General features: G+C 72.4%; 52 protein-coding genes, 2 pseudogenes and 1 riboswitch (1 of these 55 cut by a window edge). Of the genes and pseudogenes, 16 read left to right on the top strand and 38 right to left on the bottom strand.

Annotated features, from left to right (window positions below; translation table 11 throughout):
* The 3 genes in view from N2041_RS08185 to N2041_RS08175 are tightly spaced (at most 23 nt apart) and all read right to left on the bottom strand, a layout consistent with a single transcriptional unit that may run on beyond the window.
* Positions 1-85 carry the start of a class I SAM-dependent methyltransferase gene (locus tag N2041_RS08185; protein ID WP_297677645.1) on the bottom strand. It extends 683 nt beyond the left edge of the window, so only the first 85 of its 768 coding nucleotides appear in the window; its start codon is at positions 83-85; its stop codon lies beyond the left edge, outside the window.
* Between the two features lie 23 nt (positions 86-108).
* Complete coding sequence (locus N2041_RS08180; RefSeq protein WP_297677643.1) at positions 109-915, bottom strand: enoyl-CoA hydratase/isomerase family protein; 807 nt, start codon at positions 913-915, stop codon at positions 109-111.
* Positions 915-1,670 (bottom strand): SDR family NAD(P)-dependent oxidoreductase, encoded by a 756-nt coding sequence (locus tag N2041_RS08175; protein ID WP_297677641.1) that lies wholly within the window; start codon positions 1,668-1,670, stop codon positions 915-917. Before N2041_RS08175 ends, N2041_RS08180 begins: the two co-directional genes overlap by 1 nt.
* Before the next feature lie 106 nt (positions 1,671-1,776).
* Between N2041_RS08175 and N2041_RS08170 the strand changes: the two genes are divergently transcribed.
* Positions 1,777-2,334, top strand: coding sequence for a gamma carbonic anhydrase family protein (locus tag N2041_RS08170; RefSeq protein ID WP_297677639.1), 558 nt, complete (start codon positions 1,777-1,779; stop codon positions 2,332-2,334).
* Between the two features lie 9 nt (positions 2,335-2,343).
* Here N2041_RS08170 and N2041_RS08165 read toward each other — a convergent pair whose 3' ends face one another.
* The 9 genes and pseudogenes from N2041_RS08165 to mbhE all read right to left on the bottom strand — a co-directional run bounded on the left by N2041_RS08165 (position 2,344) and on the right by mbhE (position 10,691).
* Positions 2,344-2,553 (bottom strand): hypothetical protein, encoded by a 210-nt coding sequence (locus tag N2041_RS08165; RefSeq protein WP_270055594.1) that lies wholly within the window; start codon positions 2,551-2,553, stop codon positions 2,344-2,346.
* Positions 2,554-2,805: 252 nt separating this feature from the next.
* The gene (locus N2041_RS08160; RefSeq protein WP_297677636.1) at positions 2,806-4,803 is read right to left on the bottom strand and encodes a methyl-accepting chemotaxis protein; all 1,998 of its coding nucleotides are present in this window, start codon (positions 4,801-4,803) and stop codon (positions 2,806-2,808) included.
* A gap of 211 nt (positions 4,804-5,014) precedes the next feature.
* Positions 5,015-5,362 (bottom strand): annotated as a pseudogene (gene mnhG / locus N2041_RS08155) (monovalent cation/H(+) antiporter subunit G); the annotation flags it as partial.
* Positions 5,355-5,654, bottom strand: a complete 300-nt coding sequence (locus N2041_RS08150) for a cation:proton antiporter (RefSeq protein WP_297677632.1) — start codon at positions 5,652-5,654, stop codon at positions 5,355-5,357. The pseudogene mnhG and the gene N2041_RS08150, both read right to left, overlap by 8 nt.
* On the bottom strand, positions 5,651-6,118 hold the full coding sequence (locus tag N2041_RS08145) for a Na+/H+ antiporter subunit E (protein ID WP_297677630.1): 468 nt from the start codon (positions 6,116-6,118) through the stop codon (positions 5,651-5,653). The genes N2041_RS08150 and N2041_RS08145 overlap by 4 nt, the downstream gene beginning before the upstream one ends.
* Complete coding sequence (locus tag N2041_RS08140; protein WP_297677627.1) at positions 6,115-7,608, bottom strand: Na+/H+ antiporter subunit D; 1,494 nt, start codon at positions 7,606-7,608, stop codon at positions 6,115-6,117. Before N2041_RS08140 ends, N2041_RS08145 begins: the two co-directional genes overlap by 4 nt.
* Positions 7,605-7,994, bottom strand: coding sequence for a Na+/H+ antiporter subunit C (locus N2041_RS08135; RefSeq protein WP_297677626.1), 390 nt, complete (start codon positions 7,992-7,994; stop codon positions 7,605-7,607). Before N2041_RS08135 ends, N2041_RS08140 begins: the two co-directional genes overlap by 4 nt.
* A 1-nt stretch (position 7,995) precedes the next feature.
* Positions 7,996-8,409, bottom strand: coding sequence for an MnhB domain-containing protein (locus tag N2041_RS08130; protein ID WP_297677623.1), 414 nt, complete (start codon positions 8,407-8,409; stop codon positions 7,996-7,998).
* Complete coding sequence (gene mbhE / locus N2041_RS08125; RefSeq protein ID WP_297677621.1) at positions 8,406-10,691, bottom strand: hydrogen gas-evolving membrane-bound hydrogenase subunit E; 2,286 nt, start codon at positions 10,689-10,691, stop codon at positions 8,406-8,408. Before mbhE ends, N2041_RS08130 begins: the two co-directional genes overlap by 4 nt.
* Before the next feature lie 271 nt (positions 10,692-10,962).
* Here mbhE and N2041_RS08120 point away from each other — a divergent pair, with 271 nt between their 5' ends.
* On the top strand, positions 10,963-12,372 hold the full coding sequence (locus N2041_RS08120; protein WP_297677619.1) for an MFS transporter: 1,410 nt from the start codon (positions 10,963-10,965) through the stop codon (positions 12,370-12,372).
* A gap of 3 nt (positions 12,373-12,375) precedes the next feature.
* On the opposite strand, the gene ald is transcribed toward N2041_RS08120, so the two are convergent.
* Positions 12,376-13,500, bottom strand: coding sequence for an alanine dehydrogenase (gene ald / locus N2041_RS08115; RefSeq protein WP_297677617.1), 1,125 nt, complete (start codon positions 13,498-13,500; stop codon positions 12,376-12,378).
* Between the two features lie 142 nt (positions 13,501-13,642).
* On the opposite strand from ald, the gene N2041_RS08110 reads away from it, so the two are divergent.
* A complete protein-coding gene (locus N2041_RS08110) occupies positions 13,643-15,097 on the top strand; it encodes a matrixin family metalloprotease (RefSeq protein WP_297677615.1) in 1,455 nt (484 codons plus the stop codon).
* 23 nt (positions 15,098-15,120) lie between these two features.
* Positions 15,121-16,173: a matrixin family metalloprotease gene (locus tag N2041_RS08105; RefSeq protein ID WP_297677613.1), complete on the top strand. Its 1,053-nt coding sequence runs from the start codon at positions 15,121-15,123 to the stop codon at positions 16,171-16,173.
* Here N2041_RS08105 and N2041_RS08100 read toward each other — a convergent pair.
* Positions 16,170-17,489, bottom strand: a complete 1,320-nt coding sequence (locus tag N2041_RS08100; protein ID WP_297677611.1) for a phosphodiester glycosidase family protein — start codon at positions 17,487-17,489, stop codon at positions 16,170-16,172. The two genes, N2041_RS08105 and N2041_RS08100, sit on opposite strands and share 4 nt — an antisense overlap.
* Before the next feature lie 89 nt (positions 17,490-17,578).
* On the opposite strand from N2041_RS08100, the gene N2041_RS08095 reads away from it, so the two are divergent.
* Positions 17,579-18,682 (top strand): DUF1786 family protein, encoded by a 1,104-nt coding sequence (locus tag N2041_RS08095; protein WP_297677610.1) that lies wholly within the window; start codon positions 17,579-17,581, stop codon positions 18,680-18,682.
* 1 nt (position 18,683) lies between these two features.
* Here N2041_RS08095 and N2041_RS08090 read toward each other — a convergent pair whose 3' ends face one another.
* The 5 genes from N2041_RS08090 to N2041_RS08070 form a co-directional block, all read right to left on the bottom strand.
* Positions 18,684-19,718 carry a diguanylate cyclase gene (locus N2041_RS08090; protein WP_297677608.1) on the bottom strand — a complete coding sequence of 345 codons (1,035 nt, stop codon included), beginning with the start codon at positions 19,716-19,718 and terminating at the stop codon, positions 18,684-18,686.
* 134 nt (positions 19,719-19,852) lie between these two features.
* Positions 19,853-21,148 (bottom strand): heterodisulfide reductase-related iron-sulfur binding cluster, encoded by a 1,296-nt coding sequence (locus N2041_RS08085; RefSeq protein WP_297677606.1) that lies wholly within the window; start codon positions 21,146-21,148, stop codon positions 19,853-19,855.
* Positions 21,138-22,307, bottom strand: coding sequence for an FAD-binding oxidoreductase (locus N2041_RS08080; protein WP_297677604.1), 1,170 nt, complete (start codon positions 22,305-22,307; stop codon positions 21,138-21,140). Before N2041_RS08080 ends, N2041_RS08085 begins: the two co-directional genes overlap by 11 nt.
* A complete protein-coding gene (locus N2041_RS08075; protein ID WP_297677602.1) occupies positions 22,300-23,751 on the bottom strand; it encodes an FAD-linked oxidase C-terminal domain-containing protein in 1,452 nt (483 codons plus the stop codon). Before N2041_RS08075 ends, N2041_RS08080 begins: the two co-directional genes overlap by 8 nt.
* A complete protein-coding gene (locus tag N2041_RS08070; RefSeq protein WP_297677600.1) occupies positions 23,735-24,187 on the bottom strand; it encodes a Fur family transcriptional regulator in 453 nt (150 codons plus the stop codon). The genes N2041_RS08075 and N2041_RS08070 overlap by 17 nt, the downstream gene beginning before the upstream one ends.
* A 73-nt stretch (positions 24,188-24,260) precedes the next feature.
* Between N2041_RS08070 and N2041_RS08065 the strand changes: the two genes are divergently transcribed.
* Entirely contained in the window at positions 24,261-24,878 is a 618-nt protein-coding gene (locus N2041_RS08065) for a zf-TFIIB domain-containing protein (protein ID WP_297677599.1), read from the top strand.
* On the opposite strand, the gene N2041_RS08060 is transcribed toward N2041_RS08065, so the two are convergent.
* The 7 genes from N2041_RS08060 to N2041_RS08030 all read right to left on the bottom strand — a co-directional run bounded on the left by N2041_RS08060 (position 24,875) and on the right by N2041_RS08030 (position 31,687).
* On the bottom strand, positions 24,875-26,686 hold the full coding sequence (locus tag N2041_RS08060; RefSeq protein ID WP_297677597.1) for a methyltransferase domain-containing protein: 1,812 nt from the start codon (positions 26,684-26,686) through the stop codon (positions 24,875-24,877). The two genes, N2041_RS08065 and N2041_RS08060, sit on opposite strands and share 4 nt — an antisense overlap.
* A gap of 100 nt (positions 26,687-26,786) precedes the next feature.
* Entirely contained in the window at positions 26,787-27,980 is a 1,194-nt protein-coding gene (locus tag N2041_RS08055; protein WP_297677595.1) for a CaiB/BaiF CoA-transferase family protein, read from the bottom strand.
* A 5-nt stretch (positions 27,981-27,985) separates the two neighbouring features.
* Positions 27,986-28,753, bottom strand: a complete 768-nt coding sequence (locus N2041_RS08050; protein WP_297677593.1) for an enoyl-CoA hydratase-related protein — start codon at positions 28,751-28,753, stop codon at positions 27,986-27,988.
* A gap of 10 nt (positions 28,754-28,763) precedes the next feature.
* Positions 28,764-29,570, bottom strand: a complete 807-nt coding sequence (locus N2041_RS08045; RefSeq protein ID WP_297677591.1) for an ABC transporter ATP-binding protein — start codon at positions 29,568-29,570, stop codon at positions 28,764-28,766.
* A gap of 7 nt (positions 29,571-29,577) precedes the next feature.
* Positions 29,578-30,588 (bottom strand): ABC transporter substrate-binding protein, encoded by a 1,011-nt coding sequence (locus tag N2041_RS08040; protein ID WP_297677589.1) that lies wholly within the window; start codon positions 30,586-30,588, stop codon positions 29,578-29,580.
* Positions 30,585-31,388, bottom strand: a complete 804-nt coding sequence (locus N2041_RS08035; protein ID WP_297677587.1) for an ABC transporter permease — start codon at positions 31,386-31,388, stop codon at positions 30,585-30,587. The genes N2041_RS08040 and N2041_RS08035 overlap by 4 nt, the downstream gene beginning before the upstream one ends.
* Entirely contained in the window at positions 31,385-31,687 is a 303-nt protein-coding gene (locus N2041_RS08030) for a thiamine-binding protein (RefSeq protein ID WP_270055623.1), read from the bottom strand. Before N2041_RS08030 ends, N2041_RS08035 begins: the two co-directional genes overlap by 4 nt.
* A gap of 129 nt (positions 31,688-31,816) precedes the next feature.
* Positions 31,817-31,911, bottom strand: a riboswitch (TPP riboswitch).
* 198 nt (positions 31,912-32,109) lie between these two features.
* Between N2041_RS08030 and N2041_RS08025 the strand changes: the two genes are divergently transcribed.
* Positions 32,110-32,994 carry a GGDEF domain-containing protein gene (locus N2041_RS08025; protein WP_297677584.1) on the top strand — a complete coding sequence of 295 codons (885 nt, stop codon included), beginning with the start codon at positions 32,110-32,112 and terminating at the stop codon, positions 32,992-32,994.
* A 91-nt stretch (positions 32,995-33,085) separates the two neighbouring features.
* Here the strand turns inward: N2041_RS08025 and N2041_RS08020 are convergent, their stop codons facing one another.
* Positions 33,086-34,003 carry an SDR family oxidoreductase gene (locus N2041_RS08020; RefSeq protein WP_297677582.1) on the bottom strand — a complete coding sequence of 306 codons (918 nt, stop codon included), beginning with the start codon at positions 34,001-34,003 and terminating at the stop codon, positions 33,086-33,088.
* Positions 34,004-34,071: 68 nt separating this feature from the next.
* Positions 34,072-35,976, bottom strand: a complete 1,905-nt coding sequence (asnB, locus tag N2041_RS08015; RefSeq protein ID WP_297677580.1) for an asparagine synthase (glutamine-hydrolyzing) — start codon at positions 35,974-35,976, stop codon at positions 34,072-34,074.
* A 141-nt stretch (positions 35,977-36,117) separates the two neighbouring features.
* Here asnB and N2041_RS08010 point away from each other — a divergent pair, with 141 nt between their 5' ends.
* Both N2041_RS08010 and N2041_RS08005 read left to right on the top strand, forming a co-directional pair.
* Positions 36,118-36,846 (top strand): alpha/beta fold hydrolase, encoded by a 729-nt coding sequence (locus tag N2041_RS08010; protein ID WP_297677578.1) that lies wholly within the window; start codon positions 36,118-36,120, stop codon positions 36,844-36,846.
* 32 nt (positions 36,847-36,878) lie between these two features.
* Positions 36,879-37,259, top strand: a complete 381-nt coding sequence (locus tag N2041_RS08005) for a limonene-1,2-epoxide hydrolase family protein (protein ID WP_297677576.1) — start codon at positions 36,879-36,881, stop codon at positions 37,257-37,259.
* 6 nt (positions 37,260-37,265) lie between these two features.
* Here N2041_RS08005 and N2041_RS08000 read toward each other — a convergent pair whose 3' ends face one another.
* The 3 genes from N2041_RS08000 to pheS are packed head-to-tail and all read right to left on the bottom strand — an operon-like array spanning position 37,266 to position 41,515.
* Positions 37,266-38,000: a DUF6081 family protein gene (locus N2041_RS08000; protein ID WP_297677575.1), complete on the bottom strand. Its 735-nt coding sequence runs from the start codon at positions 37,998-38,000 to the stop codon at positions 37,266-37,268.
* 25 nt (positions 38,001-38,025) lie between these two features.
* Positions 38,026-40,443, bottom strand: coding sequence for a phenylalanine--tRNA ligase subunit beta (gene pheT, locus N2041_RS07995; RefSeq protein WP_297677573.1), 2,418 nt, complete (start codon positions 40,441-40,443; stop codon positions 38,026-38,028).
* A 13-nt stretch (positions 40,444-40,456) separates the two neighbouring features.
* Positions 40,457-41,515, bottom strand: coding sequence for a phenylalanine--tRNA ligase subunit alpha (gene pheS / locus N2041_RS07990; protein ID WP_297677571.1), 1,059 nt, complete (start codon positions 41,513-41,515; stop codon positions 40,457-40,459).
* Between the two features lie 66 nt (positions 41,516-41,581).
* Between pheS and N2041_RS07985 the strand changes: the two genes are divergently transcribed.
* The 3 genes from N2041_RS07985 to glp are packed head-to-tail and all read left to right on the top strand — an operon-like array spanning position 41,582 to position 45,245.
* Complete coding sequence (locus N2041_RS07985; protein ID WP_297677570.1) at positions 41,582-43,630, top strand: thioredoxin-like domain-containing protein; 2,049 nt, start codon at positions 41,582-41,584, stop codon at positions 43,628-43,630.
* Between the two features lie 43 nt (positions 43,631-43,673).
* Entirely contained in the window at positions 43,674-43,925 is a 252-nt protein-coding gene (locus tag N2041_RS07980; protein WP_270055633.1) for an Lrp/AsnC ligand binding domain-containing protein, read from the top strand.
* 36 nt (positions 43,926-43,961) lie between these two features.
* Positions 43,962-45,245: a gephyrin-like molybdotransferase Glp gene (glp, locus tag N2041_RS07975; protein WP_297677566.1), complete on the top strand. Its 1,284-nt coding sequence runs from the start codon at positions 43,962-43,964 to the stop codon at positions 45,243-45,245.
* A gap of 32 nt (positions 45,246-45,277) precedes the next feature.
* Here the strand turns inward: glp and rfbB are convergent, their stop codons facing one another.
* Entirely contained in the window at positions 45,278-46,294 is a 1,017-nt protein-coding gene (gene rfbB / locus N2041_RS07970; RefSeq protein ID WP_297677564.1) for a dTDP-glucose 4,6-dehydratase, read from the bottom strand.
* Complete coding sequence (locus tag N2041_RS07965) at positions 46,291-47,349, bottom strand: glucose-1-phosphate thymidylyltransferase (RefSeq protein WP_297677562.1); 1,059 nt, start codon at positions 47,347-47,349, stop codon at positions 46,291-46,293. Before N2041_RS07965 ends, rfbB begins: the two co-directional genes overlap by 4 nt.
* 40 nt (positions 47,350-47,389) lie before the next feature.
* On the opposite strand from N2041_RS07965, the gene N2041_RS07960 reads away from it, so the two are divergent.
* Positions 47,390-48,490, top strand: coding sequence for a glycosyltransferase family 1 protein (locus tag N2041_RS07960; RefSeq protein WP_297677560.1), 1,101 nt, complete (start codon positions 47,390-47,392; stop codon positions 48,488-48,490).
* A complete protein-coding gene (locus tag N2041_RS07955) occupies positions 48,487-49,377 on the top strand; it encodes a glycosyltransferase family 2 protein (RefSeq protein WP_297677558.1) in 891 nt (296 codons plus the stop codon). Before N2041_RS07960 ends, N2041_RS07955 begins: the two co-directional genes overlap by 4 nt.
* Positions 49,378-49,381: 4 nt before the next feature.
* Here N2041_RS07955 and N2041_RS07950 read toward each other — a convergent pair whose 3' ends face one another.
* Positions 49,382-50,722, bottom strand: a complete 1,341-nt coding sequence (locus N2041_RS07950; protein ID WP_297677556.1) for an AarF/ABC1/UbiB kinase family protein — start codon at positions 50,720-50,722, stop codon at positions 49,382-49,384.
* A 233-nt stretch (positions 50,723-50,955) separates the two neighbouring features.
* Here N2041_RS07950 and N2041_RS07945 point away from each other — a divergent pair, with 233 nt between their 5' ends.
* Together N2041_RS07945 and N2041_RS07940 are read left to right on the top strand one after the other, a co-directional pair.
* Entirely contained in the window at positions 50,956-51,153 is a 198-nt protein-coding gene (locus tag N2041_RS07945; RefSeq protein ID WP_297677554.1) for a hypothetical protein, read from the top strand.
* 19 nt (positions 51,154-51,172) lie between these two features.
* Complete coding sequence (locus N2041_RS07940) at positions 51,173-51,883, top strand: hypothetical protein (protein ID WP_297677552.1); 711 nt, start codon at positions 51,173-51,175, stop codon at positions 51,881-51,883.
* Here the strand turns inward: N2041_RS07940 and N2041_RS07935 are convergent.
* From N2041_RS07935 to N2041_RS07920, 4 genes and pseudogenes are all read right to left on the bottom strand, one after another.
* Positions 51,876-53,105, bottom strand: a complete 1,230-nt coding sequence (locus N2041_RS07935; protein WP_297677550.1) for a CaiB/BaiF CoA-transferase family protein — start codon at positions 53,103-53,105, stop codon at positions 51,876-51,878. The two genes, N2041_RS07940 and N2041_RS07935, sit on opposite strands and share 8 nt — an antisense overlap.
* 91 nt (positions 53,106-53,196) lie before the next feature.
* Positions 53,197-54,543 (bottom strand): TIGR03111 family XrtG-associated glycosyltransferase, encoded by a 1,347-nt coding sequence (locus N2041_RS07930; protein WP_297677548.1) that lies wholly within the window; start codon positions 54,541-54,543, stop codon positions 53,197-53,199.
* Position 54,544: 1 nt separating this feature from the next.
* A complete protein-coding gene (locus N2041_RS07925) occupies positions 54,545-55,153 on the bottom strand; it encodes an archaeosortase/exosortase family protein (protein WP_297677546.1) in 609 nt (202 codons plus the stop codon).
* Positions 55,150-56,134, bottom strand: a pseudogene (locus N2041_RS07920) (hypothetical protein); the annotation flags it as partial. The pseudogene N2041_RS07920 and the gene N2041_RS07925, both read right to left, overlap by 4 nt.

The following is a 56,134-nucleotide window of genomic DNA, read 5'->3' as shown; positions in this document are numbered from 1 at the left end:
CGAGCCAGAGGTCGATGTCGTCCCGGAAGCCGTCGTGGATGGCGTCGTAGAACGCCGCATCGGCCGCGTAGGGGTCGTGATGCACCGTCCCGAATTCTCCCCTGCGCCCTAGCCCCCTGTCGAACCCCGTCCGCCCCGCTCCTGCGCCAGCAGCCGCGCGAGCACGAGGTAGTCCGGGTCGCTGTGCGTCACGTGGGCCGGCACCATCGCGTCCGCGAGCGCCGCGCACGTGCTCTTGGTCAGCGCCAGCGCCATCGGGTCCTTCGCCAGCAGCTGCCGCGCGAGCTCCCGCGCCGCCGCCAGCGCCTCGCCTTCGGGCACAACCCGGTTCACGAACCCCCACGCCAGCGCCTGCTCCGCCGTGAACCGCTCGCACGTCATCACGAGCTCGCGCGTCCGCGCCGGGCCCAGCTCCCGCATCAGCCTCGGCAGCGCGTTCCACGTCAGCGGGATGTCGAGGTCCACCTCCGGGATCGAAAACCACGCCGTCGCCGCCGCGATCCGCAGGTCGAGGCACGCGAGCAGTACCACCGCGCCGCCGATCGCCAGCCCGTTCACGGCCCCGATGGTCACCTGCGGCAGCCCTTCGAGCGCCGCTGCTGTCCGGTTCCCCTGGCTCGCCCGCAGCCGCTCCCGCAGCGGCGACCGCTCCGCCTGCAGCGTGGCCAGCGGCGGCCGGTTCGGGTCCGAAGCGCTCCCTCCGAGGTCCGCCCCCGCCGAGAACGCCCGGCCCGCGCCCGTCAGGATCACTACCCGCGCCTCTGCGTCGTCGGCCAGCTCCCGGCAAACCTCCTGCAGCTCCCGATGCATCCGCCCGCTGATCGCGTTCAGCTTCTCCGGCCGGTGCAGCGTCACCGTCACGAGCCCCGGCAGCTCCGCGTCCCGCTCCACCAGCAGCGTCTCGTACTCCGCCATCAGTACGGCCGCACCTCGCGCGCGAAGTCCCGGCCGCCGCGCACTGTCACCCGCATGATCGCCCCCGCTCGCGAATCGTCCTCGATCAGCTCGATGACCCCGGCAGCCACGTCCTCCGGCTGCAAAATGCCGCCCACCAGCTTCGCCACCTCCTCCACCCGCGCGTCGCCGCTCCGCCGCACCAGCGGCGTATCCGTGAACGACGGGCAGATCGCGTTCACCCGGATGCGGTCCTGCGCCGCGAGGTGCGCCAGCGACCGCGTGAAGTTCACCACACCCGCCTTCGAGGCCGCGTAGACCGGCGAATCCGGCATCGGCAGCAGCCCGCCCATCGACGCCGTGTTGATGATCACGCCGCCCTTCCCGCTCCGCCGCATCTCCCGCACCGCAATCCGCGTCGCATCGATCACGGCGATCAGGTTGATCTCGATGATCCGCTCCCACGGCCCCGGGTCGTCCGCGAACAGGTCTTCGCCGCCGATGCCGGCGTTGTTGAAGACGATGTCGAGCGCGCCCCAGTGCTCGAACGCACACGCCATCGCCCCCGCGAGGTCTTCCGTGCGCGTCACGTCGCACCGCCGCGCGATGGCGATGCCGCCCGCCGCGCCGGCGAGGTCCGCCGTCTGCCGCGCCCCGGCCTCGTCGATGTCCGCGACGATCACCCGCGCGCCCCGCCGCGCCAGTTCGAGCACCGTCGCCCGGCCGATTCCCGAACCCCCGCCGCTCACGACCGCGACCTTCCCGGCGATCTCCATGCGAACCTCCCCGGGCCGCCAGCTGCGCGCCCGACACGGCATTGTAGGCGACCCGCCCCGCTCCGCCACATCGACACTGCCCGCCGCCTGCCCGAGAATCCCCCTCGTGCCCATCTACGCCGTCGGCGACAAAGTCCCGCGCATCCACCCCACCGCGTTCATCGCCCCCACCGCCTCGGTCGTCGGCGATGTCACCATCCACGCCGGCGCCTCGATCTGGTACGGCACCGTCGTCCGCGGCGATACCAGCTACGTCGTCATCGGCCGCGGCGCCAACGTGCAGGACGGCGCCGTCGTCCACAGCCGCGCCGGCAACCCGGCGCTCATCGGCGATGAGGTTTCCATCGCCCACGGCTGCGTCGTCCACGGCGCCACCATCGGCGCCCGCGCCCTCATCGCGAACGGCGCCATCGTCCTCGACGGGGCCGTCGTCGGCGAAGGCGCGCTCGTGGCCGCCGGCGCCGTCGTCGCCCCGGGCACCGAAATCCCCGGCGGCATGCTCGCCGTCGGCGTCCCGGCCGAGGTGAAGCGCCCCCTCGCCGGCACCGCCGCCGAAGAATGGGTCCGCACCGGCCCCGAACGGTACGCCATGCTCACCGCGCTCCACCGTGCCGGCGTCCGCGAAATCCCCCGCGCCGACGTCCCCCCGCCCGGCGACGGCTGACGCCCGCGCCTACAGCTTGAGCCCCAGCAGCTCCCGCGTCACCGAACCGTCCGCGTGCACCGTCACGTGCACCCACGTGATGCGCAGCTTCAGCCGCTTCCCGCCCGTCTCGATCCACACCTCGTCCCCCTTCTCCCACCGGTAGTCCGACTCGATCGTGCAGTAGTGCTCGCCCTTGCTCCCGCTGAACGGGTCCGCCTCGTAGAACGACGTCTTCATGCCACTCCCCGGCGCGAAATCTCTCGCCCTCCGAGCCTACCCGCTCGCCGTTTCAGCGGGAACGGGGAACCGGGAAGCGGGAGAAGGGAGAAGGGAGAAGGGAGAAGGGAGAAGGGAGAAGGGAGAAGGGAGAAGGGAGAAGGGAGAAGGGAGTCGACACCTCCCGATGCCTCCTCCCACGCTCCCAACTCCCGCCTCCCGCCTCCCGGCTCCCGCCTCCCGGTTCCCGCCTCCCGGTTCCCGGTTCGCCGCCTACGCCAGCCGGAACCTCCCCGCGGCCGCCGCCAGCGCGTTCGCCATCTCCCGCATCTGGCTCGCGGTCGCCGCCAGCTCCTGCGCCTGCGCCGAAAGCTCCTCCGTCGAGGCCGAAACCTCCTCCGCCGAGGCGCTCGTCTCCTCGCTCGTTGCCGAGACCTGCAGGATCGCCTCCGTCACCTTCGAGGTGCCCGCGGCCATCTCGCTCGCCCCCTGCGCCGATTCGCCCGCCAGCGCGGCAATCTGCTCCGCCGAGGCCACGATCCGTTCCGCGCCGGCCGCCAGGCCCTGCACGTCCCGCGCGATCTCCTTCATCCGGTCCGCCGAGCGCGCCACCGTCGCGATGATCGCCTGGAGCGCCTCGCCGGCCTCGCCGGTAATCCGCTGCCCTTCCTCGACGTCGCGCACGCCGGCCGCCATCGCATCGACGGCTTCCTGCGTGCCCTGCTGCACCTTGGCGATGAGGTCCGCGATCTCCTTCGTCGACGCGCTCGAGCGTTCCGCCAGCGACCGCACGTTTTCGGCCACGACCGCGAAGCCGCGCCCCTGCTCGCCCGCCCGGGCGGCTTCGATCGCCGCGTTCAGCGCGAGCAGGTTCGTCTGCGCCGCGATCTCGTCGATCGCTTTCACGATGTCGCCGATCTGCTGGCCGTACTCGCCGAGCATGTCCACCGTCTTCGAAGCGCGCTCCACCGCCGCCGCGATCGACGCCATCGACGCGACCGCCTGGGCGACCGCCTCCTGGCCCTGCAGCGCCGCCCGCTTCGACTCCTCCGCGGCTTCGGCCACTTCGCCCGAGGCCTTCGCGACCAGCTGAATCCGCTGGCCCATCCGCTCGGCCTCTTCGCGCGATTGCCCCGCCGAGGCCGCCGATTCCTGCGCGCCTGCCGCCACCTGCTGCGAGCCGCTCGCCACCCGCTCCACCTCCCGCGCGCTCTCCTGCGAGAGCCCGCTCAGCGCCACGGTCGAACGCGTGACCTCGTTGATCGCCGTCGCGATCTGCCCCGTGGCCGCCGCCATCTGGTCGCTCGCGTCGCCCAGCTGGCCCGCCGCCGAGAGGATGCCCTCGGCCTGCTGCCGCACCTGCCCGATGAGGTCGCGCAGGCTGCCCACCATCCGCTGGAGCGCGTTGCCCAGCGCATCGTCATGGCCGCGCGGCTGCACCCGCGCCGTCAGGTCGCCGTTCGCCACCGCCTCCGCCGCGGCCACCATCTCCTTCAGGTAGCCGGTCATCTCGCCGAAGGCCTCCGCGGCCTCGCCGAGCTCGTCCTTCGACCGGACCGAAACCGCGACGTTCACGTTGCCCCGCGCGATCGACCGCGCCGCGTCGCGCACCTCCCGCGCCGTCCGCGCCATCGACCGCGCCAGCCACGTGGCCAGCCCGAGCCCCGCGAGCACCGCGCCGACCGTCAGCCCGACGAGCAGCGCCCGCGCCCGCGAGGCCGCACTCGCCGCTGCGTCCTTCGAATCCGAGGCGATCGCCGCGTTGAACCGTCCTGACTCCTCGAGCGCCGCGTTCATCGCCGCAATCCGGTCGTTCATCCCCGCGGCGACCTGGGCCGCCTCGCTATCCTTCCCGGCTTCCAGCAAATCGAAAATCTTCCGCCGGTCCGCGATGACCGGCTTCACCATCTCCTCGACCTCCGCCCACTGCTGCGCGTCGGCCGTCGAGGCGAACGTCTGGTGGTAGTCCGCCATCGCCTGCTCGGCGGCGGCCAGCTCTTTTCGTCCCTGTTCGATGAGCGGCGCCCGCTTCGTCACGTCCGGCTGCAGGAACGCCCGTTTCTCCTCCCGGCCGCTCGCTGCCATGTTGTAGTTCGTCAGGAGCGCGTACTGGACGCCCAGGACGTTCTCCCGGTACATCGCGGCCGAACGGTCGGCCGCTTTCTGCAGCTCCAGCACGCCCATCACGGCCACAGCCGCGTTGAGGGCCAGCACCACCCCGAACGCAAGCAGCAGCTTCGCCTGCACCTTCAAATTCGTGAACCACTGCATCGTGAGACTCCCCGGCCGAGATCCGCGGCGTCCTGCCGCGCCCTGTCGTTTCGACTGTCAGCCGGGATGCGCGCGATGCGTATCAGGGAGTCCCCTCGGGTGCTGCCGCAGAATCCCCCGCGTTCGGTTTTTCGGAAAAGTCATCAGAAACGATCCCTCTCCGTGTTGCCCGCCCCGGCGCCAGCCGCTCCTCCCCCAGCTCCTCCTCCAGCGACGCCAGCGCGTGCGCCCGCTCGTTGTACCGGCCCCGCAGCTCGTCCCGCACCGACCCCTCCCAGAGCGGCACCCCGAGGAAGTACGCCGCCCGCCCCAGCAGGTGCGCTGCCACCGGCGCCGTCATCGCGATGAACACCGCCGCCGCGATCACCCGCGTCGTCACCGCGAGGTTCCCGAACTCCACCGCCGCCGCCGCCAGCAGCAGCCCCACGCCCAGCGTCGCCGCCTTCGTCGTCGCCTGCATCCGCGTGAACAGGTCCGGCATCCGCAAAATCCCCAGCGCTGCCACGAACATCAGCGACGACCCGACAACCAGCAGCACGCCCACGATGATGTCAGCCATCCCGCCGCTCCTCCGGGTGGCTCCCCTTCTCGATGTAGTACGCGAACGCCGTCGTCGCGAGGAACGTCACCAGCGTCAGCACGATGCCGACATCGAGGTACGCCGACCGCCCCGCCGCAATCGCGTACACCGTCAGCAGCCCCAGCCCCTGGATGGTCAGCAGGTCGAGCGCCACCACCCGGTCCGGCAGGCTCGGTCCCCGCACGAGCCGGTAGCCCGCCATCGCCACGCCCGCGCAGAGCGCCGCCACCGCGAAAATCTCCGCCGGGTTCCCGGCCAGCAGCCCCGTCATTCCACCAGCTCCTTCACCCGCCGTTCGAACCCGGCCTTCTGCTCCCTCCGGAACGCCTCCGCGTCCCGCACCCACATGCCGTGCACGTACAGCGTCTTCCGGTCTTCCGAAACGTCGAGCGCCAGCGTCCCCGGCGTCAGCGTCATCACGATCGCGAACAGCGCGATCGGCCCGTCCCCCTCCAGGTCGAGCGGGATACCCACGACCCCCGGCGCAATCGGCGGCTTCGGCGAAAGCACGTCGCGCGTCACCCGCAGGTTCGCTTTCACCAGCTCGACCACGAAGAAGACCGCGAACGCGGCCACGACCCGCGCCTTCCGCAGGTAGTCCGTCCCCGCGCCCCCGAGGAAGATCAGCACCCCGAGCCCGAGCGCCATCCCGACCGCCAGCTGCACGCCCGAGACGGCGCCGCTCAGCGCGGCCCACGCACCCGCCAGCAGCAGGATCCAGAGCAGCCCCTTCATCGCGCGCCACCTCCCAGCACGGCATCGATATACCCCGTCCGGTCGAACAGTTGCTGACCGGCCAGCTCCATCGGCCGCCACCACCATTCCGCCCCCACCCCCATCGCGATCGCCAGCAGCGCGAACGCGATGACCGGCACCCACGACGCGGCCCCGACCGCTCCCTCGCTCACCGCCCCGCCCGGGCTCGGCTTCAGGAACGCCTCCGTCCAGATCTTCACCATCGAGAAGAGCGTCAGCAGCCCCACGCCGAGCATCACCCCGGCGACGGCGTACTCCCGGGTCTCGATCGCCGCCCGCACCATGATGAACTTCGCGAAGAAGCCCGAGAGCGGCGGCACCCCTGCGAGGCTGAACGCCGAGACGAAGAATGCCGCCGCCAGCCACGGGTGCGCCCGCGCCAGCCCGCCGAGGTCTTTCAGCTCGTAGCTCCCCCGCAGCCGCCGCACCACCCCCGCCACGAAGAACAGGTTCGTCTTCGCGATGATGTTGTGGACCATGTAGAAGAGCGCCCCCCCGAGCGCCAGCGGCGTCGCCAGCGCCAGCCCCATCGTCATGTAGCCGATCTGGCTGATGATGTGGAACGACAGGATCCGCTTCATGTCCTGGTGCGCCGCCGCTCCCAGCACCCCGCTCACCATCGTCGCCGCCGACATCAACAGCAGCAGCTCCCGCGTGTACCCCGTGTCCTGCGTGAAGATCAGCGTGAACACCCGCAGCAGCGAATACACGCCCACCTTCGTCAGCAGCCCCGCAAAGAGCGCCGCCACCGGCGCAGGCGCCGTGTGGTACGAGGCCGGCAGCCAGAAGTAGAGCGGGAACACCGCCGCCTTCAGCCCGAACGCCACCAGGAACAGCATCGCGACCACGGTGTAGTAGCGCGCATCGGCGTCCGCTTCCCCCACCCGAAGGGCGAGGTCCGCCATGTTCAGCGTCCCGGCTGCCCCGTACAGCAGCCCAACGCCCGAGAGGAACCCGACCGACCCGAGCAGGTTCAGCGCCACGTACTTGAGCCCCGCCTCGAACTGCGGCCGCTCGCCCCCGATGACGAGCAGCACGAACGAGGCCATCAGCATCACTTCGAACCAGACGTACAGGTTGAAGATGTCGCCCGAGAGGAACGCGCCGCACACCCCCATCAGCAGCACGTGGATGAGGGCGTAGTACCCCGCACTGATCCGCCCGGCATCGACCACCCGGAACGAGTACACCGTCGCCGCCAGCCCGACCGCGGCCGCGACCGTCACCATCACCGCCGAAAGCATGTCCGAGACCAGCACGATGCCGAACGGCGCCGGCCAGCCGCCGACCTCGATCACCTGGATGCCGTCCTGCCACGTGCGGACGAGCAGCGCGGCCGCTGCCGCGAGGAGCGCGAGCGCCCCGCCGAACCCGATCGGCGCCTGCCACCGCGGCCGCGAAAGCAGCAGCAGCCCCGCCACCGCCGTCGCCAGCGGCAGGATTACCGGCAGCGCGACGAGCAGCGTCACGCGTCGCCCTCCGCCGTCTGCACCGCCACCGGCGGGGGCGGCGGCTCCGTCGTCGTCAGCGCATCGATGTCGTCGCTCCCCACCGAGCGGTACACCCGGTATGCCAGCGCCATCGCGAACGCCTGGATCGCGAACCCGATCACGATCGCCGTCAGGATGAGCGCCTGCGGCAGCGGGTCCGCCGTCCCCGCCGCCAGCACCTCCTCCCCGTCGCCGATGAGCGGCGGCTCGCCGCGCACCAGCCCGGCCGCGACGAAGATCAGGAGGTTCGTCCCGTTCGTCAGCAGCGCCAGCCCGATGACCACCTGCGCCAGCGTCCGCCGCAGCAGCAGGTAGAGCCCGCACGCGTACAGCCAGCCGACCGTCACCGCCAGCAGCAGCTCCACCCTACTCCTCCTCCCCCATCAGCGGGATGATCACCGCCAGCGCCACGCCGATGACCACGAGGTAGACGCCGATGTCGAACAGCAGCGGCGTCCCGAGCTTCACCCCCTCGCCCACGTTCACCGTCACCCACTGCCCCGCCATGAACCCGTCGCCCGCCAGCACGCCCGCGAACCCGCTTGCCAGCGCGACCCCCAGCCCCAGCGGGATGAGCAAAAGCGGCGAAATCCGCGTCGCCCGCCACCCCGCCATCGGTTCGAACGCCACCGCCATCAGCACGAACGCCGCCGCCGCCATGATCCCGCCGCTGAATCCCCCGCCCGGCGCGTTGTGCCCCCGCCACAGCAGGTAGAGCGACGCCAGCAAGAGCAGCGACGCCAGCAGCCGCGCCATCGTCCGCAGGATCGACGAGTTCACCGCGACCACCTCCGCACCCGCAGCAGCGCGAACACCCCGAACGCCGCCGTTCCCAGCACCACGATCTCACCCAGCGTATCCAGCGCCCGGAAGTCCACGAGGATGACGTTCACCACGTTCTTCCCGAACGCCTCGAGGTACGCCGTCTCGCCGAAGTACGACGAAATCGGCTGCCCCTGCTGATGCCCGAGCGACGCCAGCACCAGCACCGTCATCGTCACCCCCACCGCCAGCGCGATCGCTCCATCCCGCAGCCGCCGCCGCATCGGCCCCCGGTCCACCAGCTTCGGCAGCCGGTAGAACACGAGCACGAACAGCATCACCGTCAGCGTTTCCATCACGATCTGCGTCAGCGCGAGGTCCGGCGCCCCGAACAGCGCGTACACGATCGCCACCCCGAACCCGACCGCCCCGAGCGCCGTCACCGCCGCCAGCCGCGACATGTGGACGATCGCCGTCGTCGCGCCGGCCACGATCGTCGCCGCCACCGCCGCCTCGTAGAACGCCGGCGTCAGCCAGTCCCGCTCGATGCTCCCGCCCCACCGCACCAGCGCCGCCCACGCGAGCCCGACGAACGTCAGCAGCACCACCGCGATGTACCCCCGCAGGTAGCCGCGCTGCACCCAGACCGTGTGGAAGCGCGCCAGCCGCTGCATGCCGTAGTACAGCCAGTCGTACACCTTCGGCCCCGAGGGGAACCACCGCGCGCCCATCAGCCGCCCCGTGGGGGCGGTCAGCCGCCGCACTCCCAGCCCCAGCAGCACGCCGCCGCCGACCGACAGCGCGCTCAGCCCGAGCGCCGTGTTGAACCCGTGCCACAGCTTCAGCGACACCTTCACCGGCTCTCCGGCGACTGCTGCCGCCGCCGGCGCGATCAGCCGCCCCTCGATGACGCCCGGCGCGAGCGCCAGCCCGATGGAGAGCGCCCCCAGCGCCAGCGGCCCCGCGAGCAGCCCCGCGCTCCCCTCGTGCGGGTGCCCCGGCGCCCGCTCCGCCCCGAAGAACGGCCGCAGCAGCACCACCGCCGCCGCCGTGAACAGCGCCCCCGAGGTGACGATCGCCGCCAGCGCCCAGCCGCCGGCCGCTCCCCCGTCCTCCAGCCCCGCCTCCAGCGCGGCCTCCTTCCCGATGAACGCCAGCACCGGCCCGAAGCCCGCCAGCCCCACGCTCCCGGCCGCCACCGCCGCGAACGTCCACGGCATCGCCCGCCGCAGCCCGCCCAGCTCGTCCACCATCCGCGTCCCCGTCCCGTGGTCGATCGCCCCCGCCGCCATGAACAGCGCCCCCTTGTACAGCGCATGCCCAACCACGAACACCATCGCCGCCTTGATCGCGAGCTCCGTCCCCAGCCCCAGCAGCATCGTCAGGAACCCCAGCGCCCCCACCGTCGTGGAGGCGAGAATCCGCTTCAGGTCCCGCTCGTGGACCGCCACGAACGCCCCTACCGCCAGCGTCGCCGCTCCCACCGACACCACCGCCGGCCGCCAGCCCTCCAGCTCGCCGAGCACCGGGTGGAGCCGCGCCAGCAGGTACACCCCCGCCTTCACCATCGTCGCCGAATGGAGGTACGCGCTCACCGGCGTCGGCGCCGCCATCGCCCCCGGCAGCCAGAAGTGGAACGGCACCTGCGCCGACTTCGTGAACGCCCCCAGCAGCACCAGCACCAGCGCACCGGTCGCCAGCGAGCTCCCCGCGACCGCCTCCGCGCTCATCGCCGAAATCCGGTACGTCCCGGCCGCCTGCCCCAGCACCACCAGCCCCGCCAGCAGCGCCAGCCCGCCCGCGCCCGTCACCAGCAGCGCCTGCACCGCAGCCTTCCGCGCTTTCAGCTTCTCCTGCTCGAACGAAATCAGCAGGAACGACGTCACGCTCGTCAGCTCCCACGCCACGAACAGCGTGATGACGTCGTCCGCGAAGACCACGCCCAGCATCGCGCCCATGAACGCCAGCAGCGTCGCTTCGAGCCGCCCCGCCCCCGGCTTCCCCGCCATGTACGCCTCGGCGTAGACGAGGATGAACGCCCCGATGCCCGCGATCAGCAGCCCGAACAGCAGCGCCAGCCCGTCCGCCCGGAGCGCCAGCTCCACCCCCAGCGAGGGGAACCACTCCGCCGACCACGTCAGCGGGCGCCCCTCCGCCGCCCGGTCCAGCAGGCTGACGAAGTACGCGAACACCCCCGCCGGCACCGCCGCCAGCAGCAGCCCGCGCCACCGCCGCGCCGGCAGCAGCAGCGCCAGCGGCACGGCAAGGAAGACCGCAGCGATCGCCACGACCAGGCCCAAAATGGCCCTCCCCGCCAGCGAACTGAGCGGCCGGCGAAACTCGCCGGCCGTCGGTCGTCCAACTCGCCGTCGCCCGGTGCCGGGGCGCGGATACGGGAGCGCGGCCCGCTCGACGGGCCTGGCGGAGGCGCTCTCGGGCACCCGCCTCCGCTGCCATCCTGCCATTTCTACCTTATCCGACCGTTGACGTTCGCTCCAAGATCCAGAATGTCCCAGAATTCACGAATCAGGTTCACCCTGTCCGCCATCCTCCACCCGCCAGAGGCGCCCCGTGGCAGCGAGCTCACCCGTCACCACGTCCCCGGCTGACCCGCCGACCGGCACCCGGCCGCGCCTGCGCGATTTCGGCCTCGCCCCGCTCGTCATCCTCTTCATCCTCAACGCCGTCGACGAGCTCGACCGCGCCGTCCTCGCCGTCGCGATGGAAGATATCCGCCGCGATTTCGACCTCGCCGACTGGGCGGTCGGCCTCCTCCCGCTCGCCGTCGTCTTCATCACCGGCGTCATCTCGCTCCCCGCCGGCAACTGGGCCGACCGCTGGCGCCGCGTCTCCATCCTCTCGGGCGGCGCCGTCATCTGGGGCGGCGCCGGCCTCCTCGCCGCCGCCTCGCAGAACTTCGTCCAGCTCTTCCTCACCCGCGCCCTCCTCGGATTCGGCCAGGGCACCATCGTCCCCACCCACGCCAGCCTCCTCTCCGACTACTACCCCGTCAGCGTCCGCGGCCGCGCCCTCGGCTATCACCGCTCCGCCAATCCCCTCGGCCAGGTCCTCGGCGCCATCATCGGCGGCGCCATCGTGGCCGCCGTCGGCTGGCGCTGGGGCTTCGCCGCTGCCGCGCTCCCCGGTCTCCTCCTCGGCATCTACGCCCTCCGCCTGCGCGAACCCCGCCGCGGCGAAGCCGACCTCGTCGTCGCCGCGAAGCAGGACCCCCTCTTCGCCGCCTTCCTCCAGGACCCGCCCGATAAGCTCGGCTTCCGCCAGAGCCTCGGCAAAATCTTCCGCATCCGCTCCCTCCGCCTCCTCATCTTCACCAACGCCGCCTTCGGCTTCTCGCTCTTCGGCGTCGTCTTCTGGATTCCGGCCCTCTTCGAGCGCGAGTTCGGCTTCTCCACCACCGCTGCCGGCGGCGCGCTCGCCGCGCTCGCCCTCGCCGCATTCGTCGGCACCTGGTACGGCGGCCCCTTCGCCGACCGCAACGTCGCCCGCGGCTTCCGTTACCTCGGACGTGTCGGCGTCGTCGCCACCATCATCCTCACCATCACCTGGTCCATCGCATTCCTCATGCCGAACGCCGCCCTCTGCCTGCTCTTCCTCTGCCTCGGCGCGCTCGTCGCCTCGCTCGGCACGCCGGGCCTCATCTCCATCGTCGCCGCCGTCTCGCCCCCGCGGATCCGCTCGCAGGCGTTCTCTGCCTTCGGGCTCGCGCTCGCCGTCTTCGGCGCCGCGGCCGCGCCGCTCATCGTCGGCGCCATCTCCGAACTCCTCCAGGCCAGCGCCGGTATGGCCGAGGGCGAGGCCCTCCGCTGGGCGATGCTCTCCGCCACAACCGCCGTCATGGCCCTCGGCACGTGGCTCGCCTACCAGGCCAGCCGCACCTGCGCCGAAGACGCCCAGCGCACCATGGCCGACTTCCTCGCCGATTACCAGCGCCGCGCCGCCGAGGCCGCCGGCGGCCGCTGACCGCTACGACCCCGGCAGGAACGGGTTCGGCACCGCCGCCATCCCGAAATCCTCTGCCACCGGCCCCGCGATGAGCGCGCCGCCGTACGTGCTCAGCGCCTCCGCCAGCGCCCGGTCCCGCCGCAGCGCCCCTTCGATGCCGTAGTCCGCCAGCGCCTCCACGTACGGCAGCGTCGCGCTCGTCAGTGCCTGCGTGCTCGTCTGCGGCACCGCCCCCGGCATGTTCGTCACGCAGTAGTGCACCACCCCCTCCTCCACGTACGTCGGCGCACTGTGCGAGGTCGGCCGGCTCGTCTCCGACGCTCCGCCCTGGTCGATCGAAACGTCCACCAGGACCGCCCCCTCGCCCATCGACCGCACCATCGGCCGCGTCACCACCTTCGGCGCCGCATAGCCCGGCACCAGCACCGCCAGGATCGCGAGGTCGGCCCCCGCCAGCTCCTCCGCCACCGCCTGCGGCGATGAGACGCGCGTGCCGATCCGGCCGCCGAAGTTCTCCTGCAGGTAGGCCAGCCGTGAAAGGTCGCGCGACATCACCATCACCCGCGCATCGAGCCCCATCATCACCCGCGCCGCGGCCGTGGCCACCTGCCCCGACCCCACGATCACCACCCGCCCCGGCGGCACCCCCGCGACGCCGCCGAGCAGTTTCCCGCGCCCCGGCCCGGGGTGCTTCAGCAGGTGCGCGCCGATCTCCGCCGCCATCCGCCCCGCCACCTGCGACATCGGCGCCAGCAGCGGCAGGCTCCCGTCCGCCTTCCGCACGAGCTCGTACGCCAGCGCTGTCGTCCCTGAGGCCGCCAGCCGCTCCGTCAGCGCCCGGTCCGCTGCGAGATGCAGGTACGTGAATAGCGCCAGCCCCGGCCGCAGGTAGCCGTACTCGCTCGGCACCGGCTCCTTTACCTTCACGACGAGGTCGCAGCTCCCCCAAACCTCCTCCGCCGTCGGCACCACCCGCGCCCCGGAAGCCGCGTACGCGGCGTCGCTGTGCCCCGAGCCGGCCCCGGCCCCGCTCTCCACCAGCACCTCGTGCCCGCGCAGCGCGAGCGCGTGCGCCCCCTCCGGCGTCAGCCCCACCCGCAGCTCGCCGTCCTTCCGTTCGCGCACCGTCCCGACACGCATCGGCATCACCTCCTGCGCCCATATCCTGCCACGTCCCGCCGGCCGTCACCCCGATTTCCGGGTTTTCCCGCCCCGTTTGCCACTCCGCGGCTCCGCCCCGCGTGCCGATGCCCATGGCGAACCTTCGTTGCCCCGCGGAGACCGGCTCATGAACGCGCAGCGAACCCCTCGAACGCGCGCCCCCTGGCGCACCGCCGTCGGCCTGCTCGCCCTCGCCGCCCTCGCCTGGGGCCTGGCCGCCGCCATCCTCGCCGGCTCCACCGGCGCCCGCGCCGAGGTCACCCCGCGCTTCCGCGACGTCGAAACCGTCTTCCTCGTCGCCCAGGGCGGCCAGTGGTACACCGTGACAATCAGCTTCTTCATGTACGACGACGGCTCCGGCAACTTCGCCCAGGCCGCCGATACCGCCCGCCGCGAAATGCTCGCCCGCTTCCCCGGCGCCTACGAAATCCCGCCTGGCTCCGCCTCCGCCGCCTACGTCACGAGCGGCTTCAAGTGGATGTCCGGCTCCGCCAGCTGGGCGTACAACGGCGCCGGCGCCCACCCCGGCGTCGCTGCCCAGGCCCAGGCCGTCATGCAGGCCGCCGTCCAGACCTGGTCCTCCGCCGGCGCGAACTTCCAGTTCACCGGCGGCGGCACCACCACCGCCGGCACCGGCGCCTGCGGCGGGGGCGGCACCGACGGCCAGAACACCGTCGGCTGGGCGCCCCAGAGCGGCTCCGTGCTTGCCGTCACCTGCTCCTGGTTCTCCACCACCGGGAGCCCCTTCCGCACCGCCGTCGAATTCGACATGCAGTTCGACCCCGACTGGAACTGGACCACCGGTTCCCCGGCGTCCGTCGACCTCCAGAGCGTCGCTCTCCACGAATTCGGCCACGCGCTCGGCCTCAACCACTCGTCCGACTTCTCCGCCGTCATGTACGCGTCCTACGCCTCGGGCTCGATGAAGCGCACCCTCACCCAGGACGACCTCGACGGCCTCTACGCCATCTACGGCCAGGCCGGCAGCCCGAGCCCGACGCCGACCAGCACCCCGACCACCACCCCGACCCCGACGGCCACCCCCTCGGCGTCGCCCTCGGCCTCACCTTCGCCGTCGCCGTCCCCGAGCCCGTCCGCCACGCCCACCCCGACGCGCACCCCGACGCCGACGTCCACGCCCCCGACGCCGCCCGCCGGCGGCGGCAGCTCCACCCCGCCCCCCACGATGCCGCCGACGGCCACGCCGACGCCCACCCGGACCCCGACCCCGCCCGCCGCCGGCAGCCCCTCCGCGACGCCCACGCCCACCTTCACCGCCACGCCGACCCCGACGCGCACGCCCACGCCGCGCCCATCGCCCAGCCCGGTCCCGCCGCCGTCCCTCCCCATCGTGCCCGGCGCGAACCTCCTCGCCTGGCCCGGCGCCGAGCTGCCGCCCGCCGTCGCGCTCGCCGGCGCCCCCGCCATCCGCGCCGTCTACGAATTCGACCCCTGGACCGGCCAGTGGCGGCGCTACGTCGCCGGCGCGCCCGGCTACCTCAACAACCTGCCCATCCTCCGCAAGGGCGGCGTCTACTGGTTCCTCGCCAGCGGCCCGGCCACCATCGCCATCGAACCCTGACCCCGCGCCCCCGGAGCCGCCCGATGGCCCGCCGTCTGTTCGCGCTCCTCGCCGCCCTCGGCGCGCTCCTCACGCTCGCGCTCCCCTCGAGCGCGCACCGCGGCGCCGCCGCGCCCGCCCCGTTCACCTTCGACGTCGCCGCCGACCGGCCCGGCGGGCCGCCCGTCCTCCTCCAGTTCCTCGTCGCCGCCCGCTCGCCCGCCGATGCCGAGCGCGCCGTCTCTGCTGCCGTCGCTGCGCTCCCGGTCGAACCGCGCGAGCCCGCCGCCTCGGCCGCATGGCGCCCCTGGGGCTGGGCCTGGTCCGATGCCGAGCTCCCCGTGCCCGTCGCCTACAACCCCACCGGCGCCCCGCCCGCCGCCGGCCCCCAGGCCGTCATCGCCGGCCTCGAGGCCTGGTCCTCCGTCGAAGGCTCCCGCTTCCGCTTCCGCTACGCCGGCATCACCGACCGCGTCGCCTCCATCCTCGAAGCCGGCCCCGACGGCGAAAACGTCATCTCCTGGGTCCACCTCCCCTGCGACCGCGGCTGCGTCCTCGGCCTCACCAGCAAGGAAGAAGCGCGCGAAGTCGATATGCTCCTGAACAGCAACCCCAACGCCCTCCGCGAACTCGGCCTCGAGACCGTCCTCGACTGGCGCACGGTCATCCTCCACGAACTCGGCCACATGGCCGGCCTCGAGCACTCCTGTCCCGCGCCCTGGGGCCCCTGCACCCCCGACGAGGTCGCCGCTGTCATGTATTTCCAGTACACCGGCATCAACCGCGCCCTCGCGCCCGATGACCGCGCCGGCATCCGCGCCCTGTACCCTGCGGCGCCGGCTGGCCCGGCGCCCGGCCCGGTCCGCGTCGCGCTCGAACCCGGCTGGAACCTCCACGTCCTGCCCGGCCTCGAACCTGCCGCTGCGGCCGCGGCGCTCCCCTGCCTGCAGGCGGCCTACGTCTTCGACGGCGCGTCATGGCGCCGCTGGGCCCGCACCCTGCCGCCGTCGCTCGTCACCCTCGACGAATTTCCGCTCCAGTCCCCGGCCTGGCTCTACGCCGCTTCGCCCTGCACCGCCGACCTGCCGCTGCCCTAGCGGTACCGCGACTCATCCAGCACGAGGTACATGAAGTCCCGCTCCTGCACCCGCAGGAACCGCCCCGGCGAGTCCGGCATCGCCTCCATGAACCGCTCCGGCTTCACCGTCCCGTCCGGCTGCGGGAAGAAGAGCGCCGTCAGCACGTACGGGCTGTTGATGTCCAGCTGCATCGCATACTCCGCGCCCGCCGCCCAGAGCGCCTTCGCCAGCGTCTCCGCGCTCAGCGAGTTCCCCGCCGCCACCAGCAGGTGCCCCTCCTTCGTCACCCCGATCGCCGACCGCCACGTGATGAACTCCGCCGAGTTCACCTGCACGTAGCCCCACGTGTCGTTCCCCTCTGCCGTCCGCTTGCTCACCTCGCCCCGGTCGACCAGCAGCACCGCGTTCTGCCGGCAGGCATCCATCGTCGCCGGGTCCCAGGTCACGTCGCGCCCGTACTCCCCCATCACGAACGTCCCGTCCTTCTTCGTGCACACCGTCGCCAGCCCGTTCCGCAGCCGCTGGAACTCCAGCCCGTGCGCCACCATCCCGAAGTTCCCGTGGTCGCCCTTGAAGCCGCCGTTCCACGCGGCGACCAGCTTCCCGACGTCCTCCTTCGGGATCACCCCCGGCCCCTTCACCCCCCGGCTGCCGCCCGGGTCCACCGTCCCCGCCACCATGTGGAGCCGCACCCGCCGCGCATCCACCAGCAGCACCCCGACGAGTGCGTACGGCCGCGAGGGGTCCGGCCGGAAGAACGTCTTCGCCATCAGCGGGTCCGTCGGCGAGGTCCGCGGCAGGCCCGCCGTCGTCCACGCGCCTTCACCCGGCTCCGGGTGCGGCCGCAGCTGCCGCGTCGCCGGGAACGTCATCGGCACCGGCAGGAACGCATCCGGGTTCGGCCCCGAATCCAGCCCCCGCTTCCCGGCCCACACCACCACCGTCCGCGGCGGCTCCTTCGCTACGTACGCCACCCGCACTTCTTCGGTCGCGAACGGCGTCGTCTCGCCGCCGAGCAGCCGGTACTTCACTTTGTGCACCCGGTCCTCGAGCGCGAAGAACCAGCTCTCCACCCGCGCCGTCCGCTCATCGCCGATCGTCGCCCGCAGCGTGTCGGCCACCTCCGGCGCGATCCGGTCCTTCTGGAGGTACGCCAGCCCGGCCGCTGCCGCCATCACGAGCACGCTGGCAGCCAGCGCCCTCCGCCACGTCAGCCAGCGGCGCGGGGCCGCGTCAGCGGGCCCCGGGGCAGGCTCCTCCGCCGCGGCATCGCCCTGCCCCGGTTCCGCCTCGGCGCGCTTCGCCCCCCGCCGGAACGGCATGCTCCCCAGCACGGCCGCGAGTCTAGCACGCGCTTCCATCACCGCAATCGAAAACGCACATCCCCGACCAAAGGTTCCCCCGGAAGTCCTACACTGGCTCCATGCGCATCCTCGCGATCGACGTCGGCACCGGCACGCAGGACATCCTCCTGTTCGAAAGCGCCGGCCCCATCGAAAACTCGCCCAAGCTCGTGCTGCCCTCGCCGACTGCCATCGCCGCCGCCCGCATCGGCCGCGCCACCGCCGCCCGCCGCCCGCTCCTCATCACCGGCTCCATCGCCGGCGGCGGCCCCTGCGCATGGGCCCTCGAAGACCACGTCCGGGCCGGCCTCCCGGCCTTCGCCACCCCCGGCGCCGCCCGCACCTTCGATGACGACCTCGACCGCGTCCGCGCCCTCGGCGTCACCATCGTCAGCGACGACGAAGCCGTCCGCCTCGATGCCGACCGCGTCATCCTCCGCGACCTCGACCTCGACGCCATCCGCACCGCCCTCGCCGCCTTCGAAGTCCCGACCGCCTTCGACGGCATCGCCGTCGGCTGCCTCGACCACGGCGAAGCCCCGCCCGGCACCTCCGACCGCGTCTTCCGCTTCGACCACCTCGCCCGCGTCGTCCGCGCCCGCAACGACCTCCTCGCCTTCGCCATGGCGCCCGAAGCCCTCCCGCCCTACCTCACCCGCGCCCGCGCCATCGCCGCCGCCGCGCAGGCCGATGCCCCAGCCGCCTTCATGGATACCGGCCCTGCCGCCGCCCTCGGCGCCCTCCACGATGAACGCGTCGCCGCCAGTCCCGAGCGCCTCGTCCTCAACCTGGGCAACATGCACCTCCTCGGCTTCCACCTCCGCGGCCGCACCATCGCGTCGCTCTTCGAACACCACACCGGCGAAGTCACCGACGCCCAGGTCGAAACCTTTGCCCGCCGCCTTGCCGACGGCTCCCTCACCAACGACGAAATCTTCCACTCGAAGGGCCACGGCGCGCTCCACCTCGACCGCTCCCTCGTCGCTCCCGGGCTCCCGCCCGTCGTTGCCGTCACCGGCCCCCGGCGCGGCCGCCTCGCTGGCTCGCCCCTCCGCCCCACATTCGTCGCGCCCTTCGGCGACATGATGATCGCCGGCTGTTTCGGCCTCCTCCGCGCCTTCGCCGAGGTCCACCCATGGGCCCGCGACGCGGTCGAAGCCCGCCTCGGCCCGCTCGCCGCCTGAATCAGGCCGAGCGCCGCAGCCCCTCCCACCGCACGACGTTCTTCCCCGTCCGCTTCGCGAACAGCAGCAGGTCGTCCGCCCGCCGCAGCACGTCGTCCAGCGATTCGCCCGGCTCCCGCACCGCGCACCCGATGGAGACCGACGACGGCGTGTCCCGTTCTACCGCCCGCCGAAGCCGCTCGGCCACCTGCAGCGCCTGCTCGAGGTCCGCGCCGGGCATGGCGACAACGAACTCCTCGCCGCCGTACCGCGCCAGCAGGTCGCCCTCGCGGATGTTCGCCCGCAGCACCCGCGCCACCCGCTCCAGCACCGCGTCGCCGTGCAGGTGGCCGTGCTCGTCGTTCAGCCGCTTGAAGTCGTCGATGTCCATCATCAGCAGCGCGTACCGGAAGTCGCCCGCCGCCCGCTGCTCCAGCTGCGCGAGGAAGTGCCGCCGGTTCGGCAGCCCCGTCAGCGGGTCCGTCTCCGCCTGCACCCGCGCCTGCCGCTCTGCCTCCCGCCAGCCCGCTCCCACCTTGTGCGCCAGCGACGCCATCGTCGCCCCGATCAGCAGCATCGTCGCCTGGTCGACCGTGAAGAACCCCTCGCCGTGCCGCCAGGTCACCACGCCCTGCGCCGCGCCCAGGTTCGCGAGGATGAACGCCGCCGTCCGGGCATACTCCCGCCCGTGCATCCGCCGCGCATACCCGACCAGCGCGTACAGGTAGACCGCCCAGAACGGCGAGCCCGGGTCGTTCAGAATCACCCACGCCGAGGAGACGCAGCTCACATCGAGCAGCGGGATGAGCGCCTCAATCCACCCGACTGGCCGGTGCGTCGCCCGCCGCCGCACCACGTACGCCACCCGGAAGATGTGGTAGGCCGCAATCCACGCCACCGCCGCCCGGCTCGCCGCCGAGTCGTCCCCGAACCACCCCAGCAGCTCCCCCGCCACGAAGAAGCCCGCGATGACGCCCTGCAGCGCCATCACGTGCAGGTCCTGGCGTGCCCGCTCTTCGGCAGGCACCTGCGGGAGCGCTGGGTCGGTCGAACCCATCAGACGCTCTCCCCGTTTCACCTTCTACCCGGAAGTTCGGCGCCCCCCGCCTCTGCCGTGAGTGGCGAATCCGTGACGCGAGGGGAACGAAGCCTCCAGCATCGCGCCGGTCCGCCGATAATCTCACGCCCGCGTCAGCGTTCCGGCCCGGCTTCCGCCCCCCACGCCCGGTCGAGCGCCTCCGCCAGGTGGAGCACCTCCGCCCCGATGCCCGCTTCCCGGACCGCCGCGAGGTACTGCAGGTGGCAGCCCGGGTTCCCGGTCACGATGACGTCCGGCCGCGCCGCCGCGAACGCCTCCGCCTTCCGCCGCCGCAGCTCGGCCGACATCCCCGGCTGCACGAGCCCGTAGAGCCCGGCCGCCCCGCAGCAGGTGTCCGCGCCCTCCGTCTCGACCAGTTCGCAGCCTGCCGCCGCCAGCAGCGCGCGCGGCTCCCGCCGGACGCCCTGCACGTGCGCGAGGTGGCAGGCATCCTGGTACGCCGCCCGCGTCCGCCAGGCTCCCCGCGGCAGCCCCGGCCGGGCCGCGAGCCACTCCGAAAGGTCCCGCACCCGCGCCGCGAACGCGGCCGCCCGCTCTGCCCAGCCCGGCTCGCCCGCCAGCAGCTGCGGGTACTCCTTCATCGCCGCCCCGCAGCCGGCGGAGTTCACGACGATCGCCCCCTCCGCGCCTTCGAACGCCGCGATGTTCGCCTTCGCCAGCCGCCGCGCGAACGCGAGGTCGCCCTCGTGCGCGTGGAGCGCCCCGCAGCATCCCTGCGCCGCCGGCGCTCCGACCCGCGCGCCGGCCCGCGCCAGCACGCGCACCGTCGCCCGGTGCGCCCCTCCGAACAGCTCCCGCATCACGCACCCGGCGAAGAACTGCACCGGCTCGCCAGCCGCCGGGCCGGCCGCCGCTTCTTCGAGCCGGAACGGCGGCCCCTGGTTCGAAGGCAGCTGCCGCGCCAGCGTCCGCAGCCGCCCGGGCAGCACCCGCTCGGCGAGCCCCCGCAGCCGCCACCCGGCGAACCGCCGCGCCGGCGCCAGCGCCGCCCCCAGCACCCGCGGCCGCGCGACCACCTGCCGCAGCGCCAGCCGCCGCACGCGCAGCCCGGCCCGGCCCGCTGCCGGCCGCGCCTGCACCTGCGCCCGCGCATGCTCCTGGATGCGCCCGTACGGCACCCCGCTCGGGCAGACCGCCTCGCACGCCCGGCACTGGAGGCAGAGCGACCAGTGCGACTGGATCGCCGGCGTCAGCTCAGCCCGCCCGTCCTCGATCAGCCGCGCCATCTGGATGCGCCCGCGCGGCGATTCCGTCTCCAGTCCCGTCACGAGGTACGTCGGGCACGCCGTCAGGCAGAGCCCGCAATGCACGCACCGCGCGAGGTCGGCCGGCGCCGGCGCTTCCGCCGGGTCCGGCCAGCGCGCCCCTGCCTTCGCCTCAGATGCCACCGATGAACCTCCCCCGGCTGAACCGGCCTTCCGGGTCGAACGCTGCCTTCGCCGCCCGCAGCAGGTCGAAGCCGTCCGGCGGCTCGCCCCACGGGTCGACGTCGGCCCGGTACCGGTCCGGCATCCGCTCGACGACCGCGAACCCGCCCGCGGGCCGCACCAGCCGGCGCACCTCCTCCACGATGCCCCGCAGCTCCCGCGAGGCGACTCCCTCCTGCCGCCGCGCGGCCGCCCGCACCATCCCCCCCAGCGGCCGCACCACCAGCAGCCCGGGCCGCGCCCGCTGCAGCGCCGCTGCCGCCCGGCCGAGCAGCGACCACGGCGCCGTCACCCGCACCGAGAGCACGTCTTCCTCCCGGAACCCTCCGTCGCGCAGCTGTTCGAACCGGCCCGGCGGCCACGGCCGGGCCTCCCGCCCGCCCAGAACCCGCTCCGCCGCCGGGAGGGCCGCCGGGCTCAGCCGGGCCGCCAGCCAAATCCCCCTTCCGTCGTCGACGATGTCCAGCACCTCCGGCCACGCCCCCGCCGCCGTCAGCCGCGCCGCAAGGTCGAGCCCCGTCGCGATGTCTCCCACCTGCCATTCGACGTCGACCGTCTCGCGCACGGGCCACGTCCGCAGCGTCGCCGCCGCGATGATGCCGAGGCTCCCGAACGACCCGCAGAGCAGCCGCGAAAGGTCGTACCCCGCCACGTTCTTCACCACCCGGCCTCCCGCCCGCACGACCTCACCGTCCGCCCGGACGAACATCAGCCCCAGCACCTGGTCCCGCGGCGCCCCGTACCGCCCCCGCTGCGGCCCCGCCATCGCCGCCGCCAGCGTTCCCCCGATCGTCGCCCGCGAAGCCAGCGGCGGGTCCAGCTTCAGCTCCTGCCCCTGCGCCCGCAGCACGGCGTTCGCCGCCTCGACCGTCATCCCGGCCGGCACCGTCGCCGTCAGATCGTCCGGCTGGTGCTCGACCGCCCCGCCCAGCGCGTTGCGCACGTCGACCAGCCGGAACGGTCCCGCCGGCGCATAGCCGAGGTCGAGCACGGTCCCGCCCCCGACCGGCACGAGCGTCTCCCGGCTCCCCCGCACCAGCGCCACCAGCTCCGCGAGGCTCCCCGGCTGCTCCACGCTGACCGGCGCCGCGCCCGCCACGAAGCCGCCCGCCTCAGACATACGCATCCGGCCCTGCCGCCCGCACGGCGGCCGCGTGCGACCCCATCTCCCCGCAGCCGGTGCCGCCCGGGAACACTTTGCACGGATTGAACAGCCCGCTGTCCGCGCCGAACACCTCCCGCAGCCGCGCCATCGTCGCGAGGTCCTCCTCGCCGAACAGCCACGGCATGAACTCCCGCTTCTCCGCCCCGATGCCGTGCTCGCCGCTCAGCGTCCCGCCTTCCTCCACGCACACCCGCATGATCTCGGCTGCCGTCGCCAGCACCCGCTCCCCCGCCCCCGGCTCCCGCTCGTCGAACAGGATCAGCGGGTGCAGGTTCCCGTCTCCTGCGTGGAACACGTTCGCGATCCGCAGCCCCGACCGCGCCGAGATCGCCGCCACCCGCTCCATCACCGCCGCCAGCCGCGACCGCGGCACCACCCCGTCGACGATGTAGTAGTTCGGCGCGAGCCGCCCCAGCGCCGGGATCGCCCCCTTCCGCCCCTTCCAGAGCAGCGCCCGCTCCTCCTCGTTCGCCGCCACCCGCACCTCCGACGCGCCCCGCTCGAGGCATTCCGCCCGCACGCGCGCCGCGTCGGCCTGGACTTCGCCCTCCAGTCCATCGAGCTCGACCAGCAGCACTGCCCCGGCGCCCTCCGGATACCCCACCCGGAAGCCCGCCTCGACGGCTTCGATGCACAGCCGGTCCATCATCTCCATCGCCGACGGGATGATGCCGCGCGCGATGATGCTCGAAACCGCCTCGCACGCCTGCCCCACCGTCGGGAACGCCGCGAGCAGCGTCACCACCGCCGGCGGCACCGGCAGCAGCCGTACGGCGACCTTCGTGGCGATGCCCAGCGTCCCCTCGCTTCCGATGAACGCCCCCCGCAGGTCGAACCCGAACGGGTCTGGCGCCCGGCCGCCGAGCCAGCGGATATCGCCGGCCGCCGTCACGACCTCGATACCGAGCACGAAGTTTTGCGTCACCCCCAGCGCGAGGCAGTGCGGCCCGCCGGCGTTCTCCGCCACGTTCCCGCCGATGGTGCACGCCGCCTGCGAACTCGGGTCCGGCGGGTAGAACAACCCGTACCGCGCCGCCTGCCGCGAAAGCTCGAGGTTCGCCACCCCCGGCTCCACCACCGCCACCCGGTCGTTCGGGTCGATCTCGAGGATGCGCCGCATCCGCGCCGTCGAAATCACGACGCCCCGCCGCAGCGGCACCGCGCCCCCGCTCAGCCCCGTCCCCGCGCCGCGGGGCGTGACCGGCACGCCGAGCTCCCGGCACGCCCGCACCGCCGCCCGCACCTCCTCCGCGGTCGACGGCAGCACCACCGCGTGCGGCACTGACCGCTCCACCGTCCCGTCGAACTCGTACGCCGCGAGGTCCTCCGGCCGCCACACCACCGCCCCGTCCCCGACCGCCCGGCGCAGCGCCGCAAGCAGCTCACGTCTCGTCGTCATCGCCGGCCTCAGCCGATGCGCGGCACGCCCGGCACAGCCCGAACACCGCGAAGTGGTGCATGTCGGCCTCGAACCCCAGCTCGCGCAGCAGCCGCTCCTCCAGCGGCCGGAAGTACTCCGGCCCGATTTCGTCCACATGCCCGCAGGCCGAGCAGATCAGGTGATGGTGCGGCGCCTCCGGCGCCCATTCGAACAGCACGTCGCCCGACCCCATGTCCGTCGAGGTCACCAGCCGCATCCGCTTCAGGACGTCCAGCGTCCGGTACACCGTGCTCAGGTCGACGTACGGGTGCACCTTGTGCACCTCTTCCGCAATCTCCGCCGCGCTCATGTGCCGCCCGCCGTGCCGCAGCGCCTGCACGATGAGGAGGCGCTGCGGCGTCAGCCGGTACCCGGCCCGCCGGAGCGTCTCCGCGATGTCGTTCTCACAGCTCACGTCCGCAGTCTACGGCCGCCTCCGCCCCCGCGCATGCCTGCCGAAACCTGCCCATGCCGCCGAACTTCATCCCATGCCGTCCCTCGAAGACCTCGACGCCGCATGGGTCGCAGCCGCCCGCCAGCGGGCCGCCGCCGGCGCCTGGGAGCGCGATCCCGGCGAGGTCTTCGCCGCGCTCGCCGATGCGCCGCGGGCGCCGCGCCGCGCCGGCACACCGGTCTGCCCGTCCTGTCCCGGCCGCCCGCCGCTGACCCCCTACCGCCGCGCCGGGAGCCCGTCAGCCCCGCCCATCCAGTGCTGCGATGCCTGTCACGGCGCCTGGGTGCCCGATGCCGCCCTCGCCGCCGGCCTCGATCTCGCCGAGCTGCCCGTCAGCGCGCCCGGCCGCGACGCCGGCACCCCGACCGAGGCCGACACATCCGCAGGCCGCCCCTGCCCCTCCTGCGCCCGCCCGATGGAGCCGATCCCTGCCGGCCCGGCCGTGCTCGACCGCTGCCCGGCCTGCCGCGCTGCCTGGTTCGATACTGGCGAGCTCGTCCGCGTCTTCGGTATCCCGCCCGCGCCGCCCGGCCTCCCCGGCGGCGATGCCGGTCCTGCCGACGCGCCCGCCGTCGCCGCCTGGCAGCTCGCGCTCGACCTCGCGATGAGCCTGCTCCTGCCGCGCGGCTTCCGCTGGCTCCGCGGCCGCTAGGCCGCGCCCTCCTCGGCCGTTTCCTCGGCGGTGCGCTCGACCAGCACGCGGACGCCGCTCGCTTCTGCCAGCTCCCGCGCCCCGGCCGTGATCGCGTACCCGAATACCGCGCCCTCGGTCCCCGGCCAGACCCGCCCGAGCAGCGCCGCCCGCCGCGCCGCCCGCTCCACGTCCCCGCGGTCGACGACCTTCGATGCCTCGACCACGACCACCCGCTCGCTCCCCTCCCCGCGGCGCGGCGTCGCCCGCACCACGACGTCCGCCCGCAGCACGTCCTGGTACTCGTCTTCGCTCAGTACCCCCGCTTCGATCGCCGCGTCGACCTCAGCATCCTCCGAGACGATGATTTTCCTCACCTTCCGATAGGGCCTTCCGAGGTACTTCCCGGGTTCGTGCGAGAGCCGGTCCTCGATTTGCCCGCCAGTCAGGTTCCCGAGCTCGCCTTCCACCCGAGCCAGCCGCTTCTCGATAGAGTCCAGCCGCGCTTCGACCCGCTCGAACCGCTGGTCCACCTGCTCGAACCGCTGGTCCACTTGCTCGAACCGCTGGTCCACCTGCTCGAACCGCTGGTCCACCTGCTCGAACCGCTGGTTCATGTCGGTGCGCAGTCCCTCGACCTTGACGTCGGCCGCTTCGAACCGCTGGATCATGTCGGTGCGCAGTCCCTCGACCTTGGCGTCGGCCGCTTCGAACCGCTGGTTCATGTCGGTGCGCAGCGCATCGATCTTCGCGTCAGTCGCCTCGAACCGCCGGTCCATTTCGTTCCGAAGGGCCTCGAACTTGCCCGTCATGTCGTTGAAGCGCGTGTTCGTAGTCCGCTCGACTTCGGCGATGTGCGCACGCGTTTCGGCCGCGAAGGCCGCGATCTCGGCGGCCATCCGCTCGATCGCCCGGTCCACCCGCTCCCAGTCCGCCGCTACGATGATCTCCCGCGCACGCTCCCGCAGCTCCGGATCCTTCCGGAGCAGCTCGAGGAACTCCTCGACCGTGGCCCGCGTCACGTCCATCGCCCCCATCATAGCAGCCCGCCATGCCCCGCCCCGCGTCCCTGCCGCGAGGATCCGCTTGAACGTGTACACGTACGGCGCCCGCTCCCCGAGCTCAGCCAGCAGCCGCTCCCGGTACCGCGCGAGGTACGCCGCGCAAAGTTCCGGACCCAGCCGCCGCTCGTAGTCCGTCAGCAGCGTCCCTCGCACCCACTCCGCGACGTCCATCGTCGAGGCCAGCCGGTGCACGTACACCTGCAGCCGCACGTGCACCCGTTCGAACCCCAGCCCGTCGAGCAGCTCCGCGTACCGCTCCGGCGCCAGCACCGGCCACTCCCGCACGTACCCCCCGAGCGCCGTCGCGAACGGCTCCTCCCGCGCCACCTCGTGCGCGACCGTGTGCGAGGGGTGGTCGGCGTTCGCCGGCACCTGGAACGCCAGCTGCCCGCCGGGCGCGACCCAGCCCGCGATGCGCGCCAGCAGCCGCTCGTGGTCCGGCAGCCACTGCAGCGCCGCGTTCGAAAACACGAGGTCGAACGGCGCCCCCGGCGCGAACCCGGCGATGTCTGCCAGCTCGAACCGAAGCCCGCCGCCGGCGAACGCGGCCGCCCGCGCCAGCATCGCCGGCGAACTGTCGATGCCCAGCGTCTCCGCGGCCCGCGACCGCTCGTGAAGCGCCCGCGTCAGCTCGCCCGTCCCGCAGCCGAGGTCGATGACGCGCCCGCCGGGCACCGGCCGCGTCAGCTCCAGCAGGTCGAAGAACGGCTGGCTCCGCTCATCGCGGAACCGTTCGTACTGGTCCGGGTTCCAGTCGGCGCTCACAGGGCACCCCCGCGCGTGCGTGCCCTTTCCGCTCCCTGCGCGCCCCGCGACTCCCTCGCCGGGCCGTTGGGCCCGGGGCGCCCATCCAGTCTACCCCGCCCTACTTGATGACGCCCGCCGCCCGCAGCTCCCCGATCTGGTCAGCGCTCAGCCCGATCCACCGCGCCAGCACGTCGTCCGTGTCGCCCCCGTGCTCCGGCATCGGCTTCCCCACCACCGTCGGCGTCTTCGAAAGGTGGACCGGCGAATTCGGCAGTTTCAGCGAACCCGGCAGCCCGTAAGGCAGCGGGATCTCCACGAGCATCCCCCGCGCCGCCACGTGCGGGTCCTCGAACAGGTCCGCGATGCTGTTCACCTTCCCGATCGAGCACACGTCCGCCGGTTCCAGCACCGCGAACCATTCGTCCGTCGTCTTCTCCCGGAGCGCCGCGTTGAGCTCCCGCTCAAGCTCCTCCACGTGCTCCAGCCGCCCCCGGTTCGTCCCGAACCGCTCGTCGACCGCGAGGTCGTCCCGCCCGATGAGCGCGCAGAACAGCTCCCATTCCTTCACGTTCGCGATGACGATCCAGCCGTCCTTCGTCTCGAACGGCCCGAAGGGCGCCACCAGCGGGTGCCGGCTCCCCTGCCGCGTCGGCGCCTCCCCGAACGCCGAGTGCCGCACGATGGCGTTCTCGCACAGCGCCATCTGCGCCTCCATCAGCGCCACATCGAGCAGCTGTCCCTCGCCGGTGACGTCCCGCGCCCGCAGCGCGGCGAGGATGCCCAGCGCGAGGTACAGCCCGCCCACCATGTCACCGATACTCACGCCCACCCGGAGCGGCGGCCCGTCGCGGTAGCCGTTCAGGCTCATCGTGCCGCCCATCGCCTGCGCCACCGCGTCCACCGCCGGCAGTCGGCTGTACGGCCCCGTCTGCCCGAACCCGCTCAGCGCCGCGTAGATGAGCCGCGGGTTCACCTCCCGCAGCGCGTCGTGCCCCAGCCCCAGCCGGTCCATCGTCCCCGGCCGGAAGTTCTCCACCAGCACGTCCGCTTCGCCCGCCAGCCGCCGGATGAGCTCCTTCCCCGCCTCCGTCTTCAGGTCGACCGCGATCCCCTTCTTCCCCCGGTTCGGGCTGAAGAAGAACGTCGAAATCCCCTCGTAGTACGGCCCGAACCCCCGCTCCTTCTCGTGTGTCTGCGGGTGTTCCACCTTCACCACCTCCGCCCCCATATCGGCGAGCTGCATCGTCGCGAACGGCCCCGCCAGCGCCCACGTGAAGTCCAGCACCCGGATGCCTTCCAGCGGCCCCCGCACCCCGCTCACCTCCCTTCGAACCGGGGCGGCCGCTTCTCCGCGAACGCCCGCCCGCCTTCCGCCGCGTCCCGCGTTTTCATGATTTCGGCGTACAGCCGCGCCTCCAGCCGCATCCCCTCGCGGAAGGGCAGCTCCCAGCCGCCTTCGTACGCCGCCCGCTTCATCGCCTGCAGCGCCAGCGGCGCGTTCTCGCACAGCTTCGCGGCCCAGCCCATCGCGAACTCCAGCAGCTCGCCCTGCGGCACGACCCGGTTCACCAGCCCGTACCGCAGCGCATCCTCCGCGCTGATCCGCTCGGCGAACAGGATCATCTCCATCGCAATCCCGAACGGGATGTACCGCGCCAGCCGCTGCGTCTGCCCGCCGCCCGCCACGATGCCCCGCTTCGCCGCCATCGTCCCGAACGTCGCGTTCGGGCTCGCCACCCGCACGTCGCAGCCCAGCGCCAGCGCGAGCCCCGCCGCGAGGCAGTGCCCGTTGATCGCCGCGATCACCGGCTTCCAGGTCCCTTCCGGCGTCAGCCGGCCGCCGCCCCGCTGCTGACTCCAGTCGTTCGCCTCATCCTCCGCGCTCTTCACGAGGTCGCGCCCCGCGCAAAACGCCTTCTCCCCTGCGCCCGTCACCACCGCCACCAGCAGCTCATCGTCCCGCTCGAACTCGTCCCACGCCTCGCCCAGCTGGCGGTACATCTCGGGGTCGATGCTGTTCATCGCCTCCGGGCGGTCGAGCGTAATCAGGAAGGTGCGCTGGCGGCGTTCCGTGCGGACTGGCATGCCGCCGATCCTACGCCCCCGGCGCCGTCCGTTCCTCCCCTGCACCGACGGGAGCCTCGCCTTCGCCGAGCGCCGCCAGCACCCGCGCCTTCGACGCCACGAACGCCGGCTCCGTAACGATGCCCGGCTCCCGCGGCCGCGCGAACGGCGCAGCCACCTCGTCCACGATCCGCCCCGGCCGCGGCGACATCACCACCACCCGGTCCGCCAGCACGAGCGCCTCCTCGACGTCGTGCGTCACCAGCAGCACCGTCCGCGGTTCGATCGCCAGCACGCCCTGCAGCCACGCGTGCATCCCCCGCCGCGTGATCGCATCCAGCGCCCCGAACGGCTCATCGAGCAGCAGCACCCGCGACGGCACGAGGAACGTCCGCAGCAGCGCCAGCCGCTGCCGCATCCCGCCGCTCATCTGCGCTGGCCACGCCTGCTCGAACCCCTCCAGCCCGAACACCCCGAACAGCGCCCGCGCGCGCGCCCGCGCCTCCTGCCGCGGCACCCCTCGCACCTCGAGCCCGAGCGCCGCATTCGCGAGCGCCCGCCGCCACGGCAGCAGCAGGTCCTTCTGCGGCATGTAGGCCACGAGGCCCGGCCGCCCGGCCGCCGATACCCCGCCCACCTCCGCGATGCCGCCGGTGGGGACGAGCAGCCCGGCCAGCACCCGCAGGAGGGTGCTCTTGCCGCAGCCGCTCGGCCCCACCAGCGCGACGAACTCCCCGTCGCCGACCTCGAGGTCGACGCCGTCCACCGCCCGCACCTCCCGCCCCTTCTGGCGGAAGGTGTGCTCCAGCCCCTCGACCCGGATCGCCGGCGCGTTCATCGCCCGATTATCGCTTCGGCAGGAACTCGTTCGTGAACGCCGCGTCCACGTCGATCTCCTTGTCGATGAGCCCCGCCCGCCGCAGGTACTCGGTGAACGTCACCCACACCTCGCGGTCCTGCAGCCCCCACGGCCGGCCCGGGTCCACGTAGCGCGTCGAGAGGTACACCGCGCTCACCTCCAGCAGCCGCCGGTCCGACTCCGGCGCGCCCTTCATGATGGCGTCAGCCGCCGCCTGCGGGTCCTGCATCGCCACCTCGTAGCCGCGCACCGTCGCCTCCATGAACTTCCGCACCACGTCCGGCTTCTCCTTGATGAGCTGCTCGCTCGTCACGAGCAGCGGCGTGTACCAGTCCGGGATGCAGTTCGTGTAGTCGATGAACTTCAGGCTCCCCACGTCCTTCTTCTCGACTTCCCGCGCCCGCAGCACGTCCCAGAACTCGAACACCCAGACGAAGTCGAACCGGTTCGACTCCATCCCCGCCAGGTAGTCGACGTTGCCGACCTCCACGAACTTCACCTTCGAAGGGTCGCCGCCGTCGCACTTCACCAGCTCCGAAATCAGCTGCCGCTCCAGCACGCCGCCGAAGCCGCCATAGGTCTTCCCCTCGAGGTCGCGCGGCCGCGTGATGCCCTCGCTCTTCAGGAAATACAGCGACGAGTCGTTGTGCTGGATGAGCGCGGCGAGCGCCACCACCGGCACCCCCTCCGCGCGCGCCGGGATCACCTCTTCCTGCGCCATGATCCCGAAGTCCGCCTTCCCTGCAGCCAGCACCTGTGCCGTGCCGCCGGCCGCCGGCTCGATGATCTTCACGTCGAGCCCGGCCTCCCGGTACCACCCGCGCTCCAGCGCGATGTACACCCCGCTGTGGTAGGTGTTCGGGGTCCAGTTCAGCATGAACGTCACGGGCGTCAGCCCGCCGCCGTCATCATCGTCGTCCCCGCCGCAGGCGCTCAGCAGCGCGCCCGCGAACAGCGCGGCGGCAAGGCCCGCCGCGAGCAAGAACCAGCGTTTCATTTCGTCTCCTCCTCTGTTCTGACGTACATCCACGGCGTCGCCAGCCGCGCCAGCACGTGCACCGCCGCGAACAGCAGCATGCTCAGCAGCGCGATCAGCACCACCGCGACGAACACCCGGTCCACCCGGAACGACGTCTGCGCCCGGGTGATGTAGAGCCCCAGCCCGGAGCTCGCGCCGATCCACTCCCCGACCACCGCCCCGCCGACCGCGTACGCGGCCGCAATCTTCAGCCCCGAGAAAAACGCCGGCAGCGCCGCCGGCACCGCGATGTACCGCAGCACCTGCAGCCGGTTCGCCCCCATCGACCGCACCAGCCCCACCATCTCCCGGTCGGCGTGCATCAGCCCGTCGGCCGTCGCCACCGCCACCGGGAAGAACCCCCACAGCGCCACCACCACCACCTTCGGCGTCATCCCGAAGCCGAACCAGACGATCAGGAGCGGCGCCAGGACCACCATCGGGATCGTCTGCGACACCACCAGCAGCGGCATCAGCACCCGCCGCACCAGCGGAATGCCCGCCACCAGCACCGCGATCGTCACCCCGGCCGCCGCCCCGAACCCAAGCCCCAGCACCGCCTCCGCCAGCGTCGTCCGGATGTGCTCCGGCAGCAGGTCCTTCGTCTCCCAGAAGCCCTGCCAGATGCGCGACGGCGCCGGCAGGATGTACGGCCGCGTGTCGAAGACGCGGACCCACGCCTCCCACCCCGCCACCAGCAGCGCCAGCAGCACCGCCGACGGCCCGTACGCGGAGGCGAACCGCCCCGCGCCCCGCGCCGCCGCCAGCAGCGCCGTCACGACCCGCCGTCCCGGAACTTCGCCGTCAGCGAAGCCATCGTCGGCGGGTTCGGGAGCCGGCTCTGCGAAAACTTCACGAACGTGAGCACGCTCTCTGCCCCGGCCGCGAGGCACGCTTCGTGCGCCTCGCGAACGACGCGCCACACCTCATCCGGCTCGCCCTCGAACGTCGTCCCCAGGGCGGAGACCTCGTAGTTCAGCCCCGAAGCCTGGATCACGCGGATCGCCGCCTCGACGAACGAGTACGGCGCCCCAGGCTCCCCCGCGGGACGCGGCAGGCATTCGATTTCGACGATCATGCAGCGGCTCCTCTCCGCTGCCCGGTCCGAAAGGGTGCCCGCTCCCGGCTCCGCTTCCCTGCTGCACCGCAAACGAAAACGGAGCCCGGGAAAGCCGGACTCCGTGCCTCCTGCGCATCCGCGCGGTGCTCGGCCTCCGTTTCGCTTTCCCTACGCACGTCCGAACGTGGTCAGGTTCAAGGGGTCTGATCTCAGCCCGTTCCCGGGCACCCCCAGCGAACACGAACAGCGCGTCTTGAATTGTCACCTGCAAGCCTAGCCCCGCCGTGCCCGCCCCGCAACCCCCGTTCCCCGTCTCCCGTTCCCCAACCTGTCACCTGCCCGTTCCCCCGCGTTACCCCCTGTCGACCGCCTCCCGCCTGTTCACCGCCGATAATCCAACCGACAACCATTCGCCGGGCCCGGCGAACGAAAGGCCCTCGTTGAACCGCATCTGGCGCCGCTGGATTCGCCCCCGCCTCGCCGCACCCCCCGGCGAACCCCGCCGCGTGACCGCCGCCCGCCGCGCCGCCATCGCCCTCGGTCTCATCCTCCTCGCCGGCGAATTTGCCGTCGCGCTCCAGTACTCCGGCACCGTTGGCGCGGTGCTCATCGCCTCTACCGCCGGCCTCGCCGCCTTCGTCTACCGCGGCCTCCAGGCGCTCGCCACCGCCTCCATCCAGGCCGAAGACCCCGACGCCCACCGCCACCTCGTCGACCCCGAGACGCACCTCCCCAACCGGCAGCAGCTCATCGATACCCTCGCCCGCGATATCGCCCGCGCCGAGCGCTACCGCCACCCCATCACCCTCGCCGTCGTCCGCATCGCCCAGTACGACGACATCAGGACCGCCTGGGGTGCCGGCACCGCCCGCCACGCCGTCGAACACGTCGCCGAGACGCTCACCCGCGTCACCCGCGCCAGCGACTTCGTCGCCCGCCTCGACGAGACCCGCTTCGCCGTCATCCTCCTCCAGTGCACCGGCGCCCAGGCCGCCGCCTATTCAGACCGCGTCACCCTCGCCGTCTCCAACCGCCCCGTCCGCTCTAGCGCCCACCTCAAGGTACCCCTCTACGTCGGCGTCGAAGTCACCGCCCTCGAATACGATGCCGCGCGCTTCCGCGGCCCCCTCGAATTCCTCTCCCAGGCCGGCGGCGACCTCATCCTCCAGGCCGTCCGCCCGCCGCGTGCCCAGCGCGCCGCCCTCGCCCACGACCCCCGCGCCATGCGCCAGCAGCTCGTCCGCGACTACTACCCCGACGGCGAAGTGAAAGACTTCGCCGAGGCGTACCGGGAAGCCCGCTCCCGCAACCGCCACGCTGGCTGAAACCGCCCGCGCCGCATCGCCGCAAGCAAAAAACGGGGGAGCCATCGCGGCTCCCCCGTTGCCGTCCATCCGAGCGGCGTAGTCCGGGGCCTCAGCCCTGCTTCTGCGCCGCCTTCTCCGCGAGGTAGGCCTTCAGCGTCTGGCCCGTCCGCCACATCGGCTCCGCGCCCTCGAGGCTGCAGATCTTCTCCCAGTTCGCCTGGACCCACTCGGCGTCCTTCAGCTCGCCCAGCCCCGGCTGGATGCCCGGCCCCTTCACGATCGATGCCCGGTTGAAGTTGCCCGCGCCCGCCTCGATGATCAGGCCGCTGTCCTGGCACTCCTTCGAAACCATGTAGACGACCGCCGGGACCACGTACTCCGGCTTCAGCCGCTCCACCATCTCCGGCGGCATCACCGTCTGCGTCAGCCGCGTGCCCGCCACCGGCGCGATCGTGTTCACCGTCACGTTGTACTTCGCGCCTTCCTGCTTCAGCACGTTCATCAGGCCGAGCATCGCCGTCTTCGCCGCGCCGTAGTTCGCCTGGCCGAACTGCCCGTAGATGCCCGACGACGACGTCGTCAGCACCACCCGGCCGTAGGCCTGCTGCCGGAACACCGGCCACGCATGCCGCAGCACCGAGAACGAGCCCTTCACGTGCACCGCGAAGACCTTGTCCCAGTCGTCCTCGCTCATGTTGTGGAACGCCACGTCCCGCAGGATGCCCGCGTTGCAGATCACGATGTCGAGGCGCCCGAAGTTGTCCAGCGCCGTCTTCACGATGTTGTAGCCGCCCTCGTAGGTCGCCACGCTGTCGAAGTTCGGCACCGCCTGCCCGCCCGCCGCGATGATCTCATCGCACACCTTCCGCGCCGGCGCCGCATCCGCGCCCTGGCCGTGCGGGTCGCCGCCGAGGTCGTTCACCACCACCTTCGCGCCGCGCCGCGCGAGGTCCAGCGCGTACGCCCGGCCCAGCCCGGCACCCGCGCCGGTCACGACCGCGACCTGACCTTCGAACGAAATAGCCATCGAAATCCTCTCAGTTCATGCAGGTTTTCGGGCGCAGCGGCCAGCAGCAGGGGCAGCCCCGGCCCGTCTCAACCGCGCAGGTTACCAGCATTCGGCCCTTCGTACCCGGCCGGCAGCGCCGGCGCCCGGTCCACCATCTGCGCGAACCACGCCTCCGTGCTCGCCACCCGCCACGCCAGCACGTCGTCCCCGCCGGCTTCGAACCCTTCCAGCACCGCCTGCACCGCCTCGCCATCGAACACATCCCGCCGCTTCGCCGCCGCCTCGAGGTGCCGCAGGATCCAGCCTCGCAGCGGCCCCCGCGCCCAGCTCCGCTGCGGCGGCGCGTACGCCAGCTTGTCCCGCCGCTTCAGCACCGCGTCCGGCACGATCCCCTCCATCGCCCGCCGCAGGATCGCCTTCGTCGTCGCGCCCTCCAGCAGCCATTCCGGCCGCAGCCCCGCGCAGAACTCCGCCAGCCGGTGGTCCAGGAACGGCAGCCGCACCTCCCGGCTGAACGCCATGCTGTTCCGGTCCGCATACCGCAGGAACTCCGGCAGCTGCGTCGTCAGCTGCCACCGCACCAGCTCGTTCCGCAGCCGGTCCCGGAACGGCGCGATCGTCGCCGCGTGCGCCGGCGCGTACCGGTCGTGCACCTCCCGCGCGAGGATCGCGCCCGAGCCGAAGTACCGCTCCGCCAGCCGGTCCCGCAGCCGCATCGGCAGCAGGTAGTACGCCCCGAACACCGCCGGCTCCCGCAGCGACCCGTACCGGCGCCACGAACTCCACAGCAGCCGCGCCGCCCGGTCCAGCCGCCCCGTCCGCAGCCAGTGCGCGAAGAACATCCCCAGCGCCTGCGTATACCCGCCGAGCAGCTCGTCCGCCCCCTGCCCGTCGAGCAGGACCGTCGTCCCGTGCTCCCGCGCCAGCCGCATCACCATCCACTGCGCGAACGGGCTCGTGCTCGCGATCGGCTCCTCCTGGTGGTACTGCAGCGCCGCGAACTCCGCTTCGAACGCCTCCGGCGCCACCCACGTGTCGTGCCGCCGCGCCTCGCACCGCGCCGTCACGAGGTCGATGAACCGCCCCTCGTCGTGCGCCGCCGAGGCGAACCGCGCGCTGAACGTGTGCTGCTCCCCGAGGCCTGCCGCCTCCTTCTGCGCGTGGATCGCGCACACGATGCTCGAGGAGTCGATGCCCCCGCTCAGCGAACTCCCGACCGGCACGTCGCTCCGCAGCCGTAGCCGCACCGCATCGAAGAAGAGCGCCCGGAACGCCTCCACCGCCTCCTCGTGCCGCCGCGGCGTCTCCGCCGCCCGCGGCCGCCAGTACCGCTTCGGCGTCCCCCGTCCCGCTGCATCCAGCACCAGGAAATGCCCCGCCGGCAGGCTTTCGATGCTCGCGTAGAAGCTCTCCGCGTCCTGGTCCAGGTCCCCCCGCGCGATGTACCGGTAGACCGCCTTCAGGTTCGGCTCCCGCAGGCCCGGCCGCGCCGCCAGGATCGCTTTCATCTCGCTCGCGAACAGCAGCTCCCGCCCCTGCCGCGCCAGGTAGAGCGGCTTCTCGCCGAACCGGTCGCGCGCCAGCACCAGCTCCCGCCGCCGCTCGTCCCAGATGGCGCACGCGAACATCCCGTTCAGCCGCGCGAACGCCCCCGTCCGCCACTCCGCGAACGCCCGCAGCAGCACCTCCGTATCCCCCTGCGACCGGAACCGGTGCCCCAGCCCCTCCAGCTCCCGCCGCAGCTCCACGTAGTTGTAGATCTCCCCGTTGAAGACCAGCACCAGCCCCGCCGCCTCGTCCGCGAACGGCTGATCCGAGGCGTGGCTCAGGTCGATGATGGCCAGCCGCGTGTGCCCGAAGCCGATTCCGGGCCCGAAATAGCTCCCCTCGCCGTCCGGCCCCCGGTGGCGCAGCGCCGCCGCCATCGCGAGCACGTCCTCGCGCGGCACTTCGCCTCCGCCGGCAACCAGCATGCCGGCAATCCCGCACATCCCGGGCGGCCTCCATCGCGCCGTGCCCCGCACCCGGCGCTCTCCTGATTTGGCCGAATGGTAACAGCCTTTACTTTTAGGTGAAGTTCGCGGCCCATGAATGAAATCCGCAGCACCCTTCCCCGGCGTATACTCCAGCCGATGCCCGGGAACATGTGGGACGACGCCGAAGAACCGGAGGACCTCGACCTCCGCATCCTCCGCGTCGCCGCCGCCCCGCTCGAAAGCCAGCCCGGCGCCCTCCGCATCCGCCTCGAAACCACCCGCGGCACCATCGACGGCATCCTCCATCCCGTCGAAGGCGGCACCGCCGCCCTCGTCTGCGTCGGCGGCGCGATGGGCGGCCTCGACGGCCCCGCCGATCGCCTCTACGCGCGCCTGCCCGCCCTCCTCGAAGCCGCCCGCGTCACCGTCCTCCGCCTCGACTACCGCCAGCCGAACGTCTTCGAGGAATGTGTCCTCGACGTCCTCGCCGGCTGCTCCTTCCTCCGCGGCATCGGCGCGGAAGAACTCGCCCTCGTCGGCCACAGCTTCGGCGGCGCCGTCGTCATCAAAGCCGCCGAGCTCCACCCCGCCGTCCGCGGCGTCGTCGCCATGTCGCCCCAGCTCTACGGCACCGCCGACGTCGAAACCCTCGGCCGGCCCCTCCTCCTCATCCACGGCATGGCCGATTCCGTCCTCTCCCACGAAGCCAGCGAGGACATCTACCGCCGCGCCAGCGAACCGAAGCGCATCGCCCTCTACGCCGAGGCCGGCCATTCCCTCATCCAGGCCCGCGACGACATCGACCGCCTCCTCGCCGAATGGCTCCCGCCCGCCCTCGCCGGGGCCCCCCTCGAAGGCGGCCGCGAAGAACGCGGTATGCTCTAGCCCGACAGCACCTGCCCCGAAGGGAGGCCACCATGCGCACCCCGGCCGATGTCGTCACCGCCTTCATCGCGGAATGGCAGAACCCCAACCCCGACCCCGCCCACCTCGCGTCCTACTTCACCGACGACGCCGTCTACCACAACATCCCCGCCGCTCCCGTCACCGGCCCGCAGGCGATCGCCGCCGTCTTCCAGGGCTTCCTCGCCCAGGTCAAACCCCGCGGCTGGGAGATCCTCCGCCAGGTCGCCGACGGCAACCTCGTGATGAACGAGCGCATCGACCGCTTCGCCATCGGCGAACGCGTCATCGAACTCCCCGTCGCCGGCGCCTTTGAAGTCCGCGGCGACCGCATCTGCGCCTGGCGCGACTACTTCGATATGAACACCTGGCTCAAGGCCCTCGCCGGCAGCTGATGCCCGCTACGGCTCGGTGACCACCCGCATCGGGCTCCACCGCCCGATGACCCCCTGCCCGTGGCAGCTCACCGACCGCCCGTCCTCGATGTCGATCTCCGACATCAGCCCCAGCGCCGCCGTGAACCCCGTAATCCGGTCCGGCACCCGCTCGTACCGGTCCACCACCCGGCCGTCCGCCTCGAACTCCACCGTCCCCGCCCCCTGGTCGTACGTGATCCGGTAGGCGTGCACCTGCCCCTGCGCCGTCGGCAGGTCCCGCAGCTCGTGGAAGATGCAGAATGCGCGCGCCTCCCCCGTCTCCGGCAGCTGCGCCCCCGGGAACGGCAGCCGGCCGTACACCGTCGCCACCGTGTCGCCCCCCGTGAAGAAGTCGAACGCCCACCCCGTCTCCAGGTCGAGCAGGTTCCACGAAACGTAGCCGTCGTACAGGTCGCCCGGCCGCGTCCCGATAGTCCGCGCCGCGACCTGGATTTCGAACGTAATCCGCCCGCCCTCCGGCACCAGAAACCGCTCCTTCGAGAAGTACATGTGCTTCGCGTTGTCGAGGATCTGGACCCGGTCGTGCTTCCGCGTGTACGGCACCGCCGAAACTTGCAGCCATCCGTTCCGCACCAGCACCACCGCATTCGGCTCCCGGTACTCCCACCGCGAGCCGTCCGGCAGCGCGAAGCTCCCGATCTCCCATAGCGAATCCGGCTCCAGGATGCGGTGGAACTCCCCGATGATGCGCTCCGCCATCCTGCGGCTCCTTTCGCGCGCGGCCTCAGCCGCGCAGCTCCGCGCCGAACTCCCGGCCGAGCCGCGCCAGCAGCCCCTGCCGCACCTTCAGCGCCTCCTCATCCGTCAGCGTCCGGTCATCCGCCCGGAACCACAGCCGCAGCGCCAGCGACTTCTTCCCTTCCGGCACGCCCGGCCCGCGGTACTCGTCGAACAGCTCCGCCCGCGTCGTCACGCCCTGGCTCCGGTGCGAGCGCGCCAGCTCGAGCACCGCGCCGGCCGGCACCGAAGCATCCACCACCACCGCGAGGTCCATCCGCACCGCCGGGTAGCGCGAAAGCGCCTGGTACGGCGGCCGCTCCGGCAGGTGGCGCACCAGGTCCTCCACCCACACCTCGAACAGGAACACCGGCTCCTCGATGTCGAAGGCCGCCGCCGTCTCCGGGTGCACCTGCCCGACGATGCCCGCCATCTCGCTGCCGACCCCGAACTTCGCCGTGTGGCCCGGCAGCAGCCCGTGCTCCTCCGCCGCCGTGAACGTCCCCCGCACGCCCAGCGCGCCCAGCATCGCCTCCACCGCGCCCTTCGCGTCGAAGAAGTCCAGCGCTTCGCCGCCGCCGACGTGCCACCGCCCCTCCCGGCTGCCCCCCAGCACGGCGCACAGCACCGGCCGCTCGATCGGAAGGTCGCCTTCCACCGGCAGGTATTCGAACCCGATTTCGAACAGCCGCAGCGGCCCCTCCGCCTGCCGGCGGTTCGCCGCGTACGATTCCAGCGCCGACGCCCGCAGGCTCGTCCGCAGGTAGGCGTGCTGGGCTGCTACCGGGTTCACCACCCCGAGCGGATTCCGCCGCACCGTATCCAGCGGGTCCGTGACCAGCGCCAGCTTCTCCCGCGTCGTGAGCGTGTAGTTGATCACTTCCTGGAAGCCGAGCGCCACCGCCAGGTCCCGCAGCCGCTCGCGCAGGCTCATCACCGGGTTCGCTTCCGGCGCGGGCAGCGTCCCCCGCAGCATCGTCGCCGGCAGCCGGTCGTACCCGTAGATCCGCCCGATCTCCTCCACCAGGTCGTCCGGGATCTCCACGTCCGGCCGCCACGAGGGCACCTGCACGCTGTACTTCGCCGGAGGCACGTGGTGCACGAGGAAGCCGAGGTCGCCGAGAATCCGCCGCACGTCCTCCACCGGCACCTCGATGCCCAGCACCTGCGCAATCCGCGCCGCTTCCAGCACGATCGTCCGCGGCGGCTCCTTCCCGGGGTAGACGTCCACGATGCCCGACGCAATCCGCCCGCCGCACACCGTCTCGAACAGGTGCAGCGCCCGCTGCTGCGCGTACATCGCCATCTCCGGCCCCAGCCCCTTTTCGAACCGCAGCGACGCCTCCGTCCGCAGCTTCAGCAGCGTCGACGTCCGCCGGATCGACCCCGCCCGGAAATTCGCCACCTCCAGCAGCACCCGCGTCGTCCCGTCGTTCACCTCGCTGTTGCCGCCGCCCATCACGCCCGCCACGCCGACCGGCCCTTCGCCGTCGCAGATGAGCAGCATCTCGCCGTCGAACTCCCGCTCCACGCCGTCGAGCGTCACCAGCCGCTCCCCGGGCCGCGCCCGCCGCGCCACGATCCGCTTCCCCCGCACGAGGTCGTAGTCGAACGCGTGCAGCGGCTGCCCCGTTTCGAGCATGACATAATTCGTGATGTCGACCACGTTGTTGATCGGCCGCATCCCCGCCTTCCGCAGCCGCTCCTGCATCCACGCCGGCGACGGCCCGACCGTGATCCCTTCGATGACCGATGCGGTGAACCGTCGGCACAGGTCCGGCGCCTCGATGCTGACCGAAACGAGCCCGTCGACCGCCGGCCCGCTCGCCGTGAACTCCCGCGACGGCTCCCGCAGCACCCCGCCCGTCAGCGCCGCCACCTCCCGCGCGAAGCCGACCATCCCGAGCAGGTCCGCCCGGTTCGCCCACGTCGACACCTCGAGGATCACATCGCCGAGCACGTCCGCCAGCGGCACCCCGACCGGCGTCCCCTCGGGCAGCACGAGGATCCCTTCGTGCTCGTCGCTCAGCCCGAGCTCCCGCTCGCTCAGCACCATCCCGGCCGATTCCACGCCCCGGATCGGCCGCAGCTTCAGCGTCGTCGGCTCGCCCGTGTGCCCGTCGAACAGGCGCGCGCCCTCGCTGGCGAACGCCACCGTCTGCCCCACCGCGAGGTTCGGCGCCCCGCACACCACCTGCACGGTCCGCTCGCCGGTGTCGACCGTCGCCAGCCGCAGCCGGTCCGCGTTCGGGTGCGGGTCCACCGCCACCACCTTCGCCACCCGCACGAGCGCCGGGTCCCACATCTCCCCGATCGTCCGCCACCCCTCCACCTCCGCCACCGCGTCGGTGATGCGCCGCGCCAGCTCCTCGATCGGCAGCCGCACGTCCACGTACTCCCGCAGCCAGTTCAGCGAAATCTTCATCCCCTCACCTCGCTCAGAACTGGCCCAGGAACCGCAGGTCGTTGCTGTAGAAGTGCCGGATGTCCTCGATCCCCCACCGCAGCATCGCCACCCGCTCCACGCCGATGCCGAACGCGAACCCGGTCACCCGCGACGAATCGTACCCCGCGTTGTCGATGATCTCCGGGTGCACCATCCCCGCGCCGAGGATCTCGATCCACCCCGTGCCGTGGCAGGTGTGGCACTGCCGCCCGTCGCCCCGGCAGATGAAGCAGTCGATCGCCATCTCCACCCCCGGCTCGACGAACGGGAAGTACGAGTGGTGGAAGATGATCCTCCGGTCCGTGCCGAACATCGCCCGCGCCCACTCGTAGAGCACCCCTTTCAGGTCGCTCATCCGCACGCCCTCGTCCACCGCCAGCCCCTCGATCTGCGTGAGCATCCACTCGTGCGTCGCGTCCGTCGCCTCCTGCCGGTAGCACTTCCCCGGCACCACCACCCGCACCGGCGGCTGCGGCGTCCGCTCCATCACGCGGATCTGGTTCGGCGTCGTGTGCGTCCGCAGCAGCATCCGCCGCTTCCCGTCGATGAGCGTGTTCACCCAGATGGTGTCCCACATGTCCCGCGCCGGGTGGTCCTCCGGGATGCGCGCCGCGTCGAAGTTGTACCGGTCCCACTCGACTTCCGGCCCTTCGGCCACCCGGAACCCCATCGCCCGGAACGCATCGAGGCAGTCCCGCAGCGTCCGCGTGATCGGGTGCAGCCGGCCCAGCGGCTGCGGCCGCCCCGGCAGCGTCACGTCGATCGCGCCCTCGCGCGCCAGCCGCTCGAGCTCCGCCCGCTTCAGCGCCTGCCGCCGCTCCTCCAGCCGCTCTTCCAGCGTCTGCTTCAGCGCGTTCACCGCCGCCCCGTAGGCCGCCCGCTCCTCCGGCGCCACCTCGCGGATGCCGCGCAGCAGCACCGTCACCCGCCCGTCCTGCCGGCCCAGCCACTCCGCCCGCCAGCGGTCAAGCGCCGCGTCGTCGGCCGCCGCCTCCAGCGCGGCCAGCGCCTCCGCCTCGAGGCGCGCGAGGCTCCCGGTTTCGGTCGTCATGGGCCTCCAAGTATAGGCAGCTGCCGCCTTACCGTCCGTGCCTGCCCCGGCCCCTACAATCCCCCCGTGCCCCGGCCGCCCGCGCCACCCCGTATCATCCTTCCATGGCTCCTGCTCCTGCTGCTCCCGCTGCTCGCCGCGGCGGCCTGCTCCGGCGGGCGCAGCGAACCGCCGCTCACCCGGGAGTCGAACGTGGCTGACCAGCCCGCCCGCAAATCCTGGGCCGGCTCCGAGCCCGCGCCCCCCTTCCCCCCGGGCCTCACCTGGTTCAACGTCCAGCGCCCGCTCACCCTCGAGGACCTCCGCGGCCGCATCGTCCTCCTCGATTTCTGGACCGCCGGCTGCATCAACTGCCAGCACATCGTCCCGGACCTCCTCCGCCTCGAAGCCGAGTTCGGCAACCGCCTCGTCGTCATCGGCGTCCACTCCGGCAAGTACGCCGAAGAACACGAAGACGAGACCATCCGCGAAGCCATCCGCCGCCTCGGCATCACCCACCCCGTCATCAACGACGCCGACTTCCGCACCTGGACCACCTACGGCGCCCGCGCCTGGCCCACCCTCATCCTCATCGACCCCGCCGGCAACCTCGTCGGCTACCACGAAGGCGAAGGCGTCTATCCCCTCTTCCAGCCCATCCTCGCCTCCCTCGCCGCCGAATTCGGCGAGCGCGGCCTCCTCCGCGACGACCCGCTCCCCGTGCTCATCCCCGGCGCGCCGGCAGCCGCCGCCACCCTCGCCTACCCCTCCGCCGTCGCCGCCGCGCCCGGCCTCGACCGCCTCTACATCGCCGATGCCGGCAACCACCGCATCATCGAAACCACCCGCGCCGGCGAAGTCCTCCGCGTCTTCGGCACCGGCCAGCCCGGCTTCGCCGACGGCGCCCCCGGCGAAGCCGCCTTCCGCGACCCCCAGGGCCTCGCCCTCTCCGCCGACCGCGCCACCCTCTACGTCGCCGACACCCGCAACCACGCCGTCCGCGCCATCGACCTCGCCAGCGGCCAAACCCGCACCATCGCGGGCACCGGCCGTCAGCTCACCCGCCTGCCCATAGGCCCCCAGCCCGCCCGCAGCACCGACCTCGCCTCCCCGTGGGGCCTCGTCGAAGCCGGCTCCCGCCTCTTCATCACCATGGCCGGCGTCCACCAGCTGTGGGCGCTCGACCTGCGCGCCGGCACCATCGAAGTCTTCGCCGGCACCTCCCGCGAAGGCATCGACGACGGCCCCCGCCGCGAGATGGCGACTCTCGCCCAGCCCTCCGGCATCACCGCCGACAGCGCCAGCCTCTACTGGGTCGACCCCGAAAGCTCCTCCGTCCGCACCGTCCCGCTCGACGGCGACGGCGAGGTGACCACCCTCGTCGGCACCGGCCTGTTCGAGTACGGCGACCGCGACGGCATCGGCCGCCAGGGCCAGCTCCAGCACGCCCAGGGTATCGCCCTCGCCGACGGCCTCCTCTACATCGCCGATACCTACAACCACCGCATCCGCATCCTCGACCCGCGCACGCGCCAGCTCGGCACCGCCGCCGGCTCCACACGCGGCTGGACCGACGGCGTCGCCGGCGAAGCCCGCTTCGCTGAACCCACCGGCCTCGCCTTCGCCGACGGCCTCCTCTACATCGCCGATACCGCGAACCACCTCATCCGCACCTTCGACCCCGCGACCGGCCAGGTCGCCACGCTCACCCTCACGAACATCGCCCTCCTCCGGCCGGCCGCCGCCGGCGCCCTCGAAACGCGCGACCTCCCCGCCCAGACCGTCGCCCCCGGCGCGGCGAACCTCCGCATCGAGGTCGCGGCCCCGCCCGGCTACCACCTCAACGCCCTCGCGCCCTCGACGCTCGACCTCGCCTCCAGCAACCCCGCCGTCCTCGAACTCGGCGAGTACCGCCTCCAGTGGCAATCCGACGAGCCGGCCGTCGCCTTCCCCGTCCCGGTCATCCTCGACCCCGGCGAGGCCGTCCTCACCGCCGCCGTCTCCGCCTACTACTGCCGCGACGGCCAGGAAGCCCTCTGCTTCATCGCCCGCATCGAGGTTCGCCTCCCGCTCCGCGTCGAACCTGGCGCAGCCGCCGGCGAGCCCCGCCTCCGCCTCACGCTCCCCGAGCGCTGACCATCGCGTATCATCCCCGCATCCCTCCCGGAGGAGACTGCCCATGGCCGTCCGCGGCTACATCCTCATCGAAACCGAAGTCGGCAAGGCTAAGTCCGTCAGCGCCGCCATCCAGGGCTTCAACTACCCCGGCGCCCGCCTCGTCAACGTCGATACCGTCACCGGCCCCTTCGACGTTATCGCCCAGGTCGAAGCCGACGACCTCGATTCCCTCGGCAACGCCATCACCGAAGCCATCCAGAAGGTGAACGGCGTCCAGCGCACCACCACCTGCCTCGCCGTGCGCCTCGCCTGAATCCCGGCGCTCGCGCCGCTTCGCTACACTTGGGCCATGCTCCCCGTCACCAGCATGATCCCCGTCGAAGAAGCGCGCGAGCGCATCCTCAGCTACTTCTCCCGCCTCGAACCCGAACGGAAACCCCTCCTCGATGCCCTCGGCCAGGTCCTCGCCGAGGACGTCGTCGCGCCCTTCGATATTCCCCCGCTCGATAACACCGCCATGGATGGCTATGCCGTCCGCGCCGCCGATACCGTCGGCGCCAGCGAAGCCGCGCCGGTCGAGCTCCGCGTCATCGCCGACCTTGCCGCCGGCTACGTCCTCGAAACCCCCGTCGGCCCCGGCGAAGCCGTCCGCATCATGACCGGCGCGCCCATCCCCCCCGGCGCCGACGCCATCGTCCCCTTCGAAGAGACCGACGAAGCCCTCCGCGGCATCAACGAAGCCGCCCGCAAGTCCGGCGCCGTGCGCGTCCTCAAAGCCGCCAGCCCCGGCGCCAACATCCGCCGCCGCGGCGAAGACGTCCGCAGCGGCACCACCGTCATCCCCGCCGGCCGTGTCATCCGCCCCTCAGAGGTCGGCGTCCTCGCCTCCATCGGCCTCACGCACGTCACCGTCATCCGCCGGCCCGTCGTCGCCATCCTCTCCACGGGCGACGAAATCACCCCGCCCGGCGAACCGCTCCAGCCCGGCCGCATCTACGACGCCAACGCCTACAGCGTCGCCGCCCTCGTCCGGAAGTACGGCGGCATCCCCCGCATCCTCGGCATCGCCCGCGACACCGTCGACGACCTCACCGCGAAAATCCGCGAGGGCCTCGATGCCGACATGCTCGTCACCTCCGCCGGCGTCTCCCGCGGCGACTTCGACGTCGTCAAAGACGTCCTCGCCCGCGAAGGCAACATCGACTTCTGGACCGTCCGCATGCGCCCCGGGAAGCCGCTCGCTTTCGGCGCCTTCACCGCCCCGGACGGCCGCAAAGTCCCCCACCTCGGCCTCCCCGGCAACCCCGTCAGCTCCATGGTCTCGTTCGAACTCTTCGGCCGGCCCGCCATTTTCACCATGCTCGGCCGCGCCGACTGGGAGCGCCCCACCATCCGCGCCATCGCCCGCGAATACGTGAAGAACCCGGACGGCCGCCGCTTCTACGCCCGCTGCATCGTCACCCGCGGCGATGACGGCCGCTGGTACGCCGACCTCACCGGCCCGCAGGGCTCCGGCATGCTCACCTCCATGAGCGCCGCCAACGCCCTCGCCGTCATCCCGGAGGACGTCCCGGCCGCCAATCCCGGCGACGAAATCGAGTGCATCATGCTCGACTGGGAGCACGCTCCCTAGGGTTCCCCCGGGCCGAATCCTGGCCGCGCGCGCTACCGCCGCGCCAGCCGCGCCCCGTACTGCCGCTCGAAGTACCGCGCGAAGTCGCCGTTCGCCGTCTGCGCCCAGGCCGCGCCGTGCTCCCGGTACCAGGCCACCGTCGCCGCCAGCCCCTCCCGGAAGGGCACCCGCGGCCGCCAGCCGCGCGCCCGCAGCCGCGAACTGTCCAGCGCATACCGCCGGTCGTGGCCCGGCCGGTCCGCCACCGGCGTGATCAGCTCCCGCGGCCGCTCCAGCAGCTCGCAAATGAGCTCAGCCGTCTCCCGGTTCCGCACCCGCTCCCCGCTCCCCATGTGCACCGCGTGCACCCCCGGCTCCGCCGGCAGCTCCCGCAGCACCAACCGCAGCGCCTCCACGAAATCGCCCGCGTACAGCCACTCGCGCTCCTGCAAGCCGTCCCCGTAGAGCGGCATCGGCTCCCCCGCCAGCGCCCGCATCGTGAACAGCGGGATGAACTTCTCGAGGTGCTGGTTCGGCCCGTACACGTTGCAGCACCGCAGCACCGTCACCGCCATCCCGTACGTCTCCGCGTACGCCCGCACCATCAGCTCCGCCGCCGCCTTGCTCGCCGCGTACGGCGAGCTCGGTGCGAACGGCGCATCCTCCGCCGCCTCGCCCGGCGCCGCGATGCTGCCGAACACCTCGTCGGTCGACATGTGCACCAGCGCCGTCCCCGGCCGCTCCCGCGCCGCCTCCAGCAGCGTCACCACCCCCTCCACGTCCGTCCGCACGAACACCCCCGGCTCCAGCAGCGACCGGTCCACGTGCGTCTCTGCCGCGAAGTTCAGCACGAGGTCCGCCCCGTCCATCAGCCCGCGCACCAGCTCGAGGTCGCAGATGTCCCCCTGCACGAACCGGTAGCGCGGATGGCCCTCGACTTCCGCGAGGTTCGCCGGGTTCGCCGCATACGTCAGCTTGTCGAGGTTCGTCACGTCCCAGCCGTCCGCCAGCAATCCCCGCACGACGTGGCTCCCGATGAACCCGCACCCGCCGGTGACCAGCGCCCTCACCCGTCCCGCTCCACCCGCGAATGGTCGCCCAGCGTCAGCCGCGCGCCCGCCGGTGCACCCGCCACCCGTACGTGCCGCCCCAGCATCGAGTGCGCCACGCCCGGGCAGTCGGCCACCTCACTGTCGCTCATCACGATCGCGTCCTCCACCCGGCTCCGCACCACCCGCGTCCGTTCGCCGACCGCCGCGAACGGCCCCACGCGGCTGTCCACGACCTCCGCCCCCGCCCCGATGACGGCTGGCCCGATCAGTTCGCTCCCTTCGACGCGCGCCCCGGCTTCGATGACCACCGCGCCCTCCACCCGGCTCCCTGCCACGACGGCGCCCGGCGCAATCTGCCGCTCGACCGTCCCCAGCAGCAGCCGGTTCGCCGCGAGGATGTCCTCCATCTTCCCCGTGTCGATCCACTCCCGCGGGGTCACTTCCACCTCCACCCGGCACCCCCGCGCCAGCAGCCCGTTGATCGCGTCCGCGATCTCCAGCTCGCCCCGCGCGCTCGGCCGCTGCGCCGCGATCACGTCGAACACCACCGGCCGAAACGCGTACACGCCGATGACCGCGAGGTTCGACGGCGGCTCCGCCGGCTTTTCGACCACCTCGGCGAGCCGCTCCCCGGCCATCCGCGCCACCCCGAACGCCCGCGGGTCCGCCACCTCGCGCAGGATCACCGCGCCGTCTGCTCCCGCCCGTCCGAACCGCTCCACGAACCCGGCGATACCGCCCATCAACACGTTGTCGCCGAGGTACAGCACGAACGGCTCGTCGCCGACGAACTCCCGGCAGACCAGCGCGCCGTGCGCGATGCCCAGCGGCGCCTCCTGCCGCACGTACGTGAACCGCACCCCGAAGGCGCTCCCGTCGCCCATCGCCTCCCGGACCTGCGCCTCCGTCTCGCCCACCACCAGCGCGATCTCCCGCACCCCCGCCTCCGCCAGCTGGCGCACCGGGAAGTGCAGCACCGGCGTATTCGCAATCGGCACCAGCTGCTTCGCGCCCGAGTACGTGAACGGCCGGAGCCGGCTCCCCTTGCCGCCCGCCAGCACGATCCCCTTCATCCCCGGGGATTATAGGCAGCCATCCCCCTAAGATCGCCCGGTGCCGAACGTGATGCACGTGGCCCTGGACGCCTCCGCCCTGCCCGCCCGCCCCGCCGGCGCTGGCGTCTACATGCTCGAGCTCGCCGCCGCGCTCGCCGCGCGCCCCTCGCTCGAGGTCACCGCCTTCGCCTCCCGCCCTCTGCCCGGCTGCTGCCATCGGCCGGTCCCCGCCGGCTACCCGGCCCGCCGCTTCGCCTGGCAGCTCCGCTCGCTCGGCTCGGCCGTCGCCGCATCCGGCGCGCACCTCCTCCACGGCCTGCACTTCTACACGCCGCGCCGCCTGCCGGTTCCTGCCGTCACCACCATCCACGACCTCACCTTCTTCCGCATCCCCCGCCGCTACCCGCCCTCCCGCCGCTTTTACTACCGCCTCATCGCCCACACCGCCCGCTTCGCCGGCCGCGTCATCGTCCCGTCCTCGGCTGTCGCGCAGGATGCGGTCCGCTACCTCGGCCTCCCGGCCGAGCGCATCCGCGTGATTCCCGAAGCGCCGCGCGCCGGACTCCGCTCCGCCGATCCCGCCCGCGTCGCCGCCGCCCGCGCGAAGTACGCCCTCGGCGATGGCCCCTACCTCCTCTGCCTCGGCACCGCCGAGCCCGGCAAGCGCGCCGTCGATGCCCTCCGCGCCCTGCCGGCCATCCGCGAGCGCCACCCCGGCGTCCTCCTCGCGCTCGCCGGCAACCCTGGCCCGCTTCTCGGCCCCCTCCAGCGCGAAGCCGCCCGTCTCGGCGTCGCCGAGGCCGTCCGCTGGCTCGGCTACGTTCCGGATGGCGACCTCCCCGCCCTGCTCACCGGCGCGACGGCCCTCGTCTTCCCCTCCCTCTTCGAAGGCTTCGGCCTCCCCCCGCTCGAAGCGATGGCCTGCGGCACCCCGGTCATCGCCGCCGATGCCCCGGCGATGTCCGAAGTCCTCGCCGGCGCCGCCCTCTTCGTCCCGCTCCGCTCTCCCGCAGCCATCGCCGCCGAAGCCTCCCGCCTCCTCGCCGACCCCGCCTTCCGCGCCGACCTCGCCCACCGCTCGCTCCAGCACGCTGCCCGCTTCTCGTGGGCGAACGCCGCCGACCTCACTGAATCCGTCTACCGCGAGCTCGTCCCGTGACCATCGGCGTCGTCATCGTCACCTTCCGCTGCCGCGACCTCGCCCTCGCCGCCCTCCGCTCCCTCGAGGCGCGCGCCCCGGAGCTCCTCCAGACCACCGTCGTCGTCGATAACGCCTCCTTCGACGGCACCGTCGAAGCGGTCCGCGCGGCCTTCCCTGCCGTCACCGTCGTCGAACACCGCCGCAACCTCGGCTTCGCCGCCGCCGTCAACCGCGGGATCGACGCCTTGCCGAACGCTGACGTCATCTGCCTCCTCAATCCCGACGCCGAACTGCTCGACGACGGCATCTTCGCGGCCGCCACCTACCTCGAGGCCCACCCGGACGTCGGCGTCCTCGGCGGCCGCATCCTCAACCCGGACGGCTCCATCCAGCCCTCCGCGCGCGCCTTCCCCTCCCACAAGAACGCCCTCTTCAACCGCCACTCCCTCCTCACGAAACTCTTCCCCGGCAACCGCTGGTCCCGCCAGTACCTCATGACCGACTGGAGCCACGACGACATCCGCCCCGTCGACTGGGTCTCGGGCGCCTTCATGCTCATCCACCGCCGCGCGCTCGAGGCCGTCGGCCCCTTCGACCCTGCCTACTTCTTCAGCATCGAAGACGTCGACTTCTGCCGCCGCGTGCACGATGCCGGACTCCGCGTCGAATACTTCCCCGGCGCCGCCGTCCGCCACCGTGTCGGCGGCAGCTCACGGAAGGCCGTCTACCGCGCCATGGCGGGCCACCACCGCGGCATGTGGCGGTACTACCGGAAGCACTTCCGCGGCAACCCGCTCCTCCACGCCGTCACCGCCGCCGGCATCGGCCTCCGCTTCGCCCTCCACGCCGTCTCCTACGCCCTGCGCGCCGGCCGCGCCCGGCTGCTCGGCCGCGAAGCCCCCTGACCCGCTAAATCGGCGCGCCGCGCCGCGTCGTCGCTGCCGAGAGCGCTCCCAGCTCCGTGCTCGGCGGCGTTCCCTCCACGTACTCGCGCACGATCGCCCGCCACGGCCCCCGCGCCCGCAGGCTCGCGAACAGCCCCGCCAGCCCGAAGTTGATCCGCGTCAGGAACACCATCCCCTCCGGCACGTTGCAGTGCCGGTTGATCTGCCCGCCCAGCCCCGTCGTCATCGTGTTCCGCCGCACCATCTCCGCCGCCAGCTCCGGCGTGAACTCCACCTCGTCCTCGAGGATCGGCGCCCAGTACCAGTGCATGTGCTCGTACAGCTCGTCCGTCGTGAACGGCGCGTTCGGCAGCAGGATCCCGATCGCCTCCGTCGCCGCCCGCCAGCCCTCCCGGTCGCCACGGTCCAGCGCCCGGATCAGCCGCTTGAACCCCTCGATGACCGCGCCGTCGAACTCCGCCACGCAGCCGTAGTCCACGAACCCCACCGTCCCGTCATCGAGCAGCAGGTAGTTGCCCGGGTGCGGGTCCCCGTTGAACAGCCCGTGCCGGTAGATGCTCCCGAAGCAGAACCGGTAGAGCATCTCGCCCAGCCGGTTCCGCTCCGCCTGCGGCAGCGTCACCGCCTCCCGGAACGGCCGCCCGGGCAGCCACTCCTGCACGAGCACCGTGTCGGTCGTCAGCTCGTGGTACACCCGCGGCACCCGCACGAACCCGTGCCCTTCGAACGCATCGAAGAACCGCTGCTGCCACGCCGCCTCCCGCCGGTAATCCAGCTCGCCCCGGATGCCGTCGCCGAGGTCGCGCACCAGCGTCTCGATGTCGAGCCCCTTCGCCACCAGCCCGCCCAGCCCGAGCAGGATCGCGACGTTCGCCAGGTCCCGCTCGATCGCCTCCCGCACCCCCGGGTACTGCACCTTCACCGCCACCTTCGTGCCGTCCCTCAGCTCCGCCCGGTGCACCTGCCCGATCGACGCCGCCGCGAACGGCTCGCGTTCGAACCGCCGGAACACCCGCGAAGCCGGCTGGCCGTAGGCCGCCTCGAGCGCCTCTTCCACCAGCCCGTACGCCATCGGGGGCGCATTCGACTGCAGGCTCGCCAGCCCTTCCGCCATCTCCGGCGGCACCACCCCGCTCAGCATCGAGAGCACCTGCCCCACCTTCATCGCCGCGCCCTTCATCTCGCCCATCGCCCGCGTCACATCCTCCGCCGTCCGCAGCACCGCCTCCTTCCGCTTCTCCTCCCGGCGCGCGCCCCGGTACCGGAACGTCCCCAGCCAGCGCAGGGCAGCTGCGCCTGCCAGCCGCGCCGGCACTGCCGTCCGCGCCAGCCGTCCCGTCCGCATCGCCGAAGTGCGGGGTCGCTCCTCCATCCTCTCGAACCGGGCCTCAGCCGCCCGCGCCCGGCCGAACCGCCCTGCGCTGGCACCTCCTAGCGTCGCGGCTTCCCGCCCCGACCCGCAACCGCCCCGCTCACGCTCCCCGCCTCGCCGCCGCAAAGATCCGGGAAAATCTCCGGGTTTCCATCTATTCAGACTATCGATGCATAGCCGATACTTGGGTTACGAGGCTCCGACCCATGGCTGGCATCTTCTACGACCCCCGCACCCGCCGCCTCCACGCCGTCACCGGCCACCCCGACCCCGCCTGGACGCTCGTCACCCACAACGTCCACGCCAGCGTCCACCACTGCCGCCGCATCATGAGCGAGTGGCTCAGCCCGGACGAACTCTGGAAGGTCGACTGGCACATCGAGCGGCACTCCCGCTCCGCCTGAGCGCGCTACCATCGGTCCTGTGACCGACCACCTCGCCGAGGCGCTCGCGGCGCTCGATGCCGCCCCCCGTCCCCTCGCCCGCCGCTTCGACAGCCCCGAGCCGCTCGCCGGGCCCGTCGCCTTCCTCCCCGCCGCCTTCAACCCGCCCACCCTCGCGCACCTCCGCCTCCTCCAGCGCGCCGCCGAGGCCGCCGCAGCCCTCCCGGCCGCCGTCCTCACCACCCGCAACGTCGACAAGGCCGTGACCGGCGCGCCGCTCCCCGCCCGCGTCGAGATGCTCCTCGCCGCCCGCCGCGACGGCTACGAGGTCGCGGTCGTCGCCGCCAACGCCGCCCGCATCATCGACCAGGTCGCAGCCCTCGAAGCGGCCTTCCCCGCCGCCGACCCCACGCCCGTCGTCGGCTTCGATACGCTCGTCCGCCTCTTCGACCCCCGCTACTACGCCGACATGGCCGCCGAGCTCGACCCCTTCTTCGAACGCCGCCGCATCATCGCGGCCAACCGCGGCCCCCACGCCCTCGAGGCCGTCGCCGAGTGGCTCCACCAGAACGCCCGCGACTACGCGGCGCGCGTCATCCTCGTCGAACTCGACGCCGAGCACGCCGCCATGTCTTCCACGCTCGCCCGCGACCTCGCTGCTGCCGGTCGCCTGCCGGACCTCGTCCCGCCCTCCGTCCGCACCATCCTCGCCGAGCGCGGCTACTACGCGCCCCGCAGCGGCCTCACGTAATCTCCGAAATGTCCAGCGCGCTCTCCAGCGCCAGCACGCCCTGCGCTGCCAGCGCGCGCACCTCCTCCTCGCCCAGCCCCAGCCAGCCGCCCAGGACCTCCGCCGTATCCCCGCCAAGGTCCGGCGGCGGCCCCGTGATGCCCGTCTCGCTCCGCGACATCCGCACCGGCGTGTTCGCGATCGGGATCGTCCCCGCCACCGGGTGGCTCACCTCGCGGATCATCCCGCGCGCCTGCACCTGCGGGTCGGCCACCACCTCCGGCACTGTGTTCACCGGCCCCGCCGGGATGCCCGCCGCGAGCAGCTCCTCCAGCCACGCCGCCGTCGTCCGCTGCCGGAACGCCGCCGCCAGCAGCGGCTCCAGCTCCGCATGGTTCTTCGTCCGCTTCGGCCCTGTCAGGAACCGCTCGTCGTCGATCAGCTCCGGCACCCCGAGAATCGCGCACAGCAGGTTCCACTGGTTCTCCTCGCCGAACCCCAGCGCGATCACGATCCACCCGTCCGCCGTCGGGAACGCCTGGAACGGCGTCGCGCTCGGGTGCCGCGTCCCCAGCGGCCCCGGCACCTCGCCGGTGACGAAGTAGCGCATGATCGCGTTCTCCATCACCGTCACCTGGCAATCGAGCATGCTGATGTCGATCGCCTGACCCAGCCCGCTCCGGTCCCGCTCCCGCAGCGCCGCGAGGATGCCGATGACCGCGAACATCCCCGCCACGACGTCCCCGTACGATACCCCCGGCCGGATCGGCGGCCCGCCTGGTTCTCCGGTAATCGAGAGCACGCCGCCCATCGCCTGCACCACGATGTCGAGCGCCGCGCGGTCGCGGTATGGCCCCGTCTGCCCGAATCCGCTGATGCTCGCGAGGATGATCCGCGGGTTCCGCGCCGAGAGCACCGGGTAGTCGATCCCCAGCTTCTCCAGCGTCCCCGGCGTGAAGTTCTCCATCACCACGTCCGCCTGCTCCACCAGCCGCAGGAACAGCTCCCGCCCCTCCGGCCGCTTCAGGTCGATCGCCAGGCTCCGCTTCCCCCGGTTCACCGAGAAGAAGTACCCGCTCCAGCCGTTCTGGTACGGCCCCGTCGTCCGCGAAATATCCCCGTAGGGCGGCCGCTCGATCTTCACCACCTCCGCCCCGAGATCGCACAGGATCATCGAGCCGAACGGGCCCGCCAGCACCCACGTCAGGTCCAGCACCCGCACGCCCTCCAGCGGCCGGCCCATCACCGCGCGCTCCCCTGCAGCATCATCCCCCGATTCTGCCGCGCCCGCGGCTCCCGGTCGAAGCCCCGCCCCGTCGAGCCCGGCCCCGGCGTCAGGCCGCCTTCGCCCGCTCCGCCGGCGCGGCCTTCCCCTTCACCACCGTCAGCGCGTACTCCCGCGTCGCCGTCACCGGGTCCTTCGTCCGCCACTGGTGCGCCTCGGTAATCACCGTCAGCGTCCCCGCGAACCGCATCCAGAACAGCAGGTACCGGTACGCCGGCATGAACGGGATCACCCACCACCCCCGCCACAGCCGCCGCGCGCTCGGGTGCACCACCAGCAGCGCGCTCGTCGCCCACGTCGCCGCCTCGATGACCACGTACGCCAGGTAGAGCGCCACCCCCGCCCAGAACACCGTCGACCACGAGTACCCGAAGAACACCAGCCCCGGCAGCAGGAACGTCCACGCCACCCGCGGGAACGCCAGCGTGTGGTCCACCAGCAGCGTCCGCACCGGCGCGAACCCCTTGAAGAACAGTCCCCGGTTCGCCAGCTTCGGGTGCGCCGCGATCACCTCGATCTCGCCCCGCTGCCACCGCACCCGCTGCGAATACAGCGCCTTCAGGCTCGGGATCGGGTCGGTGTAGCAGACCGCGCTCGGCACCACGCCCACCTTCTTCCCCGGGAACCGCTCCTGCAGCTCGAACGTCATGAACGTGTCTTCGCCCACCGTGCTCGCGTCATAGAGGTGCGTCGCCAGCAGCGCCTCCCGCCGGAACGCGCTGAACGCCCCCGCCAGCGTGAACAGCCGCCGCGACAGCGTCTCGAACCGCCGCCCCACGTTGAAGCTGAAGTAGTACTCCTGGAACTCGCACTCGTGCAGCAGCCGCATCCACCCCCTCTCGCCCGCCTCCGGCCGGATCTCCACCGCCCCCGTCGCCGCGATGAGATCCTCGTCGTGCTCGAACGCCGCCACCATGTTCGCGACCGCGTCCTCGTGCAGCACCACGTCCGAGTCCACGTTGATGATGTAGTCCCCCCGGGCGAAGTGGATGCCCGCGTTCAGCGCCCACGTCTTCCCCTGGTGGAAGGTCGACATCCAGTGGATCTGCCCCGGCCAGTCCGCCTGCTGCTCCTCGCAGAACACCCGGTACGAGTCGTCCTTGCTCCCGTTGTCGATCGCCAGCACTTCGATCAGCTCGTTCGGGTAGCTCTGCCGCTTGATCGATTGCAAGCAGGCCCCGAGCTGCTCCTGGCTGTTGTACACCGGCACGATGATGGTCACCCGCGGCCACTTCCCACGCGGCGCCTCCGTCACCGGCCGGATCGGCAGCCGCTTCGCCCGCCCCAGGATCGTCGCCGCGAGGTAGTTGAACGCCTGGTACCCGTCCACCAGAATCGGCACGAACAGCCACACCCCCCAGAAGCCCAGCGCCGGCAGCCACCAGTCGGTCGTCATCTCAGGCCTCCCGCAGCCGCGCGTACACCACGCGCAGCGTCGGCCGCGTAATCGCGAACCAGTAGATCCCGATCGCGAGCAGGAAGAACACAGCCCGCCCGAACACCACGTGCGCGATGTCCAGCCAGTCCTGCCCGCCGTACGCCACCGCGCCGACGATCACCAGCATCCGCACCACGTTCGCGATGAACGTCAGCCCCAGCGCCGCCAGCAGCACCAGCAGCCGCCGGCCCTTCGGCAGCGCCGGGTAGAACAGCACCAGCCCCATCAGCGCCGCCAGCTCCAGCAGCCCCGAGCACTCGATCCCGATGCTCAGCCGCGTCCACTCCTGGTGGTGCGGCACCCCGATGACCAGCAGCTCGCCCGCCCGGTCATCGAACAGCTCCGTCCGGATGCCCAGCAGCCACGAGACCGCGTGCACCGCGTGCGCCGTCGCCACCCGGACCATCAGCTCGCCAGGCAGCAGGTCCCGCGCCGCCACCACCGCCAGCACCGCCCCGCCCGCCGCCCCGAGGATGAAGTACGGCAGCCACGCCCCGGCTTTCCAGAAGAACCGCACGGCGAGCGCCCACGCGATGACCGCCGGCACGAACCACGCGAGCGTCGTCATGCCGTCTGCCCGGCCTTCCGGTTCACCCACCACGCGGCCCCGACCGCGAACGTCCCGAACAGGCCGAGCAGCAGCCAGCCCATCGTCGGCGCGCCCGAGCACCGGTACGTGACCGTCAGCGACTCCCGCGGCCCGTTCGGGTCCAGCCCCCACTCGACCGTGTTCGTGACCTCGCACTCCTCGCCCTTCGGCTCGAACTTCTGCTCGATGAGGAAGTACTGGCCCGGCGCCGTCGCGTAGAACTTGCCGTAGCCGCCATTCGCGATATCGCCGCAGGCAGCCCCGTTGAACTCCTGGCAGGTCGCCGCGTTCGCATCCCAGACGAGCAGGTCAACCGCGGCCGTCGGCTCGACCCGCCAGGTCACGACCCCGTCGTCCTCCTTCACGAACGTCTTCGTCACGCTCACCTTCGGCTGCTCGCCCGGCCGCTTGTTGTAGGCGCACAGGTGCGTCACCCCGCCGGCCGCCTTCGCGTCGGCGCTCACCGAGACCTTCGCCGCGAGGTTCCCGCCCTTCGGGTCCTTCGGGCACCCCTTCGCCCCGTCCGGCGAAGCGACCAGGTCGAACAGCAGCGGGTTCGGCCCGCCCGTTGCCGGGTCGAGCTCCGTCACCAGGTAATCCCCGGGCGCGAGCGGGACCAGCTCGCCGTCGACGAACTTCTGCAGCCCGGTGTTGTTCGCATCCGCGAGCAGGAACACCCACTCGCCCGGCGGCGCAGCCGGCCGCCAGCCGCCCTTCCCGTCCGGCACGTACTTGTGCACCATCAGCGAGGCCGCGGGCTTCACGGGGTCGACCGTCGCCGACGCCGAAGCGGTGCTCGTCGGGGTCGGGGTCGGCGTCGCGGTGTTCGTCGGCGTCGGCGAAGCGCCCGGCGAGGCCGTCGCCGCGGCCTTCGTCGGCGTGTTCGTTGGCGTGGCGGTGGGCGTCGGCGTCGGTTTCGGCGTCGGCTTCGAGCCGTCCCACGTGTACAGGATGCAGTAC

Origin of the sequence: Tepidiforma sp. (assembly GCF_026419595.1) — a bacterium.
Lineage (GTDB): Bacteria > Chloroflexota > Dehalococcoidia > Tepidiformales > Tepidiformaceae > Tepidiforma.
Note: the sequence above shows the minus strand (reverse complement) of the source record. Positions and strands in the feature narration are given on the sequence as shown.

Excerpts from the sequence above, each read along its gene's own strand:
- N2041_RS08110 (WP_297677615.1), top strand. The coding sequence starts at position 13,643 with ATGAACGCGCAGCGAACCCCTCGAACGCGCGCCCCCTGGCGCACCGCC.
- N2041_RS07980 (WP_270055633.1), top strand. The coding sequence starts at position 43,674 with ATGGCCGTCCGCGGCTACATCCTCATCGAAACCGAAGTCGGCAAGGCT.
- pheS (WP_297677571.1), bottom strand. The coding sequence starts at position 41,515 with ATGACGACCGAAACCGGGAGCCTCGCGCGCCTCGAGGCGGAGGCGCTG.
- N2041_RS08080 (WP_297677604.1), bottom strand. The coding sequence starts at position 22,307 with ATGTCTGAGGCGGGCGGCTTCGTGGCGGGCGCGGCGCCGGTCAGCGTG.
- N2041_RS08180 (WP_297677643.1), bottom strand. The coding sequence starts at position 915 with ATGGCGGAGTACGAGACGCTGCTGGTGGAGCGGGACGCGGAGCTGCCG.
- N2041_RS08165 (WP_270055594.1), bottom strand. The coding sequence starts at position 2,553 with ATGAAGACGTCGTTCTACGAGGCGGACCCGTTCAGCGGGAGCAAGGGC.
- glp (WP_297677566.1), top strand. The coding sequence starts at position 43,962 with ATGCTCCCCGTCACCAGCATGATCCCCGTCGAAGAAGCGCGCGAGCGC.
- N2041_RS08160 (WP_297677636.1), bottom strand. The coding sequence starts at position 4,803 with ATGCAGTGGTTCACGAATTTGAAGGTGCAGGCGAAGCTGCTGCTTGCG.
- N2041_RS08050 (WP_297677593.1), bottom strand. The coding sequence starts at position 28,753 with ATGCCAGTCCGCACGGAACGCCGCCAGCGCACCTTCCTGATTACGCTC.
- N2041_RS08030 (WP_270055623.1), bottom strand. The coding sequence starts at position 31,687 with ATGATCGTCGAAATCGAATGCCTGCCGCGTCCCGCGGGGGAGCCTGGG.
- pheT (WP_297677573.1), bottom strand. The coding sequence starts at position 40,443 with ATGAAGATTTCGCTGAACTGGCTGCGGGAGTACGTGGACGTGCGGCTG.
- N2041_RS08095 (WP_297677610.1), top strand. The coding sequence starts at position 17,579 with ATGCGCATCCTCGCGATCGACGTCGGCACCGGCACGCAGGACATCCTC.
- N2041_RS08105 (WP_297677613.1), top strand. The coding sequence starts at position 15,121 with ATGGCCCGCCGTCTGTTCGCGCTCCTCGCCGCCCTCGGCGCGCTCCTC.
- N2041_RS08040 (WP_297677589.1), bottom strand. The coding sequence starts at position 30,588 with ATGAAACGCTGGTTCTTGCTCGCGGCGGGCCTTGCCGCCGCGCTGTTC.
- N2041_RS07935 (WP_297677550.1), bottom strand. The coding sequence starts at position 53,105 with ATGGGCCGGCCGCTGGAGGGCGTGCGGGTGCTGGACCTGACGTGGGTG.
- N2041_RS07930 (WP_297677548.1), bottom strand. The coding sequence starts at position 54,543 with ATGACGACCGACTGGTGGCTGCCGGCGCTGGGCTTCTGGGGGGTGTGG.
- N2041_RS08005 (WP_297677576.1), top strand. The coding sequence starts at position 36,879 with ATGCGCACCCCGGCCGATGTCGTCACCGCCTTCATCGCGGAATGGCAG.
- N2041_RS08020 (WP_297677582.1), bottom strand. The coding sequence starts at position 34,003 with ATGGCTATTTCGTTCGAAGGTCAGGTCGCGGTCGTGACCGGCGCGGGT.
- N2041_RS07945 (WP_297677554.1), top strand. The coding sequence starts at position 50,956 with ATGGCTGGCATCTTCTACGACCCCCGCACCCGCCGCCTCCACGCCGTC.
- N2041_RS07965 (WP_297677562.1), bottom strand. The coding sequence starts at position 47,349 with ATGAAGGGGATCGTGCTGGCGGGCGGCAAGGGGAGCCGGCTCCGGCCG.
- N2041_RS08150 (WP_297677632.1), bottom strand. The coding sequence starts at position 5,654 with ATGACGGGGCTGCTGGCCGGGAACCCGGCGGAGATTTTCGCGGTGGCG.
- N2041_RS07950 (WP_297677556.1), bottom strand. The coding sequence starts at position 50,722 with ATGCGGACGGGACGGCTGGCGCGGACGGCAGTGCCGGCGCGGCTGGCA.
- N2041_RS08045 (WP_297677591.1), bottom strand. The coding sequence starts at position 29,570 with ATGAACGCGCCGGCGATCCGGGTCGAGGGGCTGGAGCACACCTTCCGC.
- N2041_RS08145 (WP_297677630.1), bottom strand. The coding sequence starts at position 6,118 with ATGAAGGGGCTGCTCTGGATCCTGCTGCTGGCGGGTGCGTGGGCCGCG.
- N2041_RS08075 (WP_297677602.1), bottom strand. The coding sequence starts at position 23,751 with ATGACGACGAGACGTGAGCTGCTTGCGGCGCTGCGCCGGGCGGTCGGG.
- N2041_RS08065 (WP_297677599.1), top strand. The coding sequence starts at position 24,261 with ATGCCGTCCCTCGAAGACCTCGACGCCGCATGGGTCGCAGCCGCCCGC.
- ald (WP_297677617.1), bottom strand. The coding sequence starts at position 13,500 with ATGCCGATGCGTGTCGGGACGGTGCGCGAACGGAAGGACGGCGAGCTG.
- N2041_RS08175 (WP_297677641.1), bottom strand. The coding sequence starts at position 1,670 with ATGGAGATCGCCGGGAAGGTCGCGGTCGTGAGCGGCGGGGGTTCGGGA.
- N2041_RS08090 (WP_297677608.1), bottom strand. The coding sequence starts at position 19,718 with ATGGGTTCGACCGACCCAGCGCTCCCGCAGGTGCCTGCCGAAGAGCGG.
- N2041_RS08010 (WP_297677578.1), top strand. The coding sequence starts at position 36,118 with ATGCCCGGGAACATGTGGGACGACGCCGAAGAACCGGAGGACCTCGAC.
- N2041_RS07925 (WP_297677546.1), bottom strand. The coding sequence starts at position 55,153 with ATGACGACGCTCGCGTGGTTCGTGCCGGCGGTCATCGCGTGGGCGCTC.
- asnB (WP_297677580.1), bottom strand. The coding sequence starts at position 35,976 with ATGTGCGGGATTGCCGGCATGCTGGTTGCCGGCGGAGGCGAAGTGCCG.
- N2041_RS08000 (WP_297677575.1), bottom strand. The coding sequence starts at position 38,000 with ATGGCGGAGCGCATCATCGGGGAGTTCCACCGCATCCTGGAGCCGGAT.